Here is a 56,538-nt window from a genome sequence, read left to right as displayed (position 1 = left end):
CCAAACACCCAAACACCCACAACCAGAAGAGGAACGACCATGACGACACACATCGACCCCAGCGCACCAACCACCAACGTCACCACCCCCAACCCTCGAGGCACAGAGCGCACAGCGTGGTGGGTCGTGTTCAGCGTGCTCACTCTCAGCATCGTGATCATGCTCGGCGCGTGGGACTGACCGTCCCGCGACAACCTGACCCGGCCGCAGGCCGTTCCGCAGCATCCGATTCTCACCGCACTCCGCCCCGCAGCACGTCTGCCACCACTGCACCTCGTCCCACAGCATCTCCTCCCAGAGGATCCCTTCCCGCAGCTTCCCCTCCAAACAAGGAGCACCCATCATGAGCACCATTGCCCCGCCGCCCATTACGACCACCGTCCGGAGTACCCGGCGCTGGCTCGCACTCAGCATCCTCGCCCTGGCACAATTCCTGGTCGTGCTCGACGCGTCCATCGTCAACATCGCCCTCCCCGTCCTCGGCGAGCAGCTGGGCATGGATACCGTGGCCCTGGCCTGGGTCATCACCGCGTACGTGCTGCCGTTCGGCGGATTGCTCCTCCTCGGCGGCCGACTGGCCGACCGTTACGGCCACCGCCGGCTCTTCCTCATCGGCACCGTCGGCTTCATCGCCGCCTCCGCCCTGGCTGGCCTGTCGATGAGCAGCGGCATGCTGCTCGGCGCACGGGCGCTGCAGGGCGCATCCGCTGCCCTGCTCGCACCCGCAGCCCTCGCCCTGGTGACCCAACTCTTCCCCCTCGCGAAGGACCGCACCAAAGCCCTCGGCATCTGGGGTGGAGTGGCAGGCATCGGCTCCGCTGCCGGCGTGCTCCTCGGCGGAGTGCTCACCGCAGCGATCGGCTGGCAAGCCGTGTTCTACGTCAACGTGCCCGTCGGCATCATCGTCGTCGCCCTGATTCCGTCACTCATCAGCCGCGACCGAGCGAGCACGCCGTCCCGCCTTGACTACCCGGGGGCCGCGACCATCACCGGCGCACTCGTTGCCGCCGTCGGAGCGCTCAGCGCCGTCGAACAGGTGGGATTCCTCCACCCGCTCACGATCGGCCTGGCCATCGCGGCAATCGTTCTCGGGATCGCGTTTGTGCTCATTGAGCGCCGTACGGCAGAACCGCTCGTTCCGCTGACGGTCTTCGGCAACCGCAACCTCTCGGCCGGCAACCTCGTCATGCTGCTCGTCGGAGCAGCAATGGTCGCCCTCTTCTTCGCCCTCTCCGTCTACATGCAGGCCGTACTCGGCTACGACGCCCTCACCGCAGGACTGACCCAGCTTCCCCTCGCTGGCGCCCTCGTCGTCGTAGCGGCTTTCGTGCCAACCATCGTCAACTCGCTCGGCGTGAAGTCCACGCTTGTCGGCTCGCTCGTGGTTCTGGCCAGCGGACTCGTGTGGCTCGCCGCCGCACCAAGCGACGCCGTGTTCGCCATCCACATCCTCGGTCCAAGCATCCTCATCGGCATCGGCCTCGGTGGCGCGTTCGTCACCGGAACGCAGCTGTCCGTTGACGGAGTTGACGGCGGCGAGGCCGGACTTGCCGGAGGACTCGTCAACACCAGCCAGCAGATCGGCGGCGCCCTTGGACTCGCCATCCTCGCCTCCGTCGCAACGGCACGCACCGGCGCTCTTGAGGCCGCCGGAGAGCCGGCAGCGCAGGCACTGACGGCCGGATTCTCCTGGGTGTTCCTCGGAGCTGCTGCGTTCACGGTCCTCGCCGCGGGCATCGCCTGCTTCGCCACGAAGGAGACGACGAGCGCTACACGCTAGAGCAGACGCGACAGCGGATGCCGGGGAATCGCCGAAATGTGGCGGTTCCCCGGCATCCGTTTGAGCTGCGTGAGGCGTCAGGAACGGTTCGGAGATCGGCCTGCGAGGTCTCGAGACACTCGCTGGCGCTCGTTCCTCGACCACCGGAGTGAGCGCCCGCGGAACGCCGCGCGCAGCTCGTCGTCAACTGGCGTGCCTGGCCGACGAAGGGCCCGGCGTCTACTAACGTTGTTGGGTCGCATAGCAAGGAGAACCGTGGCCACCCGAACTTCATCCCGGCGTCCACGACGCACTCGCACCACCCTCATCTCGCTCGTCGTAGGAGTGGTCATCGTGATCATTGGCGTGGCATCCGGTGATCTGCTCACCCAGAACGAGCCATCCGTTGGCGCCCAGCATGGCTCCCCCGGTGCGCAATCGGACACCATCCCCACCTCGTCCCCTGAACCCGTGGCTGAGCCGGGCGCAGTCGACCCGGTCGCTCCGATCGTTGTCGGCGATCCGGGCAGCGCGCTTGACGTATTGGCCACCCTGCCGGTGAAGGGAAAGAGCCCCATGACGGGCTACGACCGCGAGGGCGAGTACGGCAAGCCATGGGCGGATGTCGACGCCAACGGCTGCGACACCCGCAACGACATCCTCACCCGAGACCTCACCGACATCGTGACTGGCAGCGACTGCAAGGTGCTGAGCGGCACCCTGCTCGATCCGTACACGATCACGTCGATCGACTTCGTGCGCGGCAACACCACGTCGTCGGCCATTCATATCGACCACATCGTCGCTTTGGCGAACACCTGGGTGACCGGCGCGCAACAGTTGACCGCAGAGCAGCGGCTGTCGCTGGCCAACGACCCGCTCAACCTGATCGCCGTCGACGGCACGGCCAACCTGAAGAAGGGTGCCGGCGACGCGGCGACCTGGTTGCCCCCGGCGAAGTCATCGCGTTGCGCCTACGTCGCCCGCCAGATCTCGGTCAAGGCGGCCTACACCCTCTGGGTTGCTCCCGCGGAGAAGGAAGCCATGACCCGCGTTCTCGACACCTGCCCCAACCAGCCGGCCGTCGCATCCGCTGACGCCACCCTCGTCGCGGGGCTCGCGCCCGTCGCGTAGCCGCGTTTGCGGCTGCTCGCGCAGCCGCGGTCGGTCGCGCAGCCGGGGTCCCGACCGGCCGAACCTGCCGACGCACGTTCAGGCGGAGTTTGTGCAACACGCCGTCTCGGACTGGCGTCTTGCCCCGGCGATTCGCAATTTCTCCGCTCGAACTGCCGCGACATCCGCTCAAGCTGTCGACGGCACGGCCAATCGCCAGCTCCGATGAGTGCCTACCCGATGACGGACGCTATCGCTATCGTGTAGGCATGACGCCCAGCCCAGAGCACCACACACTCAATTACGTTGAACTCACCGTCACGGATCTTGCTGCTGCCAAGGCTTTCTACACCGAGGCGTTCGGCTGGCGTTTCGTTGACTACGGCCCCGAGTACGCGGGCATCGCGTCTTCCGCCAACGACGGCAAGGAGGTAGGCGGACTACTGGTCGCCGATCAGCCGAGACCGAACGGGGGCCCATTCGTGCTGCTGTATTCCGACGACCTCGACAAGACGGCGGATGCCATCCTCAGCGCCGGGGGCACGATCGTGCAGGCCGCCTATCCGTTCCCTGGAGGCAGACGGTTGCATTTCGCTGATCCGAGTGGCAACGAACTCGGGGTCTGGGCGTCGCGCTAGTCCTTCTTCGAAGCCCGCCATTGACGCCTAGCGGTGCATCTCCGTCTTCTGCAGCTGCGCGTCGAGGTCGTCCGGCGCCAGGTTCGCCTCCTGAAACGACGGTGTCATCGGCAGGCGCAGGTGCAGATCGGTCGCCAGGCACAGCTCGGCCACCCCGCTGCGCAGCTTGAAATCGAGCACGTGACCACCGCTCACGTGGGCGTCGTCGATGAAGTGCGCGTGACACCCCGGCACCGAGATTCCCGTCTCGTACAGCGGAGTGCGGAACCCGACAACTGTGCCGCGCACATTGTCGAACTGAACGACGGCGTCGTCATCCGTTGCCTCGGTCATGGGTCGATACGGCTTGCTCTGCTTCACCACGGTGCGGGTGCGCACCCACTCGAAATCGCCGGTGATGCGCAGCGCATACATGTAGTTCTCCGACACCGTCATGTGATCGATGATCTCCGACGCCTCACTGCGCAGGCTGCCGGGCGGCAATTCCCGACGGATGCCTGGCGCAAAGTTCGTGATGACGGCATACGGCGTGCGGGCACCAGGCTCCGGCGTGCTCACCGTTCCGTCGCTGCGGAGCTGGAAGCACTCGCCGTCGAGGATGATCATCTCGCCGTCGAGCGCATTGAAGGTTCCGATGCCGAAATCGCCGTGGGTGAGCAGCTCGGCGACAGTGAGCTCGTCGTCATACACGCCGTCGAGCAAGGCACTCATCACGCTCGTCTGGAAGATCTCGTGGCGGTGCAGCGGGGCTGGAGCGTGCGCGAGGACTTCGGGGCTGTCGGTTGTGCTCATGGCAACGCATCCTTCGATGAACGATTGTCCGGTTCGGTCGGTATCACGCTACGCCGGCCCGCTGTCTTCCTGCTGGGTGATGTGCGGTTCCTCATCAGGTGCTGCTGATACCGTGAGAGGCGCACAACACCGTGCATCGAACCTCGTTCGACCCCCAAGATTTCTAACCCCGATGGGATGCGCCACTTCGTGAAGCACTGGTCATTCGACACCTGCGCGATCGCCGGATTCGCCTTCAGCTCCCTCGCGGTTCTGCTACTCGTCGTCAACGCCATCGCGAGCATCGTGCCGGTGGAGATTCTGATTCCGGTCGCCGGCGTGCTGCTGCTGATCGGCGGCGCCTTCTCGGTGCGCGCCCACTTCATCCGCTACAACCAGTCGAAGTCGAAGAAACGGCGCTAAACGCCGACTGGCTGATCACGAGTGCTTTCCCGCGCCGTTACCCCCGCACGGCGGGAAGCACGATCAGCCCGCGGTACTCGGACTCCGGGCTGCCATACCGAGTCATGGTATCGACGTTCGCCAGCGACAGTGGCAGCTCGTGCGCATCCACCCAGGTCTCGCCACCCTCTGCATCGATCCACGGGTCCTGCACCAGAACGTGCTCCCCGCGGATGCTGTGGGCCAACACCCAGTGCGGCGTCTCGTCGTCGTGCATGTAGCGCTCGTCGATGAGGAGCAGCACACCGTCGCCCGCTGCCAGGTGCACGGCGATCTGCTCGACGTCCACCCAGTCGCGGTGCACCGGAATGCCCAGCTGCATCGCCCGCTCCAGTGACTGCTGCTGCAGGAGGTCGCGCAGGCCGCTGGCCTCTGCCGCACCGAGTTCAAGCAAGATCGGCTCCGTGGTGCTGAGATGCACCTCCGGCTCCACGCCGGCATCGGCCGCGCGCAGCCGTTCGGTCATCGCCACGACGAGTCCGAGTGGTTCGCAGGCCGGGAAGTTGGTGGCCTGCCGCCACAGCGCCAACTCGATGGCCGTGGCTTCCGACGCCGGCGCGCCGGTCAGCGGCGCGAGGCCCTGCCGCTCCAGCGCGGTGAGGCCAGCGACGGCCCCGCAGGTGAAGTCGGTGGTCTGCCCGTAGTACGGCAGCTCGGTGTGCGGCCACGCGTCGGTCAGGCGCACGAAACCGCGCACCCCGCCGAGCGTGCCAACGGATGACGCCAGCGGAGCCGCGAACTCCGTGAAGCCTGCCGCGGTGAGCTGGGCAACGAGGAGGTCAACGGTCGCTGCAGGGTGCCAGGGGTGCAGCTCGAACTTGAGGGACACGAGGGCGAGCGCGGCGGCATCCGCTGCAATGGCGGTGAGGAGTGCGCCGACGGCTGCGGAGGCTTCGGCTGCTGCTGCTGCGTTCGTCTCGCCCGCTTCGGCGTCTTGCCCTGCCGGCACGACGACGTCGACGATCTTGCGGTAGGCGGTGTGCGGCCGGCCGGAGACGAGCGCCGCCGCCAGGATACGCTCGCCATCGCGAACCACCACGAGCTCTGGCCGGTAGTAGGCGCGCGGAGTCTCCCAACCGGCCAACTGGGAGCCGGTGAGTAGCGCTGCGACCTCTGTCGGGATGCCCGCCGTCACGTCGACAACGTCGATCTCGTAGTTCGCGGCACTCTCGTAGCGAGCGGCCCCCTCGCTGCGCGCGACACTCACGGTGCCGGCTTCACTCTCGGTGCCGGAATCACTCGCGATGGTGATGGGAGTCATCGGGTTACTCGCTTTCTCGCCGGGCTGCGGCAACCAGCTGGCGGGTGTAGATGTCGGCGGGGAAGGTCAGCACGCTCGCTGTGTTTCCCCCTTCGACCACCCGGCCCTGGTTCATGACATAGATGCGGTCGCTGATCTGCCCGACAACGGCCAGGTCATGCGAAATGAACAGGATCGACAGGGTGAGCTTCTCGCGCAGGTCGACGAGGAGATCCAGGATCTGCGCCTGCACAGAGACGTCGAGCGCTGACACGCTCTCGTCGCAGATGAGCACGCGTGGCTCCGGTGCAAGCGCACGCGCAATGGCCACGCGCTGCCGCTGGCCCCCGGAGAGCCTGGCCGGTCGCCTCGTCGCCAGGGAACGGTCGAGCCCAACAGTGTCGAGAAGTGCGCCGACGTCGTCCTTGCCGCGCCCCGCGGCACGCAGCGCCTCCGCCAGGGTCTGCTCGACGGTCATCATCGGGTTGAGCGTCGAATATGGATCCTGGAAGACCATCTGGATCTGGGACGGCGTGCGGTGACGACGCCCGGCCGGCAGCTCAGCTGAATCAAAGACCATCTCTCCGGCATCGGGGCGCTCCAGCCCGGCAATGCAGCGAGCGAGCGTGCTCTTGCCTGAGCCGCTCTCCCCCACGATCGCCACGATCTCGCCCTGCTGCACGCGAACGGACACGTCGTCGAGGGCACGGTGCGATCCGAATGTCTTGGAGAGGTTGTGCACAGAGAGAAGCGAACCAGGGGTCTCGAGACGGCCGCGAACGGCCTCCTCGACCAGCGGGAGTCCTACGTCAGCCTCGCGCCCCAGGTCGAGGTCATCCAGGCTCGGGTTCGCCGCGAGCAGTGCCTGCGTGTAGTGGTGCGCCGGGGTGGCGAGCACGGTGGCGGCACTCCCCCGCTCCACAATCTGGCCCGATCGCATCACGAGCACGTCGTCGGCGCGACCCCTGACCAGGCCGAGGTTGTGCGAGATGAGCAACATCGACATCCGGTGCTTGATCTGGAGGCTGCGCAGCAGGTCGAGCACTTCGCCCTGCCTTGAGGCGTCGAGTGCCGTGGTGGGTTCGTCGGCGATGAGCAGGTCGGCCTCGGTCGCCAGTGCGGCGGCGATGGCCACCCGCTGGCGCATGCCGCCGGAGAGTTCGTGCGGGTACATTCGGGCGACGCGCTCCGGCAGGCTCACTTCGGCGAGCCGCTCCAGCACCTCGAGCTCAATCGCTCTGGCCACCGCTTCGCGCGTGCTTCCGGCGAACTCATCGCTCCTGGCCACCCGCGCCTCGATGCTCTCGCGAATCTGCGCGCCGCAGCGGTGCACCGGGCTGAGGCTGGTGAACGGGTCCTGCAGCAGGAGCACGGCGCGCACGCCGCGCACCTGCTTCCAGGTGGCAGCGGATGCGGGCAGCACGGCCCGAAAATCGGCAAACGACACGGATCCGGTCGCGCTGACATTGCCGGGAAGTAGTCCCATGATGGCCTTAGCCGTCATCGACTTGCCAGAGCCGGACTCCCCGATGATCGCCAGGCTCTGACCGCGCTCGATGGTGAAGCTCGTGTCGTGCACGATGACACCAGTGCCACTCGTGACGCGAAGGTTCTGTACAACTACGCCGGTGAAGCCTGGCCGGGAGACGGCGGCGGCAGCGGCATCCGCTTCAGTCACTGCTTCAGCTTCAGCTACAGCCTCAGGCACGATCTCGGCGCTCATCGCGCTCCCCTCTGGGTGATGACCTTGCCGAGCCAGTCGCCCACGAGGTTGATGGAGCAGGCGACGAGGATGATGAGCAGCGATGGCACGACGACAGCGGCCGGATTGTCGAGCATGATGGCGCGGCCGTCGGCGATCTGGCGGCCCCAGTCGGCCGTGCCCGGTCGCACGCCAACGCCGAGGAACGACAACGACGACAGCGTCACGAGGGCGATCGAGGTGTTGAGCAGCAGGTTGGTGATGATGAGCGGCAGCACGTTCGGGATGATGTGGCGGAACATGATCCGCCAGCGTGACAGCGACAGCATCAGCGCCGCCTCCACGTAGGGCAGCGGCGCCTGCTCCAGCACGCCGGCACGCACGATGCGCACGTCCGACGGGCTGAACAGCAGCACGAGCAGCAGCACGGTCATCCAGTAGCCGCTGCCGAAGATGCCGGCGACCACGATGGCCAGCAGCATCACGGGCAGCGCCATCACGAGGTCGACTCCGCGGCCGATGGCGTAATCGAGCGGGCCGCGGTGGTAGCCCGCGATGGTACCGAGCACGATGCCGATGCCCATCGAGCCGAGCGCGATGCAGAACGGGCCGACGAGCGCCGAGGCGGTTCCGGCGATGGTGAGCTGCAGGATGTCGCGGCCGAGTTCGTCGGTGCCGAGCAGGTGGCCTGGACTGCCGGGCGGCAGCAGTGAGTCGAGGATGCTCTGGGCTGTGGCATCCGCTGCAATCACCGGGGTGAGCGCAATGGCCAGCACGCACAGGGCGAGGATGGCGACGGAGACGGCGAGGCTGCCGGGGATGCGGCGCCCTGCACCCGCGATGCGACGCTGAATAACCATGGGGGTGCTCATCGGCTGAGCTCCTTCGCTCGCACACGCGGATCAAGCAGCAGGTAACTGAGGTCGACGAACAGCGTGATCACGGCGATCACCACGGCAATCAGCAGCGTGAGCGCCTGCACAACGGCGATGTCTTTATAGAGAACGGATGACTGCAGCAGCGTTCCAAGGCCCGGCAACGCGAAGATCGTCTCCACCAGGATCGTGCCGCCGACCAGGTACGTGAGCACCAGACCGGCACCCGTCGTGATAGGGATGGCCGCGTTCCGCAGCGCCAGCGCGTGGATCCGCCGCTCCGGCAGGCCGCGCGCCCTGGCGAAAGTGATGTAGTCAGACTCGAGCTCGCGCAGCATGGCCGTGCGGGTGAGGCGCATCAGGATCGCGCCCAGCCCGATCGCCAGGGCGATGGCGGGCAGCACGAGGTGGTACAGGGTGTCGAGCGGGCCGCCGTCGCCGCTGCCGTAGACCGGGAACAGCGGCAGGTAGTAGGCGAACCCGTAGAGCAGCAGCAGGCCGATGGCGAACGACGGTGCGCTCAGTCCGACGAGCGAGACCGTCGTCGCCGACTTGTCGAGTGCACCATCTGGCCGCACAGCGCTCAGCACGCCGAGCGGCACAGCCACAAGCACGCCGACGACGAACGACAGCAGGCAGAGCGCGAGCGTGAGGCCGACGCGCGACGAAATAACGTCGGCGACCGGCGCCTGCATCCGCACTGACTCGCCGAAGTTGCCGCCGAGCGCCTGCGTCAGCCAGTGCCAGTACTGCAGGTAGAGCGGGTCGTCGAGGTGGTACTGGGCCCGAATCGACGCGATCACCTCAGCGGATGCCGGCCGATTGCCGATCAGGTTCTTCACGAAGTCGCCGGGGGCCAGGTACAACAGCCCGAAGACCAGAATCGAGATGACGAACAAAATGGCGACCGTGCCCAGCACGCGCAGCACAAGCATCCGTGCCAGTGGGGCTCCCCACGGTACGTGCGTCTGGGTGGTCGTCATCATGGTGCTGCGCTTACTTGCCGGCGAAGAGCGCGGTCGGCCAGGACGACAGGAAGGCGAACGGGGTGACAGCGTCCATGCCGAGCGTGGACGAGAACGCGGTCGCCGACTGTCCCCACCAGAGCGGAACGTTGACGATGTCGGTCGCCTGCTGTGTTTCGGCGTCGATCAGCAGGCCGACACGGGCCGCCGGGTCCTGCTCAGCGCGCTGCGCGGTCAGCAAGCCCTGCACGTCGGCGTTGTCGTACTTCGACAGGTTCTCCGGGCCGAGAAGGTATTCCGGAACCTCAGCAGCGTCACCGGTGGTCGAGAAGTACCACATGAAGCTGACGCCGTGCTCGCCGTCGCCGAGGGTGGCCAGCCATTCCTCGATCGGTACCTCGCGCACGTCGAGGGTCACGCCGATGTCTTTGAGGTTCTCGGCCAGAGCCTGGGCCGCGGTGCCGAGCTGGGGACCGGTGGACGGGTAGGTGATCTCTGCGGTGAAGCCGTCGGCGTGATCGGAGGCCGCGAGCGCAGCCTTAGCCTTCTTGAGGTCGAAGTCGTACTGCGGAATCTCGGCCAGCTTGGCACGGGCTTCGTCGGCGTCGTATGCCTTGCTCAGGGATTCCGGCGTCATGATCGCGGTGGCGACTTCGCCGTGGCCGCGCAGCAGGCTCGCCACCGTCGACTTCTTGTCGACGCTGTATGCGATCGCCTCTCGCACCTTCGGGTCGTCGAAGGGGGCCACGTTGAGGTCGAAGTTCAGACCGACGTAGGAGAGGTCGTTGGCGTACTCGACGCGGAGGCTGTCGAGCGACTCCCACTGCTTCACCGAGGTGAGCGGAACGTTGAACGCCACATCGACGTCGCCCTTCTGCGCCGCGAGGAATCGGGTGTTGTCGTCGGGGATGAACGAAATGTTGATGGTCTTCACTCGGGGCAGCTCGCCCCACCAGGTGTCGACGCGCTCCAGGGTGACGTGCGAATCCGGCGCGAACTCGGTGACCTGGTACGGCCCCGTGCCGAGGGTTAGGGCTTCGGCGGTGCCGACCTTGCCGTCGTTGGCTTCCCAGAAGCTTTTCTCCGTGACGAAGAGGGCGCCTGCCACGCTCAGGTTGGTGAGGAAGGCGGCGTTCGGAGCGCTCAGCGTGACCGTCACCTGGTGCTCGCCGGTCACCTCTGCGGAGGTGATATCCGAGAGGTAATACGACAGGCCAGGCGAGGTCGTTTCATCCTGTGCCTGCTCGATGCTGAAGACCACATCTTCGGCGGTGAGCGGGTCGCCGTTCTGGAATTTCGCGTCGTCACGCAATTCGTAGACGTAGGTGACGTCATCCGGTTGGGTCCAGCTCTCCGCGAGCGCTGGCACAACTGTGCCATCTGCATCGAGGCCGACGAGACCCTCCTGCGAGATCGCAGCGACGTAGTAGTTCAGGATGCCGGCTTCCTGGCCCACATACAGATTGCTGAGTGACCCGGGCAGCGCGACGGTGATCGCGTCAATCTCGGCCCCGGTGTCCACCAGGTCGGCCGTGCTCGAAGAGCTGCTGCTGACCGGCGCGCATGAGGAGAGCAGCAGTGCTGCGGCGCCCAGCAGTGCCGTGGCGACGACCGTGCGACCGGCAGTTCTTGTCCTGATCATGAAGGATTCCATCCTGGTGGTGGTCAAAAAAATGGCAGGCAACGCCCGCACACGTTCTCGAGCTTCCTGGTTGACTCACTGACCACCATCGACCGAATGTGGTCAACCATCGCAAAGAGTCGCTATTCGAACAATAGCTAAAAACTTTGCTCTGGCATTCACTCCGCTTATATCTGCACCCGCCTACACTGCAGTGATGATCGAAATCAAGCATCTGCAACTGTTGCAGGCACTGGCCTCGGCAGGCAGCTTGTCGGGCGCCGCGCGCGAACTGGGCTATTCGCAACCTGCCGTAACACAGCAGCTGCAGAAGCTTGAGGCAGACCTCGGCACTCCGCTGCTCACCCGCACGACCAAAGGTGTGCATCTCACCAGCGCGGGCGAGGTGCTCGTTCGGCACGGGGCATCCGTTCTCTCGACCATGTCGCTGGCACGGGCCGAAGTTGAAGCGGTTGCGGGGCTGCGCTCAGGGCAGGTGCGCGTCACCTCGTTCGCCAGCGCAGCGGCAACCCTGCTGCCTGGCGCATTCGCCGCCGTCTCGCAGGCACACCCAGGGCTCTCGTTCACCCTCGTCGAAGCGTTGCCCGGCCGCTCCCTCGAGGTGCTCCGCGACGGCGACTGCGACTTGGCTGTCGTTTACCACTACTCCTCCGGCAGCTCGCTTGATGAACCAGAACCGACCGTCTTCGCCGACGAGGTGAGCACCGACCTGCTCGAAGAGAACGTCTACGTGGCGCTCCCCCGCTCCCACCCGGCCAGCACCAAGACCAGGGTCACCCTGAACGATCTCCGCGACGACCGCTGGATCGCCGGCTGCCCGTCGTGCCGCGGCAACCTCGTCAACTCCTGCGAGTTGGCCGGCTTCGAGCCGGACATCGGTTTTGAAACGGATGACTACGTCGCCCTGCAGAGGCTCGTTGCCGCCGGCCTCGGGGTCGCGATGGTGACGGATCTGATGCTGGCCGCAGCCCGCCCCGACTCCGACATGCTGCTGCGGAAGCTCTCCCCTGCGCCGCTCCGCACCGTGCGCGTGGTGTCGTCGCAGTCGCTGATGCGGGTGCCGGGCGTGCGGCAGACCATCGACGCGCTGCGCACCGCTGCCCGCGGTCTTGAGCTGGCCACCGTCGTCTGAGCGATTTCCCGGCCATAAGTGGTTCTTATGAGTTGCGAAAGAAGTTGGCCGTTGTTCTAATAGCGAGCATTTGGCATCGTTGACAGCAGTCCCGGGAAACATCGACTCGGAGAAGACTGGTCTGTGACGAACCGGTACCCGCTGCGGTATCCGCTGCGGTATCGGAATGTCGAGCCGGAAGGAACTGCTCCACCATGCTCTCCGATACTCACCTCTGGGTGACAGAGGCCCTCCGAAAACTCGACGCCAATGCGGCCGGCAACGCGGCTGAGGCGGCTGCGGGAACGGCTGCTGGCCCGGCGGCTGGTAGCGCGATTGGCGCGGGCGACGTCGTCTCCCTCCCCGAGACCCCGCTGCGCGTCTTCCCCCTCCCCGCCTCCTGGGGTATCGACCTCTATTTGAAAGACGAGTCGGTGCATCCAACGGGTTCACTGAAGCACCGCCTCGCGCACTCCCTGCTCACCTTCGCCCTCGTCAACGGCGACCTCGACCAGAACACAACGCTGGTCGAAGCATCCAGTGGGTCCACCGCCGTGTCTGAGGCGTACTTCGCCCAGCTGCTCGGGCTCGATTTCGTGGCCGTGGTTCCCGCGACCACCAGCACGTCGAAGCTCGCGCTCATCGAGCAGTACGGCGGAACCTGCCTGCTCATCGCCGACCCGAATGACGTCTACGCGGAGGCTGAACGCTTGGGCGCGCGGGACGGCTGGTTCTATTTGGATCAATTTACCAACGCATCCGTTGTCACCGATTGGCGCCGCAACAACATCGGCTCTGCGATCTTCGACCAGCTCGCCGGCGAGCGCTTCCCTGAACCACGCTGGATTGTGGTCGGGGCCGGCACCGGCGGCACGAGCGCCACGATCGGCCGGCACTGCCAGTACCGCAAGGCGCGCACGCGAGTCGTGGTCGTCGACCCAGAGGGCTCGGTCTTTGCGAGGGCGTGGGCAGAGCGGTGTCGGGACATCACCGGTACCGCCTCGCGCATCGAGGGCATCGGGCGCCCGCGGGTGGAGCCGTCGTTTATTCCTGCCGTGATCGATGAGGTCATGGAGGTGCCGGATGCCGGATCCATCGCCGCCATGCGCCTGCTGGCCGACGTGATGGGCATTCAAGCCGGCGGATCGACGGGCACCAACCTGTATGGATCGTTCCAGCTGATTGAGCGGATGCTCGCCGCCGGCGAGACCGGAAGCGTCGTCACCCTGATCTGCGACGGCGGCGACCGCTACCTCGATTCGTACTATTCGGACGACTGGGTCGCAGCCAGGGGCTTCGACCTCGCTCCTCCCACCGCGCAGTTGCGGGCGTTCCTGGCGTCGGGAACGTTCTCGGCGGCAGAGTAGCGCCGCCAGCCCCGCCTGGCAGAAGCGGAGCACAATGGGTGGGTGATCAGACGACATGTGATTGTGCATGGCCAGGTTCAGGGCGTGGGTTTTCGGTACACGACCAAGCAACGGGCCGTGCGCCTCGGCCTCTCCGGATACGCGCGCAACCTGCCAGACGGAACCGTCGAGATCGAGATCGAGGGCACGGAACCTGCGGTCGCGGCGATGCTGGAGTGGCTCGACGGTGGCCCGCAGGCCGCGGAGGTCTCGTCACTGGTCGTGACAGAGCTGGAGCCGACCGACCAGGCAGGGTTCGACGTTCGCGCCTGATCCCTTCCGTTGGTCGAGGAGCGAGCGCCAGCGAGCGTCTCGAGATCCCCCTGCCCGGTGCGCGACATGCTCCTCCACAGGGCGTCGCTCCTGGCACTTATCCACAGCACAATCGCAGATCAGAGTCGATTTATGCCGCCTTAGAATGTCGGTGGTACCGAGGATAATTCAGGGTATGAACCCCCTTCTGAAACAACTCGGAATAGAAGTCGACGAGGTCGCCAGGTTCGACCGCCTCCTCGCCACGACCGCCGCGGCACGAGCCGTCGCAATCGATCGGGCTCGTATGACCAGCGAGTCCCTGACTACCGCCCCAATCACAGTGCCGTTGGCCGAACAGGCTTGGGCCAACGAACGTGTGCTGGTGACCGAACTGTCCTGCGCGTTGCGTATCCCTGAACGCACGATGGAAACGATGATCGCGGTCAGCCGCATCCTCGTGCACGATCTGCCCGCGACGCTGAGGGTGTTGCAGACCGGGGAGATCAGCTACCGGCACGCCAGCACCCTCGTGGACCAGACGGCCGGTCTCTCCCCGGAGCACACGGCAGCGCTCGAAGCGGCGGTACTGCCCGATGCCGGCAGGCTCACCGTGTCGAAGTTCGCGCAGAAGACCCGCAGGGTGCGGGAACGACTCGACGCCGAATCGATCACGATCCGGCACGAGCGCAGCGTCGCAGACCGGGCGATCTTCTTCGAACCGGCCAGCGACGGCATGTGCTGGGTCAATGCATTCCTTCCGGCGGCGCAGGGTCAGGCGATCGTCACCCGGGTGACCAATTTCGCGATGAGCCTGCAGGGCCCAGACGAATCCCGCACGCTAACGCAGCTGAAGGCCGACGCGTTCGCCGACCTGGTGCTCGATGCCGACGGCGGCACCCGCGGCATCAAAGCCGACGTCGTCCTCCTGGTTCCGGCGCTGACACTCCTCGGCCGAAGCGACGAGCCCGCCGTGCTGGAAGGTTACGGGCCGATCGACCTCGACGCCGCCAAAGAACTCGTTGGCAACGCGACGAGCTTCCTTCGCATCCTCACCCATCCAGAGACCGGTGCGTTCCTCTCCGTGGGGCGGGAGCGCTACCGGCCACCCGCCGGCCTCCGCACGGTGTTGCAGCTACGGGACGCAACCTGCCGGTTCCCCGGGTGCAACCGTGCGGCCAGACAGTCCGACCTCGACCACACCGTCCCGTTCGAAGAGAACGGCCAGCGAGGCGAGACCGACCTCACGAACATGGCCTGCCTCTGCGCGAAGAACCACCGTGACAAACACGAGATCGGCTGGCAGGTCAGCCAGAACGACGACGGCATCCTGCACTGGACATCGCCAACCGGCCACAACTACGACACCGAACCCGAGCATCAGATCGGGATTGGAACTCCGGCCGAACCAGCAGCTGTCATTGCCACGGCCGAACTGGACACGAGCATCCCGCCGTTCTAGATCCATCGCTTGTTGCCCATCTGGATAAATGGCTGCGGCCCGGCCGCCTCCTCACCGACAAAGGAGGGCACCGAAGAAGGAGGGCACCGAAGAAGGAGGCACCGGCGCGCTTTCTACCGCCTGGTCCCCAGGAATACGACAAGCGATCCCACGGCAAGCAGCGCAATGACGCCACCAGCGATAAGTCCCAGCATCACTCCCGGCGTCGTGTACCCCATCACGGTCAGGGCAATGAATGCAGCCACAACCAGCGCGATGAATGCCAGCAGGAAGTAGACCATTGCGCGCAGCCATCCGTAAACGGAAGCGTCGAACCGGTTCTCCCTGGCATGGATGACCAGTCGCAATCCGATGAGGGCAACGGCTTGCCAGCAGGCGATCGCGGCGATACCCCACACGATGGCTGGGACAGCGAGCGGTTGAACTTCCGGGAACGTTGCAGCCACCCGCCCCACCGCATAAGGGAGAACCCATGCCTGCGCGAATACGGACCCGAGCAGAAACACCCCGAGCAGAAAGACAAGGAGAAGTGCGGCTGGTACGAACGAGGTTCCGCGACGCATCTATGCCCCCTGTCGCCGCGGTACTGCGGTACTGCGGTACTGCGGTACTGCGGTACTGCGGTANGACCCGAGCAGAAACACCCCGAGCAGAAAGACAAGGAGAAGTGCGGCTGGTACGAACGAGGTTCCGCGACGCATCTATGCCCCCTGTCGCCGCGGTACTGCGGTACTGCGGTACTGCGGTACTGCGGTACTGCGGTACTGCGGTCACCGACAGCATTGCAGAACCCACGATGAATCGCTGTAACTGCTCGCAAGCAGATGAACAATTGGTTCGTAAGCAGATGAACAATTGGGGTGGCATCCGCTGGATTGAGTATTCGGAGGTGCGGCCCTCGGTAGGCTGAGGCCACCTGAGGGGGGAACTGATGGATACTGGCGTTCGGATTCTGGTCAGTGCACCCATCTCTGCGATGGGGTTCTCCGGACTGGTCGGCGAATTCGCGGGGTCGGTGCTGAGCGCGGTCGCCCTAGCTGTTGCGCTTGTCGTCATCTTCCTCGTCTATCGACTCGCCTCCAATTGGATTGTCACTCGCGCGTGGAATCGAGCGGCCCGCCGACAGAAGCGCGCGGACTTGTACGTTCGGGAGTCCCTCCTGTGGGACGGGTACAGTGATTCTGATGTTGACGATGCCATCGAGCACTCGCGCACCTGACCTGACCTGAGCTGAGCTGAGCGCTGGTTTCGTGCTCAAGCGTGGCGCCGAATGTTCCCGTCCAACGCTATGACGCTAGTGCGCAAGGACTATTTGCATCGGCGTCGCGGGCGACGTGACTCTTCCGCAGCCCGATCAGCTCATCGGTTTCGAGCGGTGTCGAACCGCTGGCGCGGCATGGTGGAACACGTGAATGCTTGTTTCGGCGCGCAGCTAAGTCTGGGCGCGCGATATTCACTCAGGCGCGTGCTTTATCGCGCGCCTGAGGGAATACCCCGCGCCCAGCCCGAAGTCACGAAGGCCGTTTGCCTAACGGACACTACCGCCCGCCGCCTGCCGCCTGCCGCCTGCCGCCTGCCGCCTGCCGCGATGGTTCCTCAACTACGAACCCGCTCCGTCGCGGGTCGCTACCGACTACTCGGTCGGCGGCCGCAGGAACCCGTCGTCGATCAGATCGCGGAGGCGCGGCAGCAGATCGTCGGCCAGCGCATCCTCATCGACCTCCAGCAGTTGGGCGAGCGCGCCGACGATGGCGCCAACGCTGAGGTCACCGTCGCATGCACCGATGAGTGCGGCAAGCGCGGTGTCGAGCGGAACCGACCGACCGAATCCGGCGCCCTGATGCAGGGTCATCAACGTCGGGTCATCGTTGCCCGGCCAGTAGTGGCGTTCCTCGGTGACATCGGGTGCGACCGTGAGGTGCGCGTGTGACAGGGCGGCGTCATCCGCTGCAGTCTGCCAGTCGTGTGCAGCCAGGCAGTCGGCCAGGTACGCGCCGAGGCCAGAGGAATTCTGCCCGAGCGAGCCGTGCAGGCGCTCGAGGCGGCGGAACGGCGCGACAACGGATGCCGACGCTGATGCCGCTGCCGCGGAGGACGACGCTGCCGGTGCCCGCAGCAGCATGTAGCCGAAGCCGACTTTGGCCACGTCGCGCGCGGCGAAGTCGTCGAGCCAGGCGTTGTACAGCCGGTCGAAGTCGGGGGTGTCTGGGCGGGTGCCGCCGTCGCGAATCCAGGTCTCTGCATACTCGGTGGGGAGCTCGACTTCGCGTTCGATGATCCACGCGTCGAGGTTCCCAGACTCCGGACGATCGAGCCAGGCCGTCATCCGGTCGAAGGCGTCGACATCCGTTCGGTATTCCCAGTTGCCGAGCAGCTGAGCGACACCGCCTGGCGTCAGGTGGTCGGCCGCGCCGGTCACGACGGCCTCGACGATCGCATCGCCAACCAGGCCGCCGTCGCGGTACTCATAGCTCGGCACACCCTCGGTGCGCGGGGTGATGACGAATGGCGGGTTCGAGATGATGTGGTCGAAACGCTCCCCCGCGACCGGCTCAAACAGGCTGCCGAGCCGGAATTCAATGTTCGTGATGCCGTTCAGCTGCGCATTCAGCGCGGCCAGCTCGAGCGCGCGCTCGGAGATGTCGGTGGCAACAACCCGGTCGGCGTGGCGGGCGGCGTGCATGGCCTGGATGCCGCATCCGGTACCAAGATCGAGTGCCGATTCAACGGATGTCGGCAGCACCAGCCCAGCCAGGGTGAGCGATGCGCCACCAACCCCAAGTACGTGGTTCTCGCCGAGCTCGTGGCCGAGCGCGAGCTCGCCGAGGTCGGAGGCGATCCACCAGCTGCCGGCACCGTGCGCGTCGATGAAGCTGTACGGGCGGAGGTCGAGCAGCGGGCGGAGGAGCGCGTTGTCGTCGGTGCTGACGACGCTGTCGGCACGACCGGCGCTGTCGGTGCTGTCGGTGCTGTCGGTGCTGTCGGTGCTGTCATTCTCAGCGGATGCGACGAGCCCCAGTTCCACGGCCCCGGCCACGCCGAGCGATGGCAGGGCGGCGGCGAGGTCGCCGCGGGTGACCGGACGCGCCAGCACGAACAGCTGCGCAAGCGTGGCAGACCGCTCTGGGCGGCCCAGTTTCTGACGGAGGGCGGCGAGCGCACGCTGGGCAGGGACCCGCTGATTGCGGTGGAGCGCGGCATCCGCTTCAACACCCCACAGCCCGGTCAGGGCGGTCACGGAATAGTTGGCGGCGGTCAGGTCAGCGCGCAGGAGGTCGATCAGTGGAACAGTCACGTATCCATTCTTCTGCACCCGGCGCCACCGCGCGCACCGGACGTGGCGGCCAGCGCTGGCGTCGCGCGGACTGCATCCGCGTTGAGCGCGCCCGTCGTGGCTGAATGCGCCCGCTGTGGCGGGCGCGACTCTCCAGAACGGGCGCGGTCACGGGCGCGGTGACGGACCCCGGGGCTGGGAAAGGCGCCTGCGCCTGCGCCTGCGCCTGCGCCAGCTTCAGCCCCTCACAGCCAGCGCATCGTGAAGGCCCTGGCCAGCACAGCGTCGGCGGGCGGAACCGCCAGCATCCGCACGAGCCCGTTGCGCGCCCGCAGCTGCAGACCGTCGCTCGGACGCCCCATCGCCATATTGAACCCGGCCTGCCGCATCGCCATTCGCGCCTTGGCCCGCCGATGCCGGTCGTAACTCCGGAGTGCAGCCACGTCATCGGCCGCACCCATGCTGCCCGCACCCATGCTGCCCGCACCGGCCGCGCCATCCGCACCACGCGCACTGCCCGCACCGACTGCACCACCACTGCCGCCGCCACCACCGCCGCCCGCAGCAGCACCAGCACCGCGCCCGCCGGCATCCTCACGCACTCCCTGCTCCAGTGCCGGCGCCAACTCCACCGCGTCGAGCCAGCCCAGGTTCATGCCTTGCCCGCCGATCGGACTGATCTCGTGCGCCGCATCCCCCACCAGCACCGTGCGTCCGGACACCATCCGCTCGGCCAGCCGTTGCCGCGCTGTGAACGCGCTTGGGGCATCCGTCGTCTGCGGTACCGCGATGCCGGTACGCGAGCGGATGATGCCAGCCAGCTCAGCGGCGCTCGCCCCGGCCTGCAGCCCATCCGTGAGCGCCACCCACCGTCGACGGCCGCCGGGAAGAGGCAGCGACTCCACCACCCCGCCCCGCTCGAAGTAGAGCACGGCGACCGACTCGAACGCGGCATCCGCCGGAAAATCGGCCATCAGGTACGTTTCGCTCCGGCCATACTCCTGCCAGCGGATGCCGGCCGCGGTGCGCACCGAGCTGCGTGCGCCATCCGCTGCGACGATGAACCGGGCCTCCAGGGTGTCCACCGCGTGCGATGCAGTGTCACCGGCCGCGACTCCGGTACCAGCCCCGGCGGTGGCTCCAGCGGTGCCTCCGATACCAGCCCCGGCGGTGGCTCCGTTACTAGCTCGATGACCAGCTCCGGCGGCGGTTCCGGCACCAGATCTGTCACCAGCCCCGACAGCGGATGCCTCACCAGCCCCGGCCACCGGCTCAAGCGCCCCCGCCTCAGGCGCCACCACCTGCTCAAGTGTCACCGCCACCCGGTCTGGCAGTGTTCTGATCGCCGCCGCACGCACTCCCCTGCGCAGCGCACCGGGCTGCAACGCCTCGAGCCGGGCAGCCAGCAACTCCTCTGTGACATGCTGCGGCAACGACGCCACGAACTGATGCTCCGTCGGCAGCCGTTCAAACGACAGGGCGCCGAGCCGTGCACCGCCGCTCCAGACCTCGCCGTTCCGAATCCGAGCGGCATCGGCCAGTACCTCATCGAGCACGCCGGCCTCCCGCAACGCAACCAGCGACGGCGGATGTATGCCGATCGCCCGCGACAATCTGGCCGGCGCCTCCCGCTGCTCGACGACCTGAATGTCGAGGCCACGCCCAGCCAGCAGGCAGGCCAGCAGCATCCCGACGGGGCCGCCGCCCACGATGATGACGTCACGCATGAGGTGCGCCGCTGTCCAGCTCACGCTCCGCGCCGTGCTGCGTGCTGTCCAGCTCACGCTCCGTGTCATCCTGCGTGACGTCCACCGTGCCACGCTCTGCGCCGTTCTCCGCACCACGCTCCGGGTCACGCTCAATGCGGTCCGGCGCCCATCGCAGCACCAGCCGGGACGGCACCTCGCGCGTCACGCGCCAGCCACTCCCGATGCCGCCACGGCCGCCGCCACTGCCGCTGAGACGACTCCCGTCCCGCTCGCCACCAGCACCGCCCACACCCGCCGCAGCGCGCAGTCCCGCGCGCAGTTCGTGCGCCGTGTAACTGCGCCTAATTGAGGTGAGTCCGTCCTCACGAATAAATGAGTTCCGAAACAGCGGCCAGGTGCCGAGCCCGAATCCGAGGTACCCCCACAGGCTGCGCTCGATGTCGGAGTGCAGCACCTGTCGGCGGCAGAGCAGCTCTGAGTCGAGCATCAACGCGCCCAACTGCTCTGCACTCAGGTGGTGCAACACGTGGTTCGAGATCACGAAATCGAAGCGTTCACCCCGCGCCACCAGGTCAGAGCTGAGCTCCCGGCGAAAGCTGAGCCCCGGCATCGTGGGCTGGCTGGTCGCGAAGTCGTGCGCCCTGGTATCCGGGTCAACGGCGACGACGGTCAGCCGCAGCCGATCGCGCATCGCCCAGCGGGCCAGCGCCCGCGCCACATCGCCACCGCCTGTACCGATGTCGAGCAGCGTGCTCTGGTAATTCGCGGAGAGGGACGGGCGGATATCGCGCACGTACATCCGCCGCCACCCCGACAGCACGGCATTGATGTAGCGGAAGTTCTCGTAGGTGTTCCGCAGCCGTTCAGGGTCGCAGTCCGGTGAGTCCATGACCTCTTCGATGTCGTCGGCCCGCAGTCCGAGCGACGGAATCCCCCGCACGCCTTACCCGACGATGACGGTCATCAACGCGCTCTCGACGGTCAGCCCCGGGCCGAATGCCATCGCGCACATGCGATCGCCCTCGACGGTGTCGTCACTCTCGAGGATCGCTTTCATCACGAACAGCACGGTGGCGCTCGACATGTTTCCCCAGGTGCGGAGCACCTCCCGGGCCGGCACCAGTTGCTCAGCGCTCAGCCCCAGCTTCGCCTCTGTCTTGTCGAGGATGCTGCGTCCGCCTGGGTGGATGGCCCAGTGCGCGATCGCCCTGTCTAACGGCTGTTCCAGTGTCGCCGTCTGCCGCTCGCCGGCCGAGGGAGAGCGGAGCGCGGCATCGGCATCCGCTGCCATTGACAGGCTGCCAGGGGACGCAATCGCCCCCGGGGTTTCGCCCAGCACCTCACGCAGCAGCGCCGTGACCGCCAGGTCTGCCGTCGCCTCGCCGTTCGGGGACAGCGCGCCGACATCCGCTCTGCTGGCACCAGAGTCGAGGCTCGCGCCGAGCTCACTCTGCCCCTCGTCACCGACCCGGCCGTCGTCACCGACCCGGCCGCCGTCGCCGTTCCGCAGGGCGTCAGCGAAGACGCACAGCTCCTCGTCCTGGGCGAGCAGCGGCGCGAGCGCACCCTCGATGTGTTCGTCGATGATGTGCGGCACGTACGAGCTCAACACCATTTCGAAGCCGGCATCACCGATCTTCCACGCCATCGACTCCTCACCGACCGGCGTGATCACCGTCGAGAAATGGTCGAGCGTGAACGCCTTCTCCCCCGCAACCGGATGCCGGCCACTCACGATCGCTGCCCCAGCGCCGTCGCCGAACAGCGACGAGGCGACGATGGTGTCTGGATCGTTCGAGGTGCGAAGGTGCAGCGAACACAACTCGGCGCTGACGACCAGCACCACGGCGTTCGGGTCGGCCTCGACGAACTGCTTGGCTGTGCGGAGGGCCGGCATCGAGGCGTAGCAGCCCATGAAACCCAAGTGGTAGCGCTGGGTGGCCGGATTCAGGCCCAGCTCGCGCACCAGCATGAAGTCGGGTCCAGGAGCGTAGAAGCCCGTGCACGACACCGTCACCACGTGCGTGATGTCGGCGGCCTCCACGCCGGGGCACGCCTCGAGTGCGAGCCGCCCCGCCTCCACGAACAGCTTCGTCGCCTCGGTGATGTACAGCTCATTGCGCGCGCCGGTGCCCGGCACCAGCAACCGCCGCGTCTCCGGATCGAAGAACTGCGGCTCATGGTCACCCGCCTGGGCATCGAGCGTGAGCTCTTCGATCACCGTTCGCCGGGTATCGATACCCGACATATTGAACGAGGTGGTGACCAGCCGTTGGGCAAGCCGACTGAGATCAGGCTGCGCGGCGAACACGTCGCGTACCTGGTCCTGCACGAGAATTGTGGGAGGGACAGCAGTCTGCAGCCCTCTGAGCGTGACGACCATAGGGCCAGTGTTACACGCGACTTCCCGGGATGGTAGACCTGCCCCGCAACCGGCCTGCGGCGGAAAGGTCGGGGTCAGGGCAAGCGCGAGAACGTGCGGACGGCCATCGCTGCGAGCGAGAACCCCACTGCGATGATGGCTGCGACCCCGCCGATGTACGCGATGACGGTGTTCGGGTCGTCTTTGGCCGAGTTGACCAGCGTCAGCACGAACGCAATCACCGTGACCACCAGGAACGGCCCGATGAGCCAGATGAGCAACGCGATTGGTCGCGCAGCACGCACCGGCGCCCGCCCAGGAACCAGGACAGCCAACAGGAATCCCGCCGCGCACCCCCAGAACGCCACGACGAGAAGCGCCGCGATCACGTCGCTCGGCCGATGCCACTGATTGGCCAGCGTCGACACCCCCGCGACGACGGTATAGGCGGCGCCGAGTCCGGCCACTGCCGGCCTCGTTCGAGCGCTTGAAACCAGGAAAACAGCGAGAGCGGATGCCGCGGCAACCGTCGTATGCCCCGAAGGGAATGAGTTGTCGGCGAAGCCCTCAACACCGAAGTCCGGCCGGCTGAGAATCGCGTACTTCAGGATCTGCGTGGTGGCGGCAGCCGCTGCAGCCGCAGAAAGCGCGACGACCAGGGTGATCCAGTTGCGTCTGACCAGGGCAATAACGATGGTGAGCACGAAGCCGACGATGCCCGAAATTGCCGGCAGCGCATCGAGAATGCGCCGCGTGAACGGGGTGACGCTGCGCCAGCCGAAATCAGCGCCGTTGTAGGCGAGCTGGTCGATGAGCTGCCCGGCCTCCGTGCGCACGAAATAGACGTAGAGCACGATGAAAGCGGCAACGAGGCAAACGGCGGCGACCAGGTAACGTCCCGGCGAGTTCGTCTGGTTCTGGCGCACCCTTCAACCTTTGCACACCGAAATCGGTGATCGAGCCACCAGCCTCCAGCGGCGGCCCAGACCAGGCCCAGTCAGACCAGGCCCAGTCAGACCAAGCCCAGAACGACCTTGCCCCGCAAATGTCCGCCGATCAGGTGCGCGTACGCATCTTTCACGCGTTCTAACGGATAGACGCTGTCGATGGGGAATACGAGATCGCCCGCCGCGATGAGTTCCGCCACCTTCTCCAGTTCGCTCACGCCGGCCTGTGCGCCGCCGACACCCTGGATTCCAGCATCCGTTCGATGGCCACGCGCAGCGATGGTGTTGATGCGGTGCCCTGGCACGCCGAGCTTGAGTGCCGCGTCGATGCTGGAAGGGCCGTTGTTGTCGAGGGCCGCCGTGACGTGCGGCGCGACGGCGCGAATACGGTCGACCATGCCCTCGCCATAGGCAACTGGAATGATGCCGAGGCCGCGCAGGAAGTCGTGGTTGGCCTCGCTCGCCGTGCCGATGACGGTGGCGCCGGTGCGCTTTGCGAGTTGTGCAGCCAGCACGCCGACGCCGCCGGCCGCCGCGCTGACGAGCACGGTGTCGGCGGAGGTGAGTCCGAGCGAGCGCACGGTCGCCCATGCCGTTCTACCGACGATATCGAGTGCGCCGGCCTCGTCCATGCCGAGCGCCGGGGGCTTGCGAACGACCTGGTCGGCGTCGATGACCAGGTAGTCGGCCTGGGCGAACATCCGCTTGCCCCCCAGCACCTCGTCACCAAGGTCGAAATCGACAACGCCTGTGCCGATCTCATCGATCACTCCGGCGAAGTCATTTCCGTTACCGCACGGAGGCTCAGCGTGATAGGCGGCAGCCGTTGGCCCGCCGCGAAAGATCTTCCAGTCCACCGGGTTCAGGCCGGCAGAGTGAACGCTCACGCGCACTTCTCCTGGCGCAGGCGACGGCGGATCGTCATGCACGATGTGCAAGACCTCAGTGCCACCGAATTCGTCAAACCGCACGTAGCGAGCCATGCCGACAGCCTAGGCAGTGCTTTGTGCTTCGGCTAGGGCAGCCAGCACCGCGACGGCGAACGACTAGAGAGCCACCGGCGCGGCCACGCTCAATTCGGCTATGAGCGATGGTGCTGCCGGCCGCCAGCCGAGTTGTTGCCTGGCCGCGTCTCCCCTGGCCTGCTGGTCGAGCAACAGGGCGTCGGCGAACGCGCCTCCCAACCGCGCGCGGGTGGCATCGGCGCTCTCTGGCACGATCTCGCCCGTTGGCCCGACGACGGCACGTCCGAGTTCCCGCACCGTCGGATTCTCACCGCTTGCGCCGACGAACCGCGTGTTGCCAGGTGATGTCTCAAGCGCCCGCACGTACAGGTCGGCGAGGTCGTCGACGTGCACTGTCGCCCAGTGCTGGTCTCCGTTGCCAACCAGCGTGAGCGCGCCGCTCTGCGTGCGTGGTGCGTCGCGGATGATGCTGATCGGGATGCCACCGCCGTTCCCGTAGACGATGGCCGGCGACACCACGCTGGCTCTCACAGCGGATGCGAGGACTCGCGCTTCCCGTGCAGCTCGCCACTGTGTCAGTGCTGGCGGATCGAGGGGGCTGTCTTCGGTGATGGCCGCGTTGTCGCCCCATGACCAGATGCCACCCGTGTGGACGTACGGTTTTCCGGTGCCACCGAAAGCTGAGATCACCGCGTTCAGGATGGCGTCGTCAAACGCTGCGGCGCTGCCCTCCGCGGGGGCTGCAGCGTGAATGGCCCCGTCGACCTCACGCAAGCGGGCGACCAGCCACGCCTCATCCGTCACATCGTGCACGAGCGCCGTCGCCCCATCGGACGCGACTCTTTGGGCTGCCCCGTCGCTGCGCACGACGGCCGTGACAGTGTGTCCGCTCTGCTGGAGCCGTCGAAGAACCGCCGAGCCGATGTAGCCGGTGGCACCGGTGAGAAGAATATTCATGCCTGCATCCGTTCTGATTGTCGTTGTGGTGTTGATTCGTTGTGCTGTTGACCACTTTCGCCAATAGTATGAATTAGATACTGGATACTTCAACGGAAGTCGGTTACCCCTTGGATAGCATCGCGATCCCGAATGACACAGGCGCCGTGTCATACGACGCCCTCAAGCCGTCATGTCCGAGCCGCGTGATCCTCGGTCGCATCGGCGACAAGTGGACTCTCCAGGTCTTGCTCTCGCTGAACACGGGGGTGAAGCGCTTTTCGCAGCTCAAGAACGACATCGGCGTCGTGACACCGAAGGTTCTCACCGAGACGCTGCGCGCGTTGGAGCGCGACGGCCTGCTCAGCCGGGAAGTGTTCGCCCAAGTTCCCCCGCGCGTCGAGTACACCCTGACACCGCTCGGGATCTCACTGCTCGAACCCGTCCAGGCGATTCGAGTGTGGGCCGAAGCCAACGTGGAGCAGATTCTGGCGGCGCGCGAGCAGTCCGACGACGCTGGCCAGGCCGCAGCCTTGCGTTCGCTCAAAGCCAACTGAGAATTCGTCGTGTCCGTTGGCAGGCATCCGGCACCGGTGTTTAATTGTCAATAGTTGAGTCCCCTCGACTCAAGTTATTGACATGCGATTGAGAATCGGGTCTCGACCCGGAGCTAGGGAGTAGACAATGGCGAACTTTGACCCACTACGCGACATCGACCGTTTCGCGGGCGCACTGCTCGACAACCGACTTGGGCCGCGCCGGATGCCCATGGACCTGTACCGCGACGGCGATGTTTACCTGTTGAACGCCGACATGCCCGGCATCGATCCTGGTTCGGTGGACATCGATGTCGACGGTCAGCTCCTCACCATTCGTGCAGAGCGCACGCTCGCCAACCACGAGGGCGTCAAGTGGATCACGCGCGAGCGCCAGGCCGGATCCTTCCTGCGCCAGCTCCAACTCGGCGAAGGCGTCGATGTTGAGCGGATCAGCGCCAGCTACGCCAACGGAGTACTGAGCGTCACCATCCCGGTCAGCGAACGGGCGAAGCCACGCAAGGTGAAGGTGACGACCTCAAGCAGCGAGGGCGCGCTCTCGGTCGGCGAGAACAAGCCGCAGTCCGCCGAGTAGCCGGCACCGCTTTGCCAGCACCGCGAAAGCGCACTGTGTGTCGATCTGACATTGTCAGACAGACACACAGTGCGCCTTCGCGTGACGCACACAGTGCAGCAGGCGTACAGGCGCACTGCGCGTGGCGTACACCGGATGTTCAACTACCCGTGTTCGAATATCGGCAGTACCGTTAGTGCATCCGCGCAGAGTGTGCACGTGACAACGAATGGAATCTTCGTGAGCATGCGAACGGCCGAATACCCCAGGCCGGACCACTTTCTCATCCACCTCAGTGATACGCACCTTCTTGCAGGGGGCAATCGCCTCTACAACACGGTGGACAGCACGCGACACCTGGTTGAACTCTTCGCCGCTGTCGAATCATCGGGGAGCCGTCCAGAGGCGATCATCTTCACCGGTGATCTTGCCGATCGCGGCGAGCCAGGCGCCTACGACGAACTACGAGCGATCGTCGACCCCGTTGCCAAACGCCTCGGCGCCCAGGTGATCTGGGTGATGGGAAACCACGACGACCGCGCCGCGTTCCGCACCGGGCTGCTCGACCAAGGTCCGACGACAACCCCCGTCGACAGCGTCACAGAGATCAACGGCCTGCGCATCATCACGCTCGACTCGACTGTTCCTGGCGCGCACCACGGCGAGGTCACGCCTGCCCAGCTCGAGTGGCTCGATGACGTGCTTGCCGTTCCAGCGATCGACGGTTCCATCCTGGTCATGCACCACCCCCCGATCCCGAGCGTGCTCGACCTGGCGGTGTCCGTCGAACTGCGCGATCAGGGCCCGCTCGCCCAGGTGCTGCGAGGAACGGATGTCCGCAGCATCCTGGCCGGACATCTCCACTACTCGTCCACTGCGACCTTCGCGGGAATCCCCGTGTCCGTGGCATCCGCCACCTGCTACACCCAGGATCTCACCGTGCCCGTTGGAGGCACCCGCGGTCGCGACGGTGGCCGCGCGTTCAACCTGGTGCATGTGTACCCCGACACGGTGCTGCACTCTGTGGTTCCGCTCGGCAGCTACGAGGCTCTCGACTACATCGACGCAGACGAGAGCACTCGTCGACTGGCGGCATCCGGAATTCAGATCCTGCCGGCCGGATCGGTCCCGGTTTTCCGGGAACCGCCGATGACCCGGCCTATCCCTGTATTACGCTGATCGGCAGTGAACTGACCGGCGTCGAATCGCTGGCCGCGGTGCCCACTGCGGGCTCGCTGGCGCCACGAGAGTCGTCACTGGCCAGGCCAGGTGCGCTCACGCCATCGGCAAACCCGCTCGCGCTGGACTGTTCCACATGCTCCCATGGGGCAGGGAATGGGAAGTAGCGGTCGAGGAAGCTCGTGACGGCCTCGCGGCGCACCTCGTCGGAGATTTCGGGGAAGCTGCCGTCGTTCAGGCAGAACATGTCCTGGTCGCGCCGCTTCCGCAAACGATCCATCTGGTGCAGTGCACGCTTCAGCGTCGTTTCAACATAGAGCGAGCGAGCCTGGGTCTGCGCGACCGCGCGCCCGGTCATAAGCCCGTAGTAGTGGTACAGCGAGTTCGTCACCGAGATGTCGGTGGACGACCTGAACCGGCTGGCCGCCGTGCGGGCGAAGTCCTCGGGGAACTCGGCCTCCAGCTCGCGCATCACACTCTTCCGCATGGGAGCTGCCGTGTGCTCCAGGTGCCGGGTGGTCACCTTGCCAAAACGCTCGTGCAGCAGTGCGCGGTTGACGCGCGCGGCGTTTTCAAAGCCACTGCGCTCCGGCTGGTTCTCGCCGAGGCCGATGCGCGTTGACGCTTCGATGAACTTGGAGATGCCGCCGGGAGAGAAGAACAGGTCTGGCCCGATCGGACGACCGAAGAACATGTCGTCGTTCGAGTAGAGGAAGTGCTCCGCCAGGCCGGGGATGTTGTGCAGCTGGCTTTCCACGGCGTGCGAGTTGTGCGTTGGGAGCACGCTCGGATCGGCGAAGAACTCTTCACTGCGCATGATGGTGACCCGCGGGTGGTCGGCCAGCCATGCCGGTGCTGGCGAGTCCGTCGCGATGAAGATTCGACGGATCCACGGCGCGAACAGGTACACGCTGCGCAGCGCGTACTTCAGCTCGTCGATCTGACGGAAGCGGGCGTCGGAGTCGTCACCCTCTCCCACTACGTATGCCTGCATCCGCTTGGCGCGTTCGCGCTGGAAATCGCTGGATGACCCGTCGACCCAGGAGAAGACGAGGTCGATGTCGAAGCTGACGTCGCTGGCGAGGTCGTCGAACATGCTCTGGAAGGTGCGCCACGTGCGACCGTGCAGGTCGATCGTGGTCTCGCGGGCCTCTGAGCGAGGCAGCCGAAGCCGCATCAGCGCGTTCTCGACGGGGGCGATGATCTCGTCTTCGCCAAAGCGCCACAGTTCAAATTGGAAGGCGGTGTCCGCGCCGTAGCGCAGGCGACCGATCGGCTCGATCCGGGGGCGATACACCCGGAAGACGTTGGCTGAACGGTACGTGAGCAGCCCGTCGTCGGCGAGGAGCGCCGATCCGGTGTCGTCAGTGTGCGTGTCACCGTTCGGCTCGATGGTGACCGGACGCACGTAGAACGGCTCGTTGGCGAACTCCTCGGCGAGCACGCGGGTGATCTTCTTGCGCGCTGACCGATTGACGGCGATGACCAGCCGGCCGCCGTCGCCCCTGACGAGCAGGAATTCGATGCCGGCACGCGTCAGCGCGTCGTGTACGGCAACCAGGTCACTGACCATCGACTCGTGTGGCGTGAAATGCCCCTGCGACAGGGTGATCTCACCCTTCCGCACGACGACATCGTCTCGATCGAACCGGCGAGTTCTGGCATCCGTTGCCACCAGCACAAGTTCCGGTTCACGACTGAGGGACAGTACCGGGATCGCAGCTGTGTCAGTGCTCGCAGCATCAGCCTTGCGGAAGCCGTCGCCGTCGCCCTGAGGCGAGATGTCGTCTGATCGATCGATGGGTGCCATGGTCCTCCTGGAAGTGGAATCACGTGAGTAGGGCACAGTGTTCTGTGCCGAAGAATGTGCGTTCGATGGTGAACGTCGGCGCCGGGCGAGGGGTTCTGCGATTCCCAGCCCCCCGGTGGAAATCGCCAGAAGATCAATGGTGGCGCTTGGCACAGTCTACGCCGCAGATTGCTGCTTCCATGCACGTTCTGAGAGCGTGGTTTTTCGTGGCCCATTCGGGGGCCAGTCCGAATCTATTCGTTCAGGAATTCAGCCAGGATCCTGGCGTGATTTACCCGTGGATCATGCGCCGCATACAACAGCGTCGTCGGCCGCTTCGCCGCGTCGTTCTGCGCGATGAGACCCACCAGCGCGGCGACGGCTGCGACGCTGTCCGGGTTCTCGGTGAGCTCGGCTCTATATCGCGTCGCGAACTCGTCCATCCGGTCTGGATCGTGGTTCCACCACGTGCGGAGCTCAGGACTGGGTGCCACGTCCTTCACCCAGGCGTCAAGGTGCGCGTCTTCCTTGCGCACGCCGCGCGGCCAGAGTCGATCGACCAGCACGCGGCAGCCGTCCTCCGGGCTCAGGTCGTCGTAAATCCGCTTAATCTGTACGTCGCTCATCTCTCCATTGTGCTGTCAGCGTCCCCCGCCGCCAACCCGCGCACCCACTCAGTGGGGTCGGTGACCGGTACCCGGCACACGAAGTTGTGGCACAGATAGGCCGTCGGCATCCCCTCGAGAGCGGTGCGACCGGCGACCAGCTCGAATCCCGCCGCCACCCAGTCTTTCGCCTGGGCTTCGGTCACGATGACCGCGGTGACCGTGGCCAGCGACACGGCAGCGGATGCCGATGCGCCAGCCGATGCCGATGCGCTAGCGGATGCCGGTGCGCCGGTCTGGCCGACGGGGTTGCGCAGGTGGCCGAGGAGCCCGCGAGGATCTGCACTGGCTGCCTCTGCATTCGGAGACACCACCACGAGCTGCCGGGGAGGAACGACCAGCCGCGCCATGACGCCAAGTGCGGCACCGAACGCCAGCGGGCGCTCTGGGGCGATCGCGGCCAGCGCTGCGAGGCCGGCCTCTGCGGCCTCCCGGTAGCGCTGCTCCTCCGTCAGCTCGTAGAGCAGCCGGCATGCATCGGCCAGCGCGCTGATGCCAGACGGGTAAGCCCCCTCAGATGGATCGATCTGCACAGCGAGCCTCTGCCCGACCAGGATCGGGTCGGCGCCATGCGGAGGTGCGAACACCGCGGCGTGCGGCTGCGATCCAGGGCCGGTGCCCGCATCAGCTTCCGTGGCAGCGTCAGCGTCGGTGCCCGTGTCGGTGGCTGAACCTAGAGTGCTGTCAACAAGGTCCCGCGCAATCGTGGCGTATCGCGACTGCCCCGTCACCATCGCCAGCTCGAGGAGGCCCCGTGCGAACATGCCGTAGTCCTCCAGCGTCGCCCGCGCCGCAGAGAGTCGCTGGCCAACGGAGGCACGCACCAGCTGCCTGTCAGCCAGCAGATGGTGCGCGATGAGGTAGTCGGCGGTCGAGCGGGCAGCGGATGTTGCTGTGTCGTCTCCGAACACGAATCCAGCACGCGCCAGCGCACCGATCGCCAGTCCGTTCCAGCCGGTGAGCACTTTCTCGTCGAGGGCCGGCGGGGTTTCCACGGCGCGGTCATCCGCTTCGAGTGAGTAGTACCCACCCTCTGTGCGCTGGCCGTTGACCGTGCTCTCCGAGTCTTGTGCGCTGGCGAAACCGCCGCTCGGCAGCTGCATCACGTCGGTCAGGAAGCGCGTGATTCCGGTCGCGACGATGCGCGCCCACTCCTCGCCGGTCAGTTGCCAGGCGCGAGTGTAGAGATCGAGCAGCTGCGCGTTGTCGTAGAGCATCCGCTCGTAGTGCGGTTCGCTCCAGTCCGCCCGCACGGCGTAGCGGAAGAATCCGCCCTCGACCGGGTCACGGAGCGGCGACGCCCCCATTCGCTTCAGCGTGCGCAACGCCAGTTCCGTTCCCGACGATGAGGACGCGCTGAGCAGGAAGCCAAGAGCAGGCGCCACGGGAAACTTGGGGGCACCGTCGAATCCACCATGCGTCTGGTCTTCGTAGGCGATGAGTTCGTCGACCGCCGCCTGGAACTCTGTATCAGTCGGCAGCGGCTCCGTCGATCCGCTCAGCTGGCCGGCCGCATCGGCAATCGCAGCGGCGATCTGATCGGCGCTGGCCTCGACGGCGACTCGCTGGTTCGTCCAGGTCTCGGTGACGGCTTCGAGCACCTGCGGGAACGAGGGGCGCCCGAACGATGGCGCCGGCGGGAAATAGGTGCCGGCGAAAAAGGCCTTGCCCTGTGGTGTCACGAAGACGTTGAGTGGCCACCCCAACTCTGGCGTGAAGGCGCTGGCCGCGGCCAGATAGCTGGCATCGACATCAGGATGCTCTTCCCTGTCGACCTTGATACTCACGAAATGGTCATTCAAGTACTCGGCAATTGCCGGGTCGCTGAAGGATTCCCTGGCCATCACGTGACACCAGTGACAGGTCGAGTACCCGATGGAGACGAGCACCGGAACGTCGCGCCGGGCAGCTTCGGCGAATGCCTCTTCGCCCCAGCCGAACCAGTCGACCGGATTGTCGGCATGCGAACGCAGGTACGGGCTGATGGCCTCTGCAAGTCGGTTAGGCATGTTCTATTCTGCCTCCTACTCGTATGCAAAAGGCGGAGTAATCTTCACCGTAACGGACGGTTTTCACTCAGTGATGCGGGCATCAGAGGCCGAAGAATTGTGGTCGGCTGCGCAAGCCAATGCGCAACTGCTGGTTCGGCTACGCACCGAGTATGCCGGGCGCCATGACGTACTCGACGCGCTCTGGTGGGCCGCGCATCCGCTCACGACCTCTCCACGGCAGGTGCCGGACCCGGCGTCGCACCTCGCGAGCCTGCAGGCCGCGGTGTTCTCTCGCCGAAACGAGACGGAACCCCTGATCGAGGTCACGTACCACACCGGGTACAGCGTGCGGATGACGAAATCGGAGCACAAGCTCAGGGTGCTGCTCCAGGAACTGGCCGACGATGAGGCAGCGCTCGATGCCCTCCTCGAGCGGATGCGGGATCACCCGGCGGCGGACACCGGAACGGCTGTGCCACCCGACGCTGACACTCGCGCTAACCCTCGCGCTAACGCAGACGCTGACCTCGACACTTCCCCCGACCCTGCCCTCGCTACAACAAGCCTGGCTGATCCGACGCACCGCTGGGGCCAGCGCTCACCCCCGGCCTCGCCCCCAGAAACGCCGCCAGAATCACCCCCGAACACGCGATGGCGGAAGCGGCCGGCCACGAGCGTCCTCGTGGCGATCGGCGCCTGCGTCGGAATCGTGGCTGGCCTTATCGCTGGGGTGTGGTTGAAGGGCATGCTCGATCAGCCAGGGACAAGCACGGCCGCCGTGTCGAATATGTTCGCCGCCTTCGAGACCACGGGCTCCCCGCAGCCACCCGGCAGCGCGAGCGACGTGCTGCAGGTCTTCGACCAGCCCGCTGGGCTCCCGGGCGGCGAGACGTTGAACCTCGGGCGGGGTTTCGTCAACGAATCGATCAGGAGTGTGTTCGGCACGGTGCGGCAGCCGGGCGGATACGGGGTCTACGCCGTGCAGCGGGAAACGGATGACTATTGCCTGGTCATCCTCGACGGCTACCAGGGCATCAGCTCTGCGTGCGCGAGCTTGCGCGTGCTCCAGCAGAACGGGCTCTGGCTGATGAGCAGGGTCGTCGCGAAGTTTGCCGGCGGGGACAACCCACACAGCCCGCTCTATGTTGATGTCGCCGTACGGTGGGCGCCTGATGGCACGTTCTCCCAGCACGCCGTCCCGTCGCACTGATGGCCGAGGTGCAGACTACGCGAGCACCGTGCGTGCGCTGGGTATGACGCACCAGCCAGAAGCGTTACCGCGGCAAGACGTGGAGCAGGCGACGAGGCGACGGCTCAGTCAAGTACGGCGTATGCCTCGAGTTCGACGAGCACGTCGGGTTCGAACAGAATGTCGACACCGATGAGCGATGCCGGCGGCATCGGCTGAGGCAGACCGAGTTCCTGGGCCACGAGTTCGACGCCTGCCATGAAGTCGCCCATCTTCTCTGGCGACCACTGGGTGGCAAAGAAGCGCAGGCGCACGACGTCGGCGAACGTCGCACCCGCTCCGGCGAGCCCGCGGGCGGTATTACGCAGCGTCTGGGCGACCTGCCCGGCCAAGTCGTCCGCCATGTAGTCGGTGTCGGGGTCCCGGCCGACCTGTCCAGCGACGTGCACATGGCGGGTACCCGTCGCGACGGAGACGTGGGCGTAAGGCACGGGCTGGATCATGCCCTCAGGGGATAGCAGCTGCACGGTCATAGGTTTCCTTAGTTCGAGCGAGTAGGTACCCCATGTCTACCTGGTGCACGAAGGGAACTTCAACGAGACTAGGTGTCATGAACGAAACCTCCCACGCCGACGCTGCCCTGCTCCTGGTCGATGAACCGCACCGCGAACTGCTCGACCAGGTTCTCGACAAGTGGTCACTGCAGGTACTCGATGTGCTGTGCGGCCATCCCCTGCGTTTCAACGAGCTGCGCCGCGAGATCCCGGCCATCGGGCAGAAGTCGCTCACCGCTACGCTGCGTCGCCTTGAACGCAACGGTATGGTCGAGCGCGTCGTGATCACCACGCGTCCCCTCGCCGTCGAGTACCGAGTCGCCCCGATTGGCGACACGCTCAACGAGCTCATCGACGCGCTACTGCGCTGGACGACGGCGAACATGTCCGAGGTGGAGCGGGCGCGGGCACGGTTCGACGACGAGGAATAGCGCGCCGCTCGCCTGCGCTGCTCGCCCTACGCCGTCCGGCTACCTGCCTGCTCCTGCTGCTCCCGTTCGACGGCGTGCAGGTTTCGTGGACGGTCAAGGCCCAGGTGATCGCGCAGGGTTGACCCGGTGTACTCGGTGCGGAACAGCCCGCGCCGCTGCAGCTCAGGCACCACCAGGGTGGTGAACGCCTCGAACTGGTCGTTCATGAAGGCTGTGAGCACGTTGAAGCCATCGACGGCACCAGAGGTGAACCACTGCTCGAAGTGATCGGCCACCGAGACGGCATCCCCCACGACGACCGATGCCGGAATCACGTGCGTCACGAGCAGATGCCGGTACGTGACCGGCCGCGATGCGCTGCCAAGCCTGCGCCCGGTCCGCGCGGCAACCGTCTCGAGGAGTTGCTTGCCGACATCGCTGAAGCGGGCAGCCACCCGAACGGGAACGAGGTCGTCGAGTCCCCGAGGGCCGAGCGCCACCCCAACCACCTGTGACAGCGCACGGATGCTGCGCCCCTTGGGGAAATCATCCGCTTTCGAGAGCTCTGACCCGTCGTCAAGGGGAACCAGAGAGATCAGGGTGTCGAAGATGTCCCAGGCTTCCTCCCGCGTCTCGGCCACGATGGGCAGCACAGGCGTGATCACCTTGAGCTGGCCGGGGTCGCGTCCGACGTCAGCCGCTTCCTGCTTGATGCGCGCGGTGAATGCCACGGCTTCGGCAAGCGACGGCAGGGCGACGAGAGCCAAGTCGGCCTCGTCCCGCACCAACTGCCGCGAGCGCAGCGATGTGCCGGCGTGTACCAACGGCAGGTGTCCCTGCACGGGCCTCGCCACATTCAGCGCCCCCGCCACACGCACGTGTTCGCCGCCGTACTGGGCGCGGTGCAGCTTGGACGGGTCGATCAGCGCACCGGTCACACGATCGCGCACGAATGCGTCGTTCTCCCAGCTGTCCCAGAGCAACCGCAGCGCATCAACGAACTCGCCAGCCTGGTCGTAGCGGTGCTCGTTGCCCCAGTGCTCGTCGCGCCCGTGGTTGCCGGCTGCGCGCGGCTCGGCGCCCGTCACGACGTTCAGCCCGGCTCGCCCACCGCTCAACCGGTCAACGGATGCCGTCGCCCTGGCCAATGCGTAGACATCCGTGTATGTGGTGTTGGCCGTTGCGATGAGGCCGATCTTCTTCGTCACCCCGGCCAGGAAGGTGATGGCGGATAGCGGGTCGATGCGAGCCAGCAGGTACGGGTCGCGGAACTCCAGGTCGTGGCCGGTCGCCAACCAGTCGCCGAAGAAGAGGTAGTCGAGTTTGGCGGCTTCGGCCAGTTTCGCCGTCTTGCGGAGCACGGCCGTGTCGTCGAGTGGGTTGTTGTGGGCGCCGGGGTACCGCCAGCCAGACGGGTATGCCCCGAGGGCCCTGAACATTGCTCCGAGAATGATGTGCTCGCTCATGCCTGCACGCTATGCGCATCGGGCGCGCCCCGGCGAGCGTGTTACGCCCGGCAGTTCACATGACGCAACCGGACGTAATGTAGCCCGGTGGTCGAGGAGACCCTAGGTGAGGGCTGGTGCGCCACTCTGCCTGCGCTGCACCTGCATCCAGACGAAGAAGCCGGCGAGCGTGAACGCCCCGTAGAACACGTACATCAAAGCGGATGCGTAGAAGCCAGCGCTGAACAGCAGGGGAACGCCCACGAGGTCGACGGCCACCCAGATGAGCCAGAACTCTGTCCATCCCTTTGCCATGCCGTAGGTGGCGAGCAGCGAGCCGGTAAAGATCCAGGCGTCGGCCCAGACCGGTTCGTACGATCCAAGTGCGGTGAAGATCGGCGTGAGCACCAGTGTTCCGGCAACCATGCCGACGCCGAGGAGAATGCGCACTCGATTGCCGGCCCACCGCGGGGAGACGGCAATGTGCGTCGTCGAATTCCGACTGCGCGACCACTGGATCCAGCCGTAGATCGACACCACGATGAACATGATCTGTCGACCGGCCTGGCCCCACAGGTTGATCGGGTTCGGGGTGTCGAACACCGCGCCCAGGAACACCGTGAAGAGCAGCGCGTTACCGACAATGCCCACGGGCCACGCCCAGATCTTGCGGCGCATGCCACCGAGTGCACTGGCCAGCCCGAATGCGTTGCCGACGATCTCGCGCCAGAGAACCACCTGGTCGCCGATATGTAACTGGGCGTCGAACAGCCACTCGATCAGGTTCATTAGCGGGTGGAGCGTTCCGGGACCGCTGCGTCAAACTGTGCCGCTTCGACCTGCGCCGCTTCAACCTGCGCTTCTGCGTCGTCGACGGGGGCGTTCCAGTCGCGCTTGGCCGAGCGCCAGCCGTCTTCGGCCAGGCCGCGCTTCCAATACCCGGAGATGGAGAGGAAGTCACGCGGCACGGCCTTGTCCACCCGCAGGAAGCGACGGATCTCGCGCACGAATCCGGCGGCCCCGTGCACGAACGCGTGCACCTGGCCCTCGGGGAACGGAAGGTCGCGCACGATGGCGACGATGGCGGCATCGGGGTCTGTGCCCGAGTCAGAGCCAGAGCCAGAGCCAGAATCAGTAGTGCCCTGCTCGTCGCGGTGCACCCAGGTCACATCGAGCTGCGCCGCCGTAACAAGGGGGTACTCATCGGCCGCGGTGCCAACCTCGATCACGGCAACGGCGGTCGCCGTGGCGGACAGTGCCTCGAGCGCGCGGGCGATGGCGGGCAGTGCTGAGTCATCGCCGACGAACAGGTGCCAGCCGGCATCCGCTCTGGGCGAATATGCCCCGCCGGGACCACGTACGTACAGTTCGTCGCCGGGCTGAGCGGATGCTGCCCACGGACCGGCGACACCCTCATCGCCGTGCACCACGAAGTCGATTGACAGCTCGCCGAGTGCGGCATCCCAGCGACGCACCGTGTAGGTGCGGAGGACTGGCCAGAACTCTGTCGGGTGATCGAGCTTGACCTGTTCGACGTCGTACGGCACCGCATAGGGCGCACCGGTGGGCGCGAAGATCAGCTTCACGTAGCTGTCGGTGGGTGCGGACTCCGCCATCGGGAAGTCGGCCAGGCCTTCGCCGCCGAACACCACGCGCACCATGTGCGGGGTGATCCGCTCTGTGCGCAGCACGCGAGCGCGCGCAACCGACTGAACTTTTCGCTCACGGGGCAAGTCTGTAGCGGACACGAGTGGGATCCTCTCTGGGCGACGGGACCATTACTGTGGCCAAGGACCAGCCTACGCAGTGCAGAGAGCCTGCGCGGCCCGTCCCGCCCGCCCGGCTCGTCCGGCTCGTCTCACCCGTTCCGCCCATCAGCCCAGGACCTGAACCACGTTCTTTCCGCGCCCCCCGCCGGCCTCGAGCGAATGGTGCGCCGCTGCGATCTTCTCGAGCGGATAGATTTCGTCAATTACCGGAACGATCCCGCCGGCCTCGACGATCGTGGTGAGCTCTGCGATCACGCCTCGCGCGGGCTGGCCGAAGAATGTCCGAATCCGCTTCGGTCCGTACACAGCAGACAGGATCACGGCTGCCATGCTCCTCATCGAGCTGAATGCGATCGTCACCATGCGGCCATGCGATGACAGGTGTCGCCGATACCGCAGGAGGTCGGATCCAACGGTGTCCACGATCACATCGAACGTTCCGAGGTCGTCAACTGCTGTCGCCCGGCGATCCAGGGCCACGTCGGCGCCCAACGACAGAACAAGGTCGATGTTCCGCTCGCTGACGAGAGCGGTCACGTGGGCTCCGAGGAAGTGCGCGTATTGCACCACCACGCTCCCGACCCCACCGGCACCACCGCGGACGAGCACGCGGTCACCCGACCCGACCCGACCGGTGTCGCGCACGGCGGTGATCGCCGTGACGCCAACAGCAGGCAGGGCAGCGGCATCCACCTCATTCAGGTTGAGCGGCATGATCGCGAGCAGGGACGCGTCAATGACCATGAATTCGGCCGCAGCGCCGGTCGAACGGGGGAAAAATCCGGCCTTGATCCCCCAGACTCGGTCACCCGCCCGAAATGTGGTGATGTCGCTTCCCACCGCTTCAACCGTTCCGGCCACGTCGATGCCGGTGCCCTGCGGAAAGCGGCGCCCAGCGAGAAACCTGAGCGAACCGCTGCGAGTGTCCGTGTCCATCGGATTGACGCTGGTGGCGGCCACGCGCACCAACACCTGTGATGCCGTCGGCACAGGCACCGGAACCTCGACAATTGCAAGAACGGCCGGACCCCCGTACCTCAAGAATTGAGCAGCACGCACGAGGTCTCCTTCGATAAATGGAACGACCGTTCCAACTGTGAACGCTATCGTTAACTGGCACGGTAATTCCACTTAGTACATTCGTTCACGTATTCCACCTAGCCCAGGAGGCACCCATGGCCGCGACGGGAGCAACCGAGCTGCGCGTAGACGCCCGCGACAATCGCGATCGCATCGTGGCTGTGGCCAGCGACGCGTTCGCCGAGCTCGGCACGGGTATCTCAATGACCGAGGTGGCTAAACGCGCGGGCGTCGGCGTTGCCACGCTCTTTCGACGATTCCCCACCAAGGAAGCGCTGATCGATGCCGTCTTCTCCAGCAGCGTTGCATGGTGGAAGGGGCGCCTGATCGATGCCAGCGCCGAGCCGCATGCATGGCGCGCGCTCCGCACGATCGTCGAAGAGGCGGCCGCCGAACAGGCCCGCCACCCGGCGTGCGCTGACATGGTCGTCACCTCGTTCCTGCACGGCGACGGCTATGTCGCTGAGCGGCGAAGCATCGAAGCAGGATTTACGGAGCTCATCCGCCGGGCGAAGGCCGACAACCACGTGGTTGCCGATCTGCACTGGCGTGATTTCACACTCCTCATGGAGGCCAATGCGGGTGTCGTCATGGCTGCAGAGGGCGATGCCGCAGCTGCCTCGCGCCGCCTGACGGACCGGCTGCTGGATGCGTTCGAACGTCAGGCGCCGCAGCCGTAGTAGCCGACGCCCGCTCCGAGCACCGGCGCCCACTCCGGCCTGGGCCGGTCGTCCCCGCTCACGCCCCACTGCCCATCGATGAGCTCGTAGGTGGAGACCGGGCCATGTGCGAGATAGTCGGCCACGGCGTCGACGAGGGCTGCGACATCCGCTGCCGACGAACCGACTCCGACACTTGCGCGCAACGCCGGTTCTGTGATGCCGAGTCTCGTGAGCAGCGGATGCGCGCAGAATTTTCCGTCGCGCACGCCGATTCCGCGTTCGGCCGAGAGATACGTGGCCAGCAACCGAGAGTCGACGCCGGCCACAGTGAAGCTGACGACCCCGACGGGCGCGGAGGAATCGGGGAAGATCTGCAGCACGCGCACCCCGGGGAGAGCGGACAGGCCGTCGACCAGCTGCGCGCGCAATGCGGCTTCGTGCTCATGCCAGCGGGCATCGTCGAGCTCAGCCAGGGCGTGCAGGGAGCGGGCGAGCGTTGCAACCCCGAGCACGTTGGGCGAGCCGGCCTCATGCCTGGCCGGCCCGGTGCGCCAGGTGGTCTCGTCGAGGGAGACGCGGCTGACCGCGCCGCCGCCGAGCAGGTACGGCGTGCCGGCGTCGAGCCAGTCGCCGCGACCCACCAGCACCCCAGCTCCGAACGGGGCGTAGGTCTTGTGCCCCGAGAACGCCAGGTAGTCGATGCCGTCGTAGGCCAGGTCCACCCTGCGATGCGGCACGAGTTGCGCGCCGTCGACGGCCAGACGGGTGCCGTAGCGGTGGGCAATGGTGGCGAGCGCCTTGAGTGGCAGAGTCTCCCCCGTCACGTTGCTGGCGCCGGTGACCGTGAGCAGCGCTGCGGGCCGATCGGCGAGCGCGGCGGCAACCTTCTCCAGCGTCTCGGCGATAGTCGCACCCGCGGTGATCACCCGGCCATCGGTCTGTGTCCACGGCAACAGGTTGGCGTGGTGCTCAATGTCGAGCAGCACGGTCTCCCCCGGCACGATACTTGCGAGCAGGTTGAGGGAGTCCGTCGTGTTGCGGGTGAAGATCACCTGGTCGTTCGGCCGCGCCCCCACGAAGTCGCCAACGACGATGCGGGCGTTCTCATAGGCAGAGGTGGAGACCTGCGACGCGTACCCCGCGCCGCGATGAACACTCGCGTAGAGCGGCAACACCTCTGTCAGGTGCTCGGCGACAACCTCGAGCGCCGGCGTCGAGGCGGCGTAGTCCAGATTGATATAGCGCGTGCTGCTTCCGTCGATGAGCGGCACCGTGAGGTCTCCGCCGACAACCGGAAGCAATGGACAGTCAGTGATGGACATGCACCGACGCTAAGCCTGGGCAGCGGATGCCGCTATCGACGGCGACACACGACGTAAGAGTCGTCGCGGAACGTAACATCCGCCCGCCGCAGTTGCGACGAGCGGATGGTGAGCACCGTTGGTCGAGGAGGCCGGTCACGGCCGTCTCGAGACCTCCCAGCGCAGGTTGATTTCGAGACGCTCGCTGGCGCTCGCTCCTCAATCAACGGTGCCGGGCTAGTTGACCTCGTTGGGGTGTGCGCTCACGCGGCCCGCACGCTCGAGGGCCGTGATGGCCGACATCTCTGAACCGCTCAGCTCGAAGTCGAAGACGTCGAAGTTCTCGACCATGCGCTCGCGACGGTTCGACTTCGGGAAGACGATGTTGCCGCTCTGCAGGTGCCAGCGGATGACGACCTGCGCCGGCGACTTGCCGTGCGCCTCAGCCGCGATGGCAACCACGTGCTCGTCGAACAGCGGGTACTTGCCCTGGCCGAGCGGTCCCCACGCCTCGATCTGGATGCCGTGGCGACGCGCGAACGTGGTCGTTTCACGCTGCTGGTGTGCGGGGTGCAACTCGATCTGGTCGACGGCGGGGACGACATCCGTTTCGGCCAGCAGTCGCTGCAGGTGCGGCTCGAGGAAGTTCGAGACGCCGATGGAGCGAGCGCGGCCGCTTTCCTTGATCTGTTCGAGTGCCTTCCAGCTCTCGATGTACTTGTCCTGCGCCGGTGCCGGCCAGTGGATGAGATACAGGTCGACGTACTCCAGCCCGAGCTTCTCGAGGCTTTCGTCGAAGGCATCGAATACTGACTCCGTGCCCTGGCGGTCATTCCACAGCTTGGTGGTGATGAACAGGTCTGAGCGGTCAATGCCCGACCGCGCGATCGAGTCGCCGACGCCGACCTCGTTGCCGTAGACCGCCGCAGTATCAATGTGCCGGTAGCCCACCTCAAGAGCATCGGTCACGATGCGCATCGTCTCGGTTGGGTCGACCTTGAAGACACCGAAACCAAGCTGCGGGATCGTGTGACCGTCGTTGAGCGTGAGGGTGGGAACAGAATTCGTCATGCGTCCACCCTATTCATAGTCACGATTTGTAGTCACGATTCATCGTCACTCGGGGAAGAAGTTCTGCCACGGATCATCCTGATAGCCCTTCCCTCTGCGCCCGCGCTTGGACGGTTTCCCCTGGCCCTTGAGCGCGACGGAACCGGCTACATACGGTCGGTCGGGAACATTCCAGCCGATCCGTTCGTCCCACTGATGTGTGTTCACCGCTGGCAAGAATGTCAACGATGCGACGACGGACCGGCTCGGCCATCACCTCAAACGGATGCATGTGAAATGGCTGCATGTGGCCACGGTATCCGCCCTCGATCGCGACGAATGAGTTCTCCACAACCTGAACGAGAACCAGGGGCACCCCCGATTTAGTCTTCTGAACTTCCGGCTCATATGAGCCGGAAGTTCAGAACGCTAAATCGGAACCCCTCCTGCCAAGCTAAGCGGGCAAGGCAGGGCCGGGCGGGGCGCTGTGGGCGAGTCAGGCGGCGGCACACGGCGCGCCCCAGCCGACATCTGTCGCTCACCAACACCGAATACGATGGAAAGCTCATGGAACCCGCACTGCTTCCCACGATCACCTTCCCCCCTGAGCTGCCGGTCAGCCAGATGCGCGAGGACATTGCGCGCGCCATCAGCGACAACCAGGTGGTCATCGTCGCCGGGTCGACCGGCTCTGGCAAGACCACCCAGCTGCCGAAGATCTGCCTCGAGCTCGGCCGCGAAAGCATCGGCCATACCCAGCCTCGCCGTCTTGCTGCTCGCACCATCGCCGAGCGCATCGCAGACGAACTCGGCCAGGAGGTCGGCCAGCTCGTCGGCTACCAGGTGCGCTTCACCGACAAGGTCGGATCGAACACTCGCATCAAGCTGATGACCGACGGCATCCTGCTCAACGAGATGCACCGCGACAAGCTGCTGCGCAAGTACGACACCATCATCATCGACGAGGCGCACGAGCGCAGCCTCAACATCGACTTCCTGCTCGGCTACCTCAAGCAACTGCTGCCGCAGCGCCCCGACCTGAAGCTCATCATCACGTCGGCCACCATCGACCCGCAGAGCTTCGCCGCGCACTTCGCGTCCGCCGACGGCACACCCGCTCCCATCGTCGAGGTATCTGGCCGCACTTATCCGGTTGAGATCCGGTACCGCCCGCTCGTCGCAGAGGCCATGACCGAAGCGGATGACGACACCGACGTCCTCGACAAGGCCGCGGCCGCCGTCGACCGCGACTACATCGAGGGCATCAGCGCTGCCCTCGACGAGCTGGAGCGCGAGTCCAACGGCGACGTGCTCGTCTTCCTCTCCGGCGAGAACGAGATCCGTGACGCAGCGGATGCCTTGCAGGGCAAGTTCGCGTCGTCGAACCGCGCCAGCCCCACCGAGGTGCTGCCGCTCTACGGGCGACTGTCGTCCGCCGACCAGCACAAGGTGTTCCAGCCCTCGACGATCGCCGGCGTCCGCCGCCGCATCGTGCTCGCGACGAACGTTGCAGAAACCAGCCTCACCGTGCCCGGCATCCGGTACGTGATCGATGCCGGCACCGCGCGCATCAGCAGGTACAGCGTGCGTTCCAAGGTGCAGCGACTGCCCATTGAAGCCATTTCACAGGCATCCGCTAACCAACGCAGCGGCCGCAGTGGCCGAACGAGCGACGGTATCGCCATCCGTTTGTACTCCGAAGAGGATTTCACGCGGCGCCCTGAGTACACAGAGCCCGAGATCCTGCGCACCAACCTGGCTGCCGTCATCCTGCAGATGATCTCGCTGGGCCTCGGCGACATCGCCGCGTTCCCGTTCCTCACGCCGCCCGATTCGCGGGGTATCAAAGACGGCCTCGACCTTCTTTCAGAGCTCGGCGCGATCGAATCGAACGGCAGCCGCGCAGGCAGCAGCGGTGCGACCAAGAGCACAACCGGCGGCGCATCGGCCACCTCGAAGCTCAGCCGCGTCGGGCACCAGCTGGCCAAGCTGCCCATCGACCCACGCTTCGCGCGCATGGTCGTCGAGTCGAAGGCGCAGGGCACCAGCCGCGAGGTGATGGCGATCGTTGCAGGCCTCACCATTCAGGATCCGCGGGAACGCCCATTGGAACGACGCCAGCAGGCCGACGAGAAGCACGCCCGCTTCGTCGACCCGACGAGCGATTTCCTCACGCTGCTGAACCTCTGGAACTACCTCGAGAAGCAGCAGGCCGAGCTCGGCTCCAGCGCATTCAGGCGCCTGTGCAAGAACGAGTTCCTCAACTACCTGCGGGTACGCGAATGGCAGGACGTCTACCGCCAGCTCAAGCAGCTGGCCAAGCCGCTTGGCCTTCACATCGGCGATCCAGCGGTCAATCCAGACGGCATCCACCGCTCGCTGCTGTCAGGCCTGCTGTCGCACCTCGGGCTGAAAGACACCGCCAAGCGCGACTATGTCGGGGCGAGGCAGCAGCGCTTCGTGCTGTTCCCCGGGTCAGCTCTGGCCAAGAAACAACCGCCGGCGGTGATGAGCGCAGAGCTCGTCGAGACCAGCAGGCTGTTCGCCCGGATGAACGCCGCCATCGACCTGGCCTGGGCCGAACCGCTGGCCGGCGACCTCTGCAAGCGCAGCTATTCTGAGCCGCACTGGGAGAAGAAGCAGGGCGCCGTCGTCGCCTACGAGCGGGTGACGCTCTACGGTGTTCCGATTGTGGCCAGGCGCCGCGTGCAGTTCGCCAGGGTCGACCAGCCGTATGCCCGCGAGCTGTTCATCCGGCACGCGCTCGTCGAGGGCGAGTGGGACATCGACCGCATCGACAAGCGCCTCACCGCGTTTGATCGCGCGAACCAGAAACTGCGCGACGACCTCGCAGAGCTCGAAGAGCGCACCAGGCGTCGCGACATCCTCTTCGACGATGAGGCCGTCTTCGAGTTCTACCAGCGCCGTATTCCAGCGGATGTCGTCTCCACCCGCACCTTCGAAACCTGGTGGAAGAAGGCCAGGCTCGAGACGCCCGACCTGCTCACGATGACCGCGGAGACCCTCGTCGCCGAGGACACCCCGGAGATCGACGAGTCGCTGTTCCCGCCGATCTGGCAGCAGGGCGACCAGAAGTTCGCGCTCAGCTACCGCTTCGAGCCGGGTTCAGACGACGACGGCGTCACCGTCCAGGTGCCGCTGGCCCTGCTTGCCCGGCTCTCGCCGGCCGGCTTCGACTGGCAGGTACCCGGTTTCCGCCTCGAGCTCGTGACCGCGCTGATCAAGTCGCTGCCGAAGGCCATCCGTCGCAACGTGGTTCCCGCAGCCGACTGGGCCGCCAGGCTGCTCACCGAATTGCCGGCCGCTGCGCCGTCTGACACCCCGACAGCGCAAGCGCCGGCGTTCACGCAGGTGCTGGCCTCTCTCATCCAGCGCCTCACGCACGTGCCGGTGAGCCCGTCTGACTTCGACCTCTCGCGGATTCCGCGCCACCTGCGCATGACGTTCAGTGTCGTCGACGACCGCGGGCGTGCGATCGCCAGCGGCACCGACCTCGGCCAGCTGCAGCGCCAGCTCGGCAGCCGTGCCAGGGAGAGCGTCGCCGCGGCATCCGCTGCCACGCCAAATGCCATCGAGCGCAGCGGTCTCACGACCTGGGACTTCACAGAACTCCCCCGCTTCATCGACACGAAGCAGGGCGAGAACACCATCCGGGCGTACCCGACGCTGATCGATGACGGTTCATCCGTCTCCATCAAGCTGATGAGCACCGAGGCAGAGCAGGCACGCACGCTGCCGAGTGGTGTGCGCCGATTGTTACTGCTGGCCACCCCGTCGCCGGTGAACTACGTGCAGCAGCACCTCACCGGTACAGAGAAGCTCAGCCTGTCGACCAGCCCGTACCGCTCGACCCAGGCGCTCTTCGACGACTGCCTCGCCGCCTGCATCGACGACGTGCTGTACCGCGTTCAGCCCGACGGCCTGGTCTTCATGAAGGTGCAGTTCGAGACGCTGCGCGACCGGGTCTCCGGCGTTGTCATGGACTCCATGTTCGAGACGGTCGGTCTCGTCGCCCGCATCCTCACGGCATCTCGGGCGGCCGACAAGGCGCTCAAGGCCTCGACGAGCATCACGCTCATCCCTGCCCTCAGCGATGCACGTGCCCAGCTCGCCGGACTCGTGTACCCGAACTTCGTGAGCGCGACAGGCCTCACCCAGCTGCGCCACCTGCCGCGCTACCTCGGCGGCATCAGCGCGCGCATCACCAAGCTGGTCGAGAACCCGTCACGCGACCGCGTCTGGATGAACGAGATCCAGGCAGCCATGGCCAAATATACGGATGCCGGCGGCACGATTCCGCTGGCCCCGCATGCCCCAGCCCAGCTGGTTCGGGCGCGCTGGATGATCGAGGAACTCCGCATCAGCCTGTTCGCGCAGGAGCTGAAGGCGGCAGAGTCGGTCTCCCTGCAGCGGATCCAGAAGGTACTCGCCGGCTGACCTTCCTCCACTGGTTGGGGAGCGCCTCCCCCGCCGGTTGAGGAGCGCCCGACGGAGGAGGCCGCGCCTCGAAACCGCTGCGCCCGCCGGGGGCCGGCCGCACCTCGAAACCAACACTGGTTTCGAGACAGGGGCTCGCAGGCTCGCACCTTCCTCAACCAACGGCGGAGGGCATCCGCTCGCCGAGAATCGCCGTTTCGCCCGAGAGTCGCCGTTATAGCGGCGATTCTCGGGCAAAACGGCGACTTTCGAGGGACAGAGAGGGCAGGCGAAGGCATATAGAGCGTCGGCAACGGCAGAGTATTGCTGGCGACGGGAGAGACTGCTGGCGAGTGCCCCACATGCCGCAATCCGCAAAACGGCCACCCGTCGGTCCCCCGGGGCGTCGCGAAAACAGGATGAATCGACCATTTGTCATCGAAAACCGGACAGATCGCGCTCTCTGCGGCAAACGTTCCGGTATTGGCGACGGCTGGACGGACGATTGGTCCGCTGTGGTCTCGCAGTGATGCTGCGCCGCCGGGCCGCCGTCGAGAATGACCTTCGGTCACGACTTCCACGCCCTGGCGCGCGGAATCCCCTCTGGCGCGTGAAATATCGCGCGCCAGAGGGGCTTTCGCGCGCCCAGCTGACATCGGATGGCTGTTCGCCCCATTGACGCTCGCCGGAGCGCGACTAGCTACGGCACCTGCGCGACGGCCTACAGCACCTTCGACAGGAACGCCTGCGTGCGCTGGTGCTGCGGGTTCGCCAGCACTTCACGCGGGTCACCAGATTCGACGACGACGCCGCCGTCCATGAAGACCATCGAGTCGGCGACCTCGCGAGCAAAGCCCATCTCGTGGGTGACCACGATCATGGTCATGCCCGATGCAGCCAGGCCCTTCATGACATCGAGGACCTCACCGACGAGCTCTGGATCGAGCGCACTGGTCGGCTCGTCGAAGAGCATGAGCTTCGGTTCCATGGCCAGTGCCCTGGCGATCGCGACCCGCTGCTGCTGTCCGCCTGACAGGTGCGCAGGGTAGTAGTCGGAGCGATCCGCAAGTCCAACGCGAGCGAGCAACTCACGAGCGCGCTGCTCCACCTCTGACTTGCGTTGCTTCTTCACCCGCATCGGGGCTTCCATCACGTTCTCGAGCGCGGTCATGTGCGGGAACAGGTTGAAGCGTTGGAAGACCATCCCGATCTCGCGGCGCTGCCGAGCCGCTTCCTTCGGGCGCAGCTCGTACAGCTTGCCGTTGGCCTCACGGAAGCCGACGAGTTCGCCGTCGACGCTCAGCCGGCCGGCGGTGAGCACCTCGAGGTGGTTGATGCACCGCAGGAACGTGGACTTGCCAGAACCCGACGGGCCGACCAGGCACATCACCTCACCCCGCTTCACCTCGAGGGAGATGCTCTTCAGCACCTGGTTCGAGCCGAAGCTCTTCGAAACGCCCTCTGCCAACACCATGGGCACATCGGTGCTGACGGGAGGAACCGGGATAAACGTCTCGGTCATCGCATGCCTCCGTGCCCAGGGTTGATCGGTGGGTTGTCATTGTCAGTCGGAGGCAGCACGACCGTCGGCTGGTTGGCGGCGGTCACGGGCAGGGTGCCGGTGATCGTCGTCTGGTCGTCCTTCTTGTCTGGGCGCCGATCGCCGACGCCCCTGGCGAAGCGTCTCTCCAGGAAGTACTGGCCGACCATCAGGATCGAGGTGAAGAACAGATACCAAATGGATGCCACGATCAGCAGCGGGATGGGATTGAACGTCTCAACCGAGATGTCGCGGGACCGCGCGTACAGGTCGAAGCTGAACGGCACGGCAATGACGAGCGAGGTCGTCTTCAGCATCGAGATGACCTCGTTGCCCGTGGGCGGGATGATCACGCGCATCGACTGCGGCAGGATGACGCGCCACATGGTCTGGAACCAGCTCATCCCGAGCGCTGTCGATGCTTCCTCCTGGCCACTATCCACGGACAGCAAACCGGCCCGCACGATTTCAGCCATATAGGCCGCTTCGTTCAGCGACAATCCAATGACCGCGAGCATGAACGGCGTGACCGCAGCGTTGGTACCGATCGAGAACCACGGCTCCATGAACGGGATTCCGATGTCGATGGTGGAGTAGATGATGGAAACGAGACCCCAGAAGGTCAGCTGCACGTAGATCGGTGTGCCGCGGAAAACCCAGAGGTAGAACCAGGAGATGCTCTTCAAGACCGGATTCGGTGACAGCCGCATGACGGCCAGCGCAACTCCGAGCACGATGGCGATCACCATGGAATAGACCGTCAGCTGGAGGGTCACGAATGCGGCCTCGCTGATGCGACGGTCGAACAGGTACTTTCCCACCTCCGGCCAGTCGTACGCCGGGCGGCCAGCCGCATCGATGATGAACAGCGCGAAGATCACGACCAGCACAACGGCGAACGTGTTGCGCCAGGGATGCTTCAGCCGGATCGCCTTGATCGGCGCGGACTCACCGCCACTCTCCGGCGGGGTTGCCGCCGGAGAGCTCTGCACGGTGTCGGTCATTAGCCGTTCGACGCAGCGTTGATGGTGATCTCGGTGATGCCGCCATCCGAAACGCCCCAGGCGTCGAGGATCTCGGCGTAGGAACCGTCGTCGACCATGGACTGCAGGGCAGCCTGCACGGCCTTGGTCATCTCAGAGCCCTTCTGGGTGGCGATACCGTACGGTGCCACGTCGAAGCTCTTGCCTGCGGCCTGGAGCTTGCCGTCGGTCTTGGAGATGGCATAGCCGGTGACGGGTGAGTCGGCGCTCAGCGCGTCGGCCTTGCCGAGCACGACGGCGTTGGTGGCTTCTTCCTGTGCGTCATACTTCTGAACCTCGATGGCCGGCTTGCCCGCGGCCGCACAGGCCTCGTTCTTTGCCGGGAGTTCGTCGGTCTCCTCGACCGTCCCGGTCTGAACGGCGACCTTCAGCCCACAGGCGTTGTCGGGGTCGACCGTCTTACCGGCCGGAGAAGCCCACAGGATGCCGGCGTTGTAGTAGTTGACGAAGTCGACCTGCTTCTCACGCTCGACGTTGTCGGTGAATGACGATTCGCCGATCTGGACCTTGCCGCCCGTGATGCTCGGGATGATGTTCTCGAACTTGGCGACCTGGTACTCAGGGGTCAGGCCAAGCTTGGCCGCGATTCCGTTGGAGATCTCAATTCCCCAGCCGATCGGCTGGCCGGACTCGTCCTTGTACTCGTTCGGCGGGTACGCCGCGTCTGTGCCGATCAGGAGCGTTCCGGTGCTCGCGATGTCTGCGGGAACAAGCGCTGCGGCGGCGTCATCTTTGGAGATAGCGCTCGTTGCGCTGCTCGATGTGCTCGTAGATGGTTCCGAGTTGTCTACACAACCGGTGAAGATAAGGGCAACGGCAGCTGCGGCCACTGCCGGGATTGCGAATTTTGCGCGCATTTCAACCTTCTTATTTCTCGGGCTATTCAAATCTGGTTGGTACGAATCCGGGCATGATACGAGCGTTCAACCACGGACATTCTTGAGCCTATAACAGGCCTCGCACGCTGATTCGGTGCGTAGATAACGTTTTGAATACCGCATTCCGGCGGTCTCTCCGGCTGCTGCGCCACTTGTCCGACACCGGTCTTGCCCCTAGGGTCTCGGCATGGACATCATCTTGGTTCCCGGGTTCTGGTTGGATGCATCGTCGTGGTCGAACGTCACGCCTCCGCTGGAGTCCGCGGGGCACCGGGTGCATCCGCTCACGCTGCCTGGACTGGAATCGGTGAATTCTCCGCGGGCCGGCATCGGACTGCGCACCCACATCGACGCGGTGGTTGCGGCAGTCGACGCCATCGAAGGGCCCGTCATTCTCGTGGGCCACTCCGGGGGCGGGGCGATCATCTATGGGGCGATCGATGAACGTCCGGAGCGCGTGGCGCGCGGCATCTACGTTGACAGCGGACCGCTCGCAGCGGGCTCCGCCATCAACGACAGCCTGCCGTTTGAGGGCGATGACATTCCATTGCCGCCATGGGAGCTCTTCGAGGATGAAGACCTCGTTGATCTGGACGATGATCTGCGCGCACAGTTCCGCGCACGCGCCATCCCCGAACCTCGTGGCGTGGCCTATGACGAACAGCAGCTGCACGACGAGCGTCGCTTCGACGTGCCGGCGACAGTCATCGCGTGCGAGATGCCGTCCTCCTTGTTCATCAAATGGGTCGAGGAGGGCCACCCCTATGTGGCAGAGCTCGGACGCCTGCGCGATGTCGAATATGTCGACCTGCCGACGGGACACTGGCCACAGTTCACCAAGCCAGCAGAGCTCGGCGACGTCATTCTGGCTGCGGTCGACCGGTCCGCGCGATTTCCGGCGTAACCTCCTCGGCCACGAAGGTTCAGGCCACCGAGTTTCAGGCCCGCTGGTCGCCGGTTTCCACCGGGCGGTCTGGCAGGTTTGACCATTGCGACCACGAGCCTGGGTAGAGCGCCGGCTCATACCCGGCGAGCGTCAGCGCCACGGCCTCGTGCGCCGCGGTGACACCGGAGCCGCAATACACCCCGACCTGTGCAGCAGCAGCAGCGCCAGCTTCCCCCGTTCCGACACCCAGCGCTTCAAACCGCGCCTGCAGCACCTCCGGTGGCAGGAATCGTCCGTCAGCATCCACGTTCTCGGTCGTCGGCGCACTGCGTGCCCCCGGAATATGGCCGGCCCGCGGGTCGATGGGTTCCGTCTCCCCGCGATACCGAGCGCCGGCTCGCGCATCGAGCAGCACGCCGGTCATCGCTACCTCGGCAGCGGCATCCGCGTTCAGAGTCGGCATCCGCCCAGAGTCAAGCGTGATCGAGCCGGCGGAAATCTGCTCATCGCCGTCTGCCAGCGGCAGTCCGGCCGCCACCCAGGCCGGCAGAGCGCCGTCGAGGAGACGAACATCGCTCACCCCGGCATCCTTCAACAACCACCAGGCCCTGGCCGCTGCAAAGTTGCCCTGACCGTCGTAGACCACAACGGTGTCGCCATCGTTGACGCCCCACCGTCTGGCCGCGGCCTGCAACTGCTCTCGAGTCGGCACCGGATGCCTGCCCTCCGTCGGCTCCCCATGTCGCGCAAGTTCTGTGTCGAGGTCGGCATACGCAGCAGACGGAATATGCCCGCGCAGGTATTCGCCGAGGCCGGGCGGGCCGCCGAGCGACCACCGCACATCGATCACGCGGACGTTGTCACGTACGGCCAGTTCTTCGGCAAGCTGCTTCGCAGAAATCAGGATGGTCACGCAGTCAACGGTAGTGGTTTCGATGCCGCCCAGGTCGATCTTTCAGGGGGCCGGCTGCATCCGCCCTCGCGCCCGCAATCGCCCTGAGAGACGTAGACTTGATTAATTGTGAGCAGCTACATCAACCTTCTGAAGACCCCGGGCGTCGGCCGAATCATCGCAGCTCAGCTCACGGCGCGTTTCCCGTTCGGAATGCTCTCGATCGCATTCCTGATTCACATTGAACAGGTCTACAACTCATATGCAGCGGCGGGTATCGTGCTGGGCGCCATGAGCATCGGCCAGGCCATCGCAGGCCCGCTCACCAGCCGGCTCATGGGGCGGTGGGGCATGCGTCCTGTCATCCTCATCACGATCGCCATTTGCTCTGCGTCCATCATCCTCATGGCCGTCCTGTCGCTCCCGATGCCTGGACTCATCGTCGTCGGCTTCATTGCCGGCCTGTCGATGCCACCCATCCAGCCGGCCGTCCGCACCATCTACCCGAAAATGGTCAACTCCACCCAGCTCACGCCGTTGTTCTCCCTCGACGCATCAGCGCAGGAGATCATCTGGGTACTCGGCCCGGTCATCGCGACGTTTGTGGCGATCCAGGTCAGTTCGGTCGCCGGCATTCTGCTGGCCGCTGCGTTCCTTATCGGTGGTGGAATCTGGTTCGTCGCGTCCCCAGAAGTCGGCCGTGTTCGCATTCCGCGCAGCAAGCGACGACTCGGTGTCGTGCTCAAGCGCCCGGCCGTACTGCTCAGCACCATCGTCGGATTCATGCTCGTGGCATCAGCCGCGTCCGTCGAGGCCGGCGTTGTGGCGTCCTTCGGTCATGGCAGTACGGACTCAGGCTGGGTGCTCGCTATCTTCGCTCTCGGCTCCCTCATCGGTGGACTCGCACTCGGGCACATGCCCATCGGCCCGTGGGCGCTGGCCAGTCGCATGCTCGTTGTGACAATCGGCATGATCCTGGCCTGCTTCTCGCTCGATTTCTGGTGGCTTTCCGCCACGCTGTTCATCGCCGGAATCGGCATGGCGCCAGCCCTCGCCGTGTTGTTCGGCATCGTGTCTGCGAGCGTCAAATTCTCCGACACCGCGGAGGCATACGGCTGGGTCGGCACCGGACAGCTCATCGGCGCCGCCCTCGGATCCGCGATCGCCGGCGTCCTGATCGATACATACGGCGGCCAGGCGGCCCTCGTCGTCGCGGCAAGCTTCGCCGCCCTCGGCTGCATTATTCCGGCGCTCGGTCGCCGTTGGCACCCCGACCTCCGCGGCCGCGATGCCGGCCCGATCCCCGATACAGCCCCGGTACCCATCCAGGCGTCCTAGCACTTCACATCGCAACTCAACTAGTTAGGTGCACCCCATGACGGCATCCCCCCGCCTCCCCATGAACGACGGCCGCACCATTCCGCAGGTCGGTCTCGGCGTCTACAAGATCGCCGACAACCTCGCAGCGGATGCCGTCGAGACCGCCATTACCGCTGGGTACCGTCACATAGACACCGCGGCGCTCTACGAGAATGAGGTCGGGGTCGGCGCCGGTATCGCCAGGGTCGCCGTGCCACGGGACGACCTCTTCGTCACCACGAAGGTGTGGAACAGCGACCAGGGCTATGACAGCACCCTGCGCGCGTTCGACACGAGCCTGGCCAAACTGGGCCTCGACTACGTCGACCTGTACCTCATCCACTGGCCGGCGCCGAAGCAGGACCGTTACATCGACACCTACCGCGCGCTCGAGACGCTGCACGCCGAGGGCCGTGCGCGCTCCATCGGTGTCTCCAACTTCCACGACCACCACCTCGACCGGCTGCTCGCAGAGACGTCGATCACCCCGGTGATCAACCAGATCGAGCTGCACCCCTGGTTGCAGCAGAGTGCAATGCGCGCTTGCGACGCTGCGCACGACATCCTCACTGAGGCCTGGTCACCGCTGGCCAGGGGCAGGGCTATCGGTAACAGCACCCTCGACGAGATCGGCGAACGCTACGGCAAGTCGGCGGCCCAGGTCGTCATCCGCTGGCACGTCGAACTCGGCAACGTCGTCATTCCGAAATCCGTCACGCCTGAGCGCATCGTGGCCAACCTCGACGTCTTCGATTTCACGCTCACTGCCGACGAGATGCAGGCGATCGCCGCACTCGACTCCGGTGAGCGCACGGGCAAGGACCCAGACGACCTCGATTAAGGCGACCTCGACTAGGGCGACCTGGACTAGGGCGACCTGGACTAGGGCGACCTGGACTGGGGCGACCCAGCACCAGCTACCAGCGCGGGTGAATCTGCGCGCGCAGCAGCCGGTCGTAGATGTCCCGCACACCGGCGTTGAATGCTTCACTCAACGGCGCCACCGAACCGGCAGCCGCATTGGCAGCCGCCTGCTCCACCGAGCGGGCGCCGGGAATCACCGAGCTCACGCCGTCCAGCTGCGATACCCACGCCAGCGCAGCCTGTGCGGGCGTCAGCTCAGGGTCTTCGCGGGCGACGAGCGCGGCGAACTCGGCGGCGGCTGTCAGGCCGGTCTCGTAGTCGACGCCTGAGAATGTCTCCCCCACGTCGAAGTGGCTGCCGTCGCGGTTGAAGTTGCGGTGGTCATTCTCGGCGAATGTGGTCTGCCTGGTGTATTTGCCGGTGAGCAGGCCGCTGGCCAACGGTACCCGCGCGATGATGCCGACACCGGCAGCGTTCGCCGCCGGCAGCACGGCGTCGAGCGGTTTCAGCCTGAACGCGTTCAGGATGATCTGCACCGTGGCCGTGCCAGGACGCGCAATCGCCGCGAGCGCCTGGTCGCAGGTCTCAACGCTCAACCCGTAGTTGGCGATGACGCCCTCATCGACCAGGGTGTCGAGCGCGTCGTACACCTCGCCGGACTCCACGACAGCGGTCGGCGGGCAGTGCAGCTGCACCAGGTCGAGCGTCTGGGTGTTCAGGTTGCGGCGGGAGCGGTCCGTCCACTCCCGGAAGTTCTCCAGCACGTAGTTCTCCGGGATCTGGTCGACCCTGCGGCCCATCTTCGTCGCCACGGTGATCTCCCCACCGGCAGCCGCCTCAGACGGGTGATCGTGCAGGAAGTGCCCAATGATCTGCTCGCTGCGCCCGTCGCCGTAGACGTCGGCGGTGTCGAAGAAGGTGACGCCGGATTCAGCGGATGCCGCAAGCACGGCAACAGCGTCGCTCTCTGACACGTCGCCCCAGTCGGCACCCAACTGCCAGGTGCCGAGTCCGATCACGGATACAGTTCGGCCAGTTCGTCCCAGGATCTGTGTGCGCATGGGGCCAGCCTAGCCAGTCGACGACGCTGGTCGGGCGAGGCTGGTTGGATCAGTTGGTTGGATGAGCCGGCCTGACAGCTACTCCGACGAGCCAGCGGCGACGCGCGTGTCGTCGGAGCGACCGGTACGGCCGACGCCAGTGTTCACCATGTCGGCGTTCACCACCCCGGCGATCACCCGAGCCAGCCGCCTCCGAATAATGTGGTCGTTCGCCTCGACTCGATGCATGGTGACGTGTCGCATCCGTTCAATCACCGACATGCTGCCAGGCGGGATGAACGCGTCCAGCGCGCCGTAGATGACATCGACGGGCACGCGGAGGCTGGCGACGTCACTCACCAGCGTTTGCGACTGGATGCAGTTCTTCAGCGACTTGATGAACGGATTCCAGTTTTTCTCGGTGATCTCGAAGATGCCCTTGGGCAAGAGTCGCGCGACGATGGCGGCATTGGCCAGTGTGAATTCTTTGTTGGCGGCCAGGAAGTCATAGGCGCGCAGGTAGGCGCTGACCCTGGCGCGGATCCGTGGATCGCCGATCTCGGTGGGTGCCAGATAGACGGGCGGGCCCGCAAGCACCACATGTCGTACGGTGTTCCGCTGGCCGGGCAGCGGCCGATACGACGCCGCAAACCGGCTCACGATCAGGCTGCCCAGCGAGTGGCCGATGAGGGTGAACGGCTCCCTGAGCCGCAGTGAACGGATGGTCGCCGCGAGCGCGTCGACGTGATCCTCCAGCGTGTACTCGCAGTCAGCTGGGGCCGGAGATTCGCCGAAACCCAGGATGTCGACGGCGATCACCCTGTGGTTCGACACCAGCAACGGGATGAGGGCATGGAACGTCACCGACGATGACGCCACACCGTGCACCAGGATGACGACGGGACCCTGCCCCTCATCCGTTGCAATGTGCAGGAGTGGTGGGCGTGTTCGGTCAAAGAGTGCAGTGAACTCCGCCCACCAGCTCATACGTTAATTGTCTCCGCGCAGCTTCTCTTTGGCGTCATTCCTGGCCTGGGTGCTGTCGCGCTCGGCTTCAGCCTTCTTCACGTTGGCGTCGGCCTTGGCCTCGTCGATCTTGTCGCCGACCCTGTCCTTGGTGTCCTCAACCGTGCGGCTGATCTTCTTGCCTGCCGCGTCGAGAGTTTCTTTTGCGTCGTCTGCGAATCCCATGGTTTCTCCCTTGTGAATACGAACGGTCATACACGGGCGCATTGTGTGCGCCTCCCTTTCGACGATACGGGGGTCGGCATACCCGAGACGGGATTGTGACCCGACTCTCAGAGTTCATCCAGATAACGATGGCCGCGCTCCCCCTACATTTGAGCCATGAGACGAAGAGTCGCCGCCGTTGTCGCCACCGCCGCCGTTGTTGCCGTCACCCTGCTGTTCGCCGGGTGCACCGCGACGGATGGCTCGCAGAGCTCTGATTCCAGTGGCAGTTCCAGCGCCGATTCGTCCGTCCGCCAGATGCCGGCAACCGGCGGAATCGTCGCCGGCGACGAATTGACCGCGATCGACCCCAGCACCGGCGAGGTGAGCAGCGGCAACAGGGACGTCATCACCAACGGCTCCGCGTCTCTGACCGTCGCCGATCCCATTGCCGCGGCCCAGAGCGCAGTGACCATCACCGAACAGGCCGGCGGCCGGATCGACAGCCGCACCGAGAACCCAGAGACCGAGACGCAGCCGGCCAGCGCCAACCTGCTGCTGCGCATCCCGAGCGCCGACCTTGACCGCACACTGGCCGACCTCAAGGCGCTCGGCACCGTCAACTACGTGTCGTTGAACGCGTC

52 protein-coding genes (1 of these 52 cut by a window edge) are annotated in these 56,538 nt (G+C 65.7%); 21 read left to right on the top strand and 31 right to left on the bottom strand.

All coding sequences use genetic code 11. The annotated features are described in order from the left end of the window. Nucleotides 1-39 precede the first annotated feature (39 nt). The 4 genes from AC25Y4_RS13280 to AC25Y4_RS13265 all read left to right on the top strand — a co-directional run bounded on the left by AC25Y4_RS13280 (nucleotide 40) and on the right by AC25Y4_RS13265 (nucleotide 3,510). Nucleotides 40-180 (top strand): hypothetical protein, encoded by a 141-nt coding sequence (locus AC25Y4_RS13280; RefSeq protein WP_488120888.1) that lies wholly within the window; start codon nucleotides 40-42, stop codon nucleotides 178-180. 163 nt (nucleotides 181-343) lie between these two features. Beyond that, complete coding sequence (locus AC25Y4_RS13275; protein ID WP_488120887.1) at nucleotides 344-1,780, top strand: MFS transporter; 1,437 nt, start codon at nucleotides 344-346, stop codon at nucleotides 1,778-1,780. Between the two features lie 255 nt (nucleotides 1,781-2,035). After that, a complete protein-coding gene (locus tag AC25Y4_RS13270; RefSeq protein WP_488120886.1) occupies nucleotides 2,036-2,893 on the top strand; it encodes an HNH endonuclease family protein in 858 nt (285 codons plus the stop codon). Between the two features lie 248 nt (nucleotides 2,894-3,141). Beyond that, nucleotides 3,142-3,510 carry a VOC family protein gene (locus AC25Y4_RS13265; protein WP_488120885.1) on the top strand — a complete coding sequence of 123 codons (369 nt, stop codon included), beginning with the start codon at nucleotides 3,142-3,144 and terminating at the stop codon, nucleotides 3,508-3,510. 27 nt (nucleotides 3,511-3,537) lie between these two features. Here the strand turns inward: AC25Y4_RS13265 and budA are convergent, their stop codons facing one another. Next, nucleotides 3,538-4,302: an acetolactate decarboxylase gene (budA, locus tag AC25Y4_RS13260; RefSeq protein ID WP_488120884.1), complete on the bottom strand. Its 765-nt coding sequence runs from the start codon at nucleotides 4,300-4,302 to the stop codon at nucleotides 3,538-3,540. Between the two features lie 189 nt (nucleotides 4,303-4,491). Here budA and AC25Y4_RS13255 point away from each other — a divergent pair, with 189 nt between their 5' ends. Beyond that, nucleotides 4,492-4,704 (top strand): hypothetical protein, encoded by a 213-nt coding sequence (locus AC25Y4_RS13255; RefSeq protein ID WP_488120883.1) that lies wholly within the window; start codon nucleotides 4,492-4,494, stop codon nucleotides 4,702-4,704. 37 nt (nucleotides 4,705-4,741) lie between these two features. Here AC25Y4_RS13255 and AC25Y4_RS13250 read toward each other — a convergent pair whose 3' ends face one another. The 5 genes from AC25Y4_RS13250 to AC25Y4_RS13230 are packed head-to-tail and all read right to left on the bottom strand — an operon-like array spanning nucleotide 4,742 to nucleotide 11,167. Next, a complete protein-coding gene (locus tag AC25Y4_RS13250) occupies nucleotides 4,742-6,004 on the bottom strand; it encodes a peptidase C39 family protein (protein WP_488120882.1) in 1,263 nt (420 codons plus the stop codon). Between the two features lie 4 nt (nucleotides 6,005-6,008). Further along, nucleotides 6,009-7,706, bottom strand: coding sequence for an ATP-binding cassette domain-containing protein (locus tag AC25Y4_RS13245; protein ID WP_488120881.1), 1,698 nt, complete (start codon nucleotides 7,704-7,706; stop codon nucleotides 6,009-6,011). Continuing rightward, a complete protein-coding gene (locus AC25Y4_RS13240) occupies nucleotides 7,703-8,557 on the bottom strand; it encodes an ABC transporter permease (protein ID WP_488120880.1) in 855 nt (284 codons plus the stop codon). The genes AC25Y4_RS13245 and AC25Y4_RS13240 overlap by 4 nt, the downstream gene beginning before the upstream one ends. Beyond that, the gene (locus AC25Y4_RS13235) at nucleotides 8,554-9,546 is read right to left on the bottom strand and encodes an ABC transporter permease (RefSeq protein WP_488120879.1); all 993 of its coding nucleotides are present in this window, start codon (nucleotides 9,544-9,546) and stop codon (nucleotides 8,554-8,556) included. Before AC25Y4_RS13235 ends, AC25Y4_RS13240 begins: the two co-directional genes overlap by 4 nt. Before the next feature lie 10 nt (nucleotides 9,547-9,556). Continuing rightward, entirely contained in the window at nucleotides 9,557-11,167 is a 1,611-nt protein-coding gene (locus AC25Y4_RS13230) for an ABC transporter substrate-binding protein (protein ID WP_488120878.1), read from the bottom strand. 196 nt (nucleotides 11,168-11,363) lie between these two features. Between AC25Y4_RS13230 and AC25Y4_RS13225 the strand changes: the two genes are divergently transcribed. From AC25Y4_RS13225 to AC25Y4_RS13210, 4 genes are all read left to right on the top strand, one after another. After that, on the top strand, nucleotides 11,364-12,299 hold the full coding sequence (locus AC25Y4_RS13225) for a LysR family transcriptional regulator (RefSeq protein WP_488120877.1): 936 nt from the start codon (nucleotides 11,364-11,366) through the stop codon (nucleotides 12,297-12,299). Nucleotides 12,300-12,493: 194 nt separating this feature from the next. After that, nucleotides 12,494-13,645 (top strand): PLP-dependent cysteine synthase family protein, encoded by a 1,152-nt coding sequence (locus AC25Y4_RS13220; protein WP_488120876.1) that lies wholly within the window; start codon nucleotides 12,494-12,496, stop codon nucleotides 13,643-13,645. Between the two features lie 42 nt (nucleotides 13,646-13,687). Beyond that, nucleotides 13,688-13,957, top strand: a complete 270-nt coding sequence (locus AC25Y4_RS13215; RefSeq protein ID WP_488120875.1) for an acylphosphatase — start codon at nucleotides 13,688-13,690, stop codon at nucleotides 13,955-13,957. A 175-nt stretch (nucleotides 13,958-14,132) separates the two neighbouring features. Then, nucleotides 14,133-15,398, top strand: a complete 1,266-nt coding sequence (locus tag AC25Y4_RS13210) for an HNH endonuclease signature motif containing protein (RefSeq protein ID WP_488120874.1) — start codon at nucleotides 14,133-14,135, stop codon at nucleotides 15,396-15,398. A gap of 113 nt (nucleotides 15,399-15,511) precedes the next feature. On the opposite strand, the gene AC25Y4_RS13205 is transcribed toward AC25Y4_RS13210, so the two are convergent. Beyond that, nucleotides 15,512-15,961, bottom strand: a complete 450-nt coding sequence (locus AC25Y4_RS13205; RefSeq protein WP_488120873.1) for a DUF2975 domain-containing protein — start codon at nucleotides 15,959-15,961, stop codon at nucleotides 15,512-15,514. Between the two features lie 368 nt (nucleotides 15,962-16,329). Here AC25Y4_RS13205 and AC25Y4_RS13200 point away from each other — a divergent pair, with 368 nt between their 5' ends. Continuing rightward, a complete protein-coding gene (locus tag AC25Y4_RS13200) occupies nucleotides 16,330-16,617 on the top strand; it encodes a hypothetical protein (RefSeq protein ID WP_488120872.1) in 288 nt (95 codons plus the stop codon). 414 nt (nucleotides 16,618-17,031) lie between these two features. Here AC25Y4_RS13200 and AC25Y4_RS13195 read toward each other — a convergent pair whose 3' ends face one another. From AC25Y4_RS13195 to AC25Y4_RS13165, 7 genes are all read right to left on the bottom strand, one after another. After that, nucleotides 17,032-18,693: a DUF7059 domain-containing protein gene (locus AC25Y4_RS13195; protein ID WP_488120871.1), complete on the bottom strand. Its 1,662-nt coding sequence runs from the start codon at nucleotides 18,691-18,693 to the stop codon at nucleotides 17,032-17,034. Nucleotides 18,694-18,917: 224 nt separating this feature from the next. Continuing rightward, nucleotides 18,918-20,456: an FAD-dependent oxidoreductase gene (locus AC25Y4_RS13190; RefSeq protein ID WP_488120870.1), complete on the bottom strand. Its 1,539-nt coding sequence runs from the start codon at nucleotides 20,454-20,456 to the stop codon at nucleotides 18,918-18,920. Next, the gene (locus tag AC25Y4_RS13185; protein ID WP_488120869.1) at nucleotides 20,392-21,321 is read right to left on the bottom strand and encodes a methyltransferase domain-containing protein; all 930 of its coding nucleotides are present in this window, start codon (nucleotides 21,319-21,321) and stop codon (nucleotides 20,392-20,394) included. The genes AC25Y4_RS13190 and AC25Y4_RS13185 overlap by 65 nt, the downstream gene beginning before the upstream one ends. A gap of 3 nt (nucleotides 21,322-21,324) precedes the next feature. Further along, entirely contained in the window at nucleotides 21,325-22,842 is a 1,518-nt protein-coding gene (locus AC25Y4_RS13180; protein WP_488120908.1) for a type III polyketide synthase, read from the bottom strand. After that, nucleotides 22,839-23,669 carry a phosphatase PAP2 family protein gene (locus AC25Y4_RS13175; protein WP_488120868.1) on the bottom strand — a complete coding sequence of 277 codons (831 nt, stop codon included), beginning with the start codon at nucleotides 23,667-23,669 and terminating at the stop codon, nucleotides 22,839-22,841. The genes AC25Y4_RS13180 and AC25Y4_RS13175 overlap by 4 nt, the downstream gene beginning before the upstream one ends. 86 nt (nucleotides 23,670-23,755) lie before the next feature. Then, on the bottom strand, nucleotides 23,756-24,673 hold the full coding sequence (locus AC25Y4_RS13170) for an NADP-dependent oxidoreductase (RefSeq protein WP_488120867.1): 918 nt from the start codon (nucleotides 24,671-24,673) through the stop codon (nucleotides 23,756-23,758). A 63-nt stretch (nucleotides 24,674-24,736) separates the two neighbouring features. After that, nucleotides 24,737-25,612, bottom strand: a complete 876-nt coding sequence (locus AC25Y4_RS13165) for an NAD-dependent epimerase/dehydratase family protein (RefSeq protein ID WP_488120866.1) — start codon at nucleotides 25,610-25,612, stop codon at nucleotides 24,737-24,739. Between the two features lie 110 nt (nucleotides 25,613-25,722). On the opposite strand from AC25Y4_RS13165, the gene AC25Y4_RS13160 reads away from it, so the two are divergent. From AC25Y4_RS13160 to AC25Y4_RS13150, 3 genes are all read left to right on the top strand, one after another. Continuing rightward, on the top strand, nucleotides 25,723-26,148 hold the full coding sequence (locus AC25Y4_RS13160) for a winged helix-turn-helix transcriptional regulator (protein ID WP_488120865.1): 426 nt from the start codon (nucleotides 25,723-25,725) through the stop codon (nucleotides 26,146-26,148). A 127-nt stretch (nucleotides 26,149-26,275) separates the two neighbouring features. Beyond that, nucleotides 26,276-26,722: an Hsp20/alpha crystallin family protein gene (locus tag AC25Y4_RS13155; protein WP_488120864.1), complete on the top strand. Its 447-nt coding sequence runs from the start codon at nucleotides 26,276-26,278 to the stop codon at nucleotides 26,720-26,722. Between the two features lie 225 nt (nucleotides 26,723-26,947). Continuing rightward, the gene (locus AC25Y4_RS13150) at nucleotides 26,948-27,880 is read left to right on the top strand and encodes a phosphodiesterase (RefSeq protein WP_488120907.1); all 933 of its coding nucleotides are present in this window, start codon (nucleotides 26,948-26,950) and stop codon (nucleotides 27,878-27,880) included. On the opposite strand, the gene AC25Y4_RS13145 is transcribed toward AC25Y4_RS13150, so the two are convergent. The 3 genes from AC25Y4_RS13145 to AC25Y4_RS13135 all read right to left on the bottom strand — a co-directional run bounded on the left by AC25Y4_RS13145 (nucleotide 27,861) and on the right by AC25Y4_RS13135 (nucleotide 32,343). After that, nucleotides 27,861-29,690, bottom strand: a complete 1,830-nt coding sequence (locus AC25Y4_RS13145) for a stealth family protein (protein WP_488120863.1) — start codon at nucleotides 29,688-29,690, stop codon at nucleotides 27,861-27,863. The genes AC25Y4_RS13150 and AC25Y4_RS13145 overlap by 20 nt on opposite strands. A gap of 233 nt (nucleotides 29,691-29,923) precedes the next feature. Continuing rightward, on the bottom strand, nucleotides 29,924-30,295 hold the full coding sequence (locus AC25Y4_RS13140) for a DUF488 domain-containing protein (protein ID WP_488120862.1): 372 nt from the start codon (nucleotides 30,293-30,295) through the stop codon (nucleotides 29,924-29,926). After that, the gene (locus AC25Y4_RS13135) at nucleotides 30,292-32,343 is read right to left on the bottom strand and encodes a thioredoxin domain-containing protein (RefSeq protein ID WP_488120861.1); all 2,052 of its coding nucleotides are present in this window, start codon (nucleotides 32,341-32,343) and stop codon (nucleotides 30,292-30,294) included. The genes AC25Y4_RS13140 and AC25Y4_RS13135 overlap by 4 nt, the downstream gene beginning before the upstream one ends. Nucleotides 32,344-32,416: 73 nt before the next feature. On the opposite strand from AC25Y4_RS13135, the gene AC25Y4_RS13130 reads away from it, so the two are divergent. Further along, complete coding sequence (locus AC25Y4_RS13130; protein WP_488120860.1) at nucleotides 32,417-33,535, top strand: hypothetical protein; 1,119 nt, start codon at nucleotides 32,417-32,419, stop codon at nucleotides 33,533-33,535. 104 nt (nucleotides 33,536-33,639) lie between these two features. On the opposite strand, the gene AC25Y4_RS13125 is transcribed toward AC25Y4_RS13130, so the two are convergent. After that, a complete protein-coding gene (locus AC25Y4_RS13125; protein WP_488120859.1) occupies nucleotides 33,640-34,047 on the bottom strand; it encodes a RidA family protein in 408 nt (135 codons plus the stop codon). A gap of 77 nt (nucleotides 34,048-34,124) precedes the next feature. Between AC25Y4_RS13125 and AC25Y4_RS13120 the strand changes: the two genes are divergently transcribed. Then, nucleotides 34,125-34,499: a winged helix-turn-helix transcriptional regulator gene (locus AC25Y4_RS13120; protein WP_488120858.1), complete on the top strand. Its 375-nt coding sequence runs from the start codon at nucleotides 34,125-34,127 to the stop codon at nucleotides 34,497-34,499. Nucleotides 34,500-34,525: 26 nt separating this feature from the next. Here the strand turns inward: AC25Y4_RS13120 and AC25Y4_RS13115 are convergent, their stop codons facing one another. The 4 genes from AC25Y4_RS13115 to AC25Y4_RS13100 form a co-directional block, all read right to left on the bottom strand. Continuing rightward, the gene (locus tag AC25Y4_RS13115) at nucleotides 34,526-35,944 is read right to left on the bottom strand and encodes an NtaA/DmoA family FMN-dependent monooxygenase (protein ID WP_488120857.1); all 1,419 of its coding nucleotides are present in this window, start codon (nucleotides 35,942-35,944) and stop codon (nucleotides 34,526-34,528) included. A gap of 102 nt (nucleotides 35,945-36,046) precedes the next feature. Continuing rightward, nucleotides 36,047-36,712 carry a nicotinamide riboside transporter PnuC gene (gene pnuC, locus AC25Y4_RS13110; protein ID WP_488120856.1) on the bottom strand — a complete coding sequence of 222 codons (666 nt, stop codon included), beginning with the start codon at nucleotides 36,710-36,712 and terminating at the stop codon, nucleotides 36,047-36,049. After that, nucleotides 36,712-37,671 carry a siderophore-interacting protein gene (locus AC25Y4_RS13105; RefSeq protein ID WP_488120855.1) on the bottom strand — a complete coding sequence of 320 codons (960 nt, stop codon included), beginning with the start codon at nucleotides 37,669-37,671 and terminating at the stop codon, nucleotides 36,712-36,714. The genes pnuC and AC25Y4_RS13105 overlap by 1 nt, the downstream gene beginning before the upstream one ends. A 126-nt stretch (nucleotides 37,672-37,797) precedes the next feature. Beyond that, nucleotides 37,798-38,751, bottom strand: a complete 954-nt coding sequence (locus AC25Y4_RS13100) for an NAD(P)-dependent alcohol dehydrogenase (protein WP_488120854.1) — start codon at nucleotides 38,749-38,751, stop codon at nucleotides 37,798-37,800. Nucleotides 38,752-38,867: 116 nt separating this feature from the next. On the opposite strand from AC25Y4_RS13100, the gene AC25Y4_RS13095 reads away from it, so the two are divergent. Then, a complete protein-coding gene (locus AC25Y4_RS13095) occupies nucleotides 38,868-39,452 on the top strand; it encodes a TetR/AcrR family transcriptional regulator (protein ID WP_488120853.1) in 585 nt (194 codons plus the stop codon). On the opposite strand, the gene AC25Y4_RS13090 is transcribed toward AC25Y4_RS13095, so the two are convergent. Together AC25Y4_RS13090 and AC25Y4_RS13085 are read right to left on the bottom strand one after the other, a co-directional pair. Then, the gene (locus AC25Y4_RS13090) at nucleotides 39,434-40,756 is read right to left on the bottom strand and encodes an aminotransferase class V-fold PLP-dependent enzyme (RefSeq protein ID WP_488120852.1); all 1,323 of its coding nucleotides are present in this window, start codon (nucleotides 40,754-40,756) and stop codon (nucleotides 39,434-39,436) included. The genes AC25Y4_RS13095 and AC25Y4_RS13090 overlap by 19 nt on opposite strands. Nucleotides 40,757-40,972: 216 nt before the next feature. Further along, on the bottom strand, nucleotides 40,973-41,806 hold the full coding sequence (locus tag AC25Y4_RS13085; protein WP_488120851.1) for an aldo/keto reductase: 834 nt from the start codon (nucleotides 41,804-41,806) through the stop codon (nucleotides 40,973-40,975). Nucleotides 41,807-42,352: 546 nt separating this feature from the next. On the opposite strand from AC25Y4_RS13085, the gene hrpA reads away from it, so the two are divergent. Next, on the top strand, nucleotides 42,353-46,243 hold the full coding sequence (gene hrpA, locus AC25Y4_RS13080) for an ATP-dependent RNA helicase HrpA (protein WP_488120850.1): 3,891 nt from the start codon (nucleotides 42,353-42,355) through the stop codon (nucleotides 46,241-46,243). 700 nt (nucleotides 46,244-46,943) lie between these two features. Here the strand turns inward: hrpA and AC25Y4_RS13075 are convergent. The 3 genes from AC25Y4_RS13075 to AC25Y4_RS13065 are packed head-to-tail and all read right to left on the bottom strand — an operon-like array spanning nucleotide 46,944 to nucleotide 49,662. After that, nucleotides 46,944-47,744, bottom strand: a complete 801-nt coding sequence (locus AC25Y4_RS13075; RefSeq protein ID WP_488120849.1) for an amino acid ABC transporter ATP-binding protein — start codon at nucleotides 47,742-47,744, stop codon at nucleotides 46,944-46,946. After that, complete coding sequence (locus AC25Y4_RS13070) at nucleotides 47,741-48,766, bottom strand: amino acid ABC transporter permease (RefSeq protein ID WP_488120848.1); 1,026 nt, start codon at nucleotides 48,764-48,766, stop codon at nucleotides 47,741-47,743. Before AC25Y4_RS13070 ends, AC25Y4_RS13075 begins: the two co-directional genes overlap by 4 nt. After that, a complete protein-coding gene (locus tag AC25Y4_RS13065) occupies nucleotides 48,766-49,662 on the bottom strand; it encodes an ABC transporter substrate-binding protein (RefSeq protein WP_488120847.1) in 897 nt (298 codons plus the stop codon). The genes AC25Y4_RS13070 and AC25Y4_RS13065 overlap by 1 nt, the downstream gene beginning before the upstream one ends. Nucleotides 49,663-49,870: 208 nt before the next feature. Between AC25Y4_RS13065 and AC25Y4_RS13060 the strand changes: the two genes are divergently transcribed. Then, on the top strand, nucleotides 49,871-50,587 hold the full coding sequence (locus AC25Y4_RS13060) for an alpha/beta fold hydrolase (protein ID WP_488120846.1): 717 nt from the start codon (nucleotides 49,871-49,873) through the stop codon (nucleotides 50,585-50,587). 34 nt (nucleotides 50,588-50,621) lie between these two features. Here the strand turns inward: AC25Y4_RS13060 and AC25Y4_RS13055 are convergent, their stop codons facing one another. Further along, entirely contained in the window at nucleotides 50,622-51,482 is an 861-nt protein-coding gene (locus AC25Y4_RS13055; RefSeq protein WP_488120845.1) for a sulfurtransferase, read from the bottom strand. A gap of 108 nt (nucleotides 51,483-51,590) precedes the next feature. Between AC25Y4_RS13055 and AC25Y4_RS13050 the strand changes: the two genes are divergently transcribed. Both AC25Y4_RS13050 and AC25Y4_RS13045 read left to right on the top strand, forming a co-directional pair. Next, entirely contained in the window at nucleotides 51,591-52,799 is a 1,209-nt protein-coding gene (locus tag AC25Y4_RS13050) for an MFS transporter (RefSeq protein ID WP_488120844.1), read from the top strand. Between the two features lie 37 nt (nucleotides 52,800-52,836). Then, nucleotides 52,837-53,661, top strand: a complete 825-nt coding sequence (locus AC25Y4_RS13045; RefSeq protein WP_488120843.1) for an aldo/keto reductase — start codon at nucleotides 52,837-52,839, stop codon at nucleotides 53,659-53,661. Nucleotides 53,662-53,737: 76 nt separating this feature from the next. Here AC25Y4_RS13045 and AC25Y4_RS13040 read toward each other — a convergent pair whose 3' ends face one another. The 3 genes from AC25Y4_RS13040 to AC25Y4_RS13030 form a co-directional block, all read right to left on the bottom strand. Continuing rightward, complete coding sequence (locus AC25Y4_RS13040; RefSeq protein ID WP_488120842.1) at nucleotides 53,738-54,745, bottom strand: aldo/keto reductase; 1,008 nt, start codon at nucleotides 54,743-54,745, stop codon at nucleotides 53,738-53,740. A 78-nt stretch (nucleotides 54,746-54,823) separates the two neighbouring features. Beyond that, the gene (locus AC25Y4_RS13035; RefSeq protein WP_488120841.1) at nucleotides 54,824-55,711 is read right to left on the bottom strand and encodes an alpha/beta fold hydrolase; all 888 of its coding nucleotides are present in this window, start codon (nucleotides 55,709-55,711) and stop codon (nucleotides 54,824-54,826) included. A 3-nt stretch (nucleotides 55,712-55,714) separates the two neighbouring features. Then, entirely contained in the window at nucleotides 55,715-55,915 is a 201-nt protein-coding gene (locus AC25Y4_RS13030) for a hypothetical protein (protein ID WP_488120840.1), read from the bottom strand. A gap of 156 nt (nucleotides 55,916-56,071) precedes the next feature. Between AC25Y4_RS13030 and AC25Y4_RS13025 the strand changes: the two genes are divergently transcribed. Then, a protein-coding gene (locus tag AC25Y4_RS13025; RefSeq protein ID WP_488120839.1) for a DUF4349 domain-containing protein crosses the window boundary here: on the top strand, nucleotides 56,072-56,538 show its 5' portion. Its footprint extends 424 nt past the window's final position; only the first 467 of its 891 coding nucleotides appear in the window; its start codon is at nucleotides 56,072-56,074; its stop codon lies beyond the right edge, outside the window.

The organism is Leifsonia sp. Y878, assembly GCF_057669685.1.
This window is presented reverse-complemented; position numbering and strand designations above follow the sequence as displayed.

Excerpts from the sequence above, each read along its gene's own strand:
- AC25Y4_RS13140 (WP_488120862.1), bottom strand. The coding sequence starts at position 30,295 with ATGAGCGACGTACAGATTAAGCGGATTTACGACGACCTGAGCCCGGAG.
- AC25Y4_RS13125 (WP_488120859.1), bottom strand. The coding sequence starts at position 34,047 with ATGACCGTGCAGCTGCTATCCCCTGAGGGCATGATCCAGCCCGTGCCT.
- AC25Y4_RS13085 (WP_488120851.1), bottom strand. The coding sequence starts at position 41,806 with ATGACGAATTCTGTTCCCACCCTCACGCTCAACGACGGTCACACGATC.
- AC25Y4_RS13200 (WP_488120872.1), top strand. The coding sequence starts at position 16,330 with ATGGATACTGGCGTTCGGATTCTGGTCAGTGCACCCATCTCTGCGATG.
- AC25Y4_RS13245 (WP_488120881.1), bottom strand. The coding sequence starts at position 7,706 with ATGAGCGCCGAGATCGTGCCTGAGGCTGTAGCTGAAGCTGAAGCAGTG.
- AC25Y4_RS13040 (WP_488120842.1), bottom strand. The coding sequence starts at position 54,745 with ATGCGCACACAGATCCTGGGACGAACTGGCCGAACTGTATCCGTGATC.
- AC25Y4_RS13090 (WP_488120852.1), bottom strand. The coding sequence starts at position 40,756 with ATGTCCATCACTGACTGTCCATTGCTTCCGGTTGTCGGCGGAGACCTC.
- AC25Y4_RS13170 (WP_488120867.1), bottom strand. The coding sequence starts at position 24,673 with ATGGCTCGCTACGTGCGGTTTGACGAATTCGGTGGCACTGAGGTCTTG.
- AC25Y4_RS13205 (WP_488120873.1), bottom strand. The coding sequence starts at position 15,961 with ATGCGTCGCGGAACCTCGTTCGTACCAGCCGCACTTCTCCTTGTCTTT.
- AC25Y4_RS13235 (WP_488120879.1), bottom strand. The coding sequence starts at position 9,546 with ATGATGACGACCACCCAGACGCACGTACCGTGGGGAGCCCCACTGGCA.
- AC25Y4_RS13075 (WP_488120849.1), bottom strand. The coding sequence starts at position 47,744 with ATGACCGAGACGTTTATCCCGGTTCCTCCCGTCAGCACCGATGTGCCC.
- AC25Y4_RS13065 (WP_488120847.1), bottom strand. The coding sequence starts at position 49,662 with ATGCGCGCAAAATTCGCAATCCCGGCAGTGGCCGCAGCTGCCGTTGCC.
- AC25Y4_RS13120 (WP_488120858.1), top strand. The coding sequence starts at position 34,125 with ATGAACGAAACCTCCCACGCCGACGCTGCCCTGCTCCTGGTCGATGAA.
- AC25Y4_RS13070 (WP_488120848.1), bottom strand. The coding sequence starts at position 48,766 with ATGACCGACACCGTGCAGAGCTCTCCGGCGGCAACCCCGCCGGAGAGT.
- AC25Y4_RS13150 (WP_488120907.1), top strand. The coding sequence starts at position 26,948 with ATGCGAACGGCCGAATACCCCAGGCCGGACCACTTTCTCATCCACCTC.
- AC25Y4_RS13265 (WP_488120885.1), top strand. The coding sequence starts at position 3,142 with ATGACGCCCAGCCCAGAGCACCACACACTCAATTACGTTGAACTCACC.
- AC25Y4_RS13135 (WP_488120861.1), bottom strand. The coding sequence starts at position 32,343 with ATGCCTAACCGACTTGCAGAGGCCATCAGCCCGTACCTGCGTTCGCAT.
- AC25Y4_RS13250 (WP_488120882.1), bottom strand. The coding sequence starts at position 6,004 with ATGACTCCCATCACCATCGCGAGTGATTCCGGCACCGAGAGTGAAGCC.
- hrpA (WP_488120850.1), top strand. The coding sequence starts at position 42,353 with ATGGAACCCGCACTGCTTCCCACGATCACCTTCCCCCCTGAGCTGCCG.
- AC25Y4_RS13165 (WP_488120866.1), bottom strand. The coding sequence starts at position 25,612 with ATGAATATTCTTCTCACCGGTGCCACCGGCTACATCGGCTCGGCGGTT.
- AC25Y4_RS13210 (WP_488120874.1), top strand. The coding sequence starts at position 14,133 with ATGAACCCCCTTCTGAAACAACTCGGAATAGAAGTCGACGAGGTCGCC.
- AC25Y4_RS13095 (WP_488120853.1), top strand. The coding sequence starts at position 38,868 with ATGGCCGCGACGGGAGCAACCGAGCTGCGCGTAGACGCCCGCGACAAT.
- AC25Y4_RS13030 (WP_488120840.1), bottom strand. The coding sequence starts at position 55,915 with ATGGGATTCGCAGACGACGCAAAAGAAACTCTCGACGCGGCAGGCAAG.
- AC25Y4_RS13035 (WP_488120841.1), bottom strand. The coding sequence starts at position 55,711 with ATGAGCTGGTGGGCGGAGTTCACTGCACTCTTTGACCGAACACGCCCA.
- AC25Y4_RS13280 (WP_488120888.1), top strand. The coding sequence starts at position 40 with ATGACGACACACATCGACCCCAGCGCACCAACCACCAACGTCACCACC.
- AC25Y4_RS13220 (WP_488120876.1), top strand. The coding sequence starts at position 12,494 with ATGCTCTCCGATACTCACCTCTGGGTGACAGAGGCCCTCCGAAAACTC.
- budA (WP_488120884.1), bottom strand. The coding sequence starts at position 4,302 with ATGAGCACAACCGACAGCCCCGAAGTCCTCGCGCACGCTCCAGCCCCG.
- AC25Y4_RS13145 (WP_488120863.1), bottom strand. The coding sequence starts at position 29,690 with ATGGCACCCATCGATCGATCAGACGACATCTCGCCTCAGGGCGACGGC.
- AC25Y4_RS13130 (WP_488120860.1), top strand. The coding sequence starts at position 32,417 with ATGCGGGCATCAGAGGCCGAAGAATTGTGGTCGGCTGCGCAAGCCAAT.
- AC25Y4_RS13275 (WP_488120887.1), top strand. The coding sequence starts at position 344 with ATGAGCACCATTGCCCCGCCGCCCATTACGACCACCGTCCGGAGTACC.
- AC25Y4_RS13045 (WP_488120843.1), top strand. The coding sequence starts at position 52,837 with ATGACGGCATCCCCCCGCCTCCCCATGAACGACGGCCGCACCATTCCG.
- AC25Y4_RS13115 (WP_488120857.1), bottom strand. The coding sequence starts at position 35,944 with ATGAGCGAGCACATCATTCTCGGAGCAATGTTCAGGGCCCTCGGGGCA.
- AC25Y4_RS13060 (WP_488120846.1), top strand. The coding sequence starts at position 49,871 with ATGGACATCATCTTGGTTCCCGGGTTCTGGTTGGATGCATCGTCGTGG.
- pnuC (WP_488120856.1), bottom strand. The coding sequence starts at position 36,712 with ATGAACCTGATCGAGTGGCTGTTCGACGCCCAGTTACATATCGGCGAC.
- AC25Y4_RS13230 (WP_488120878.1), bottom strand. The coding sequence starts at position 11,167 with ATGATCAGGACAAGAACTGCCGGTCGCACGGTCGTCGCCACGGCACTG.
- AC25Y4_RS13225 (WP_488120877.1), top strand. The coding sequence starts at position 11,364 with ATGATCGAAATCAAGCATCTGCAACTGTTGCAGGCACTGGCCTCGGCA.
- AC25Y4_RS13240 (WP_488120880.1), bottom strand. The coding sequence starts at position 8,557 with ATGAGCACCCCCATGGTTATTCAGCGTCGCATCGCGGGTGCAGGGCGC.
- AC25Y4_RS13155 (WP_488120864.1), top strand. The coding sequence starts at position 26,276 with ATGGCGAACTTTGACCCACTACGCGACATCGACCGTTTCGCGGGCGCA.